Origin of the sequence: Acinetobacter brisouisimilis, from assembly GCF_000368265.1 — a bacterium.
Lineage (GTDB): Bacteria > Pseudomonadota > Gammaproteobacteria > Pseudomonadales > Moraxellaceae > Acinetobacter.
The window spans coordinates 1-57,671 of record NZ_KB851213.1 but is presented as its reverse complement, the minus strand read 5'-3'; the positions used below and the strand labels follow the sequence as shown (position 1 = coordinate 57,671).

The following is a 57,671-nucleotide window of genomic DNA, read 5'->3' as shown; positions in this document are numbered from 1 at the left end:
ATCAACTGTTTGTGCATCATCTATAAATGCTGAGACTGAGATGAGTTTCCGTGGGCTTGCCATACAGCCAGTCAGCATACTGGTCATTTCAGATTCAAGATTATACAGTAAGCGACTACCTCTCTTATCATCTTTCATATACTGCTTTGACGCTTCTGTCGTGGATGTGAAGCATTTAAGTTCTCAAAAACTGTATAAAGTCATTTCGTTTGTATAAATTAGCTATATAGCTAACTTTTGTTTTTTATTATAAAATATTAGCCATATAGCTAATATATCATGGTAAAAACAATGGCAACCAGAGCTGAGATTGGCAGGAATGTACGTCAAGCGCGTAAAACATTAGGCTATACACAACAAAAATTATCCGAATTGACGCGAATCCATAAAACAACCATCTCAGAGATCGAAAATGGTCGGTTTACCGGATCTTTTGACATCTTTGAACGTGTGCTTGATGCTGTTGGTTTGCAGTTTGAAACTGCACATAAAAAGCATAACTTACCAGATTGGGATGAAATCGAAGAGATGTTTTCTGAGGATGAACGATGAATAACCCGATTGATCTACCGAGAAAAATCAATACGATTAATGTTTACACCAGTCAAGTTGAGTTGGGTGTACTGACCTATGGTTCCATACACCACTATCAACCGATCCAGACAATGCAGCATGTCTCACTGACCATGACAAAAAAAGGCATGGATGGCTATTCATCGGGTTCTCTTCATCCGATATTTTCTCAAAATTTGCCTGAAGGTTTTAATCGCAGATTCATTGCTGAAAAATTGGCAAGATATGCAAAAGTCAATGATATGTATTTATTGGCACTGCAAGGCGATCAAGGCATCGGCATGCTCTCTTATCAAAGTGCGCTGAATTTACCTGAAGCCGAATCTCTCAGTTTAGGCGAAATTCTATCCTATAACAGCTATGAGCCACTGTTCCCTCAGTTATTGGAAAAATATTATCTACGAAATTCTTTGGCCGGCATGCAACCTAAAGTCAGTATTCCCAACGCCAATACCATCCAGACTGATCGAACGGTTCAGCAAAAGGATTTAATCGTAAAGTCTTTCGATTCAGAGTTTCCTTTACTGACGGTTAATGAATTTGTATGTATGGAAGCTGCCCGATACTGTGGGTTAAATCCCCCCAAGACCTATTTATCTGAAAATCTCGAAACCTACGTGGTCGAACGCTTCGATAAAACCGAAGACGGTTTAAAATTGGGGTATGAAGACTTTACGACGTTGATGAAAAAGTCGAATGACCCTGATGCCAAATATACAGGCAGCTATGAAGCGCTGTTGAAAGCCACCTATCTTTATACAGGGAGCCTCGCTGAAGTTGAGAAAATGTATACTTACATTGTATTCAACTGTTTAATTGGCAATGGAGATGCCCATCTGAAAAACTTTGCACTGCAATATTCACCGAACATGCAACATGTTTTTGTCTCACCGCCATTTGATCTTACCCATACCCTGATCTATGAAACGATTGATAATAAAATGGCACTTAAACTTGAGGGGAGCAAAGCATTTCCTCACCTGTCCCATCTCATCAAACTGGCACAAAGTGATCAATTTAAGATTCGAAATCCGAAAGAGATTATCGAATCTTTAAGTGAAAAGATAATGGACTACCTGCAACGCTCTAATGAAGTTCAAGGCTTTGCCGGGTTACGTCAGTCGATAGAAAGTTCGATATCCAAGGTCATGACGTCAGGTAGTTTGACTCAACCTTATCGCCATGACAAACAGAAGAAATTTGAGTAATTCAAATTCAATCGTTTCCTTGTTTCTCAGCTGCATCATTGCATCTTCAATTGCACGCATCTGGTGATACTTAAAATAATGAATAACATGCGTGGAGCTTGTTTAAAACTCGCTATTTTTTAGTTTTGATGCTGTCTTTCTGCACTTCGATCTACAGTTTATGTTGTGCAGAGATCCATAAAAAATAGAATGAAATAAACCTAAAAACCTCACTTTTTCGTGATTTTCTGGCTTTTTTCTCATCCACCTCCGTACACTAAAACTGATGCCAAACAAAACTACAGGATGGCGCAATGTATATCCCATTGCCCAGAACTTCCTCATCTCGAGCTCGCTACGTTCGGTCTCAATCGGTATAAACACTTTAAAAAAATAAGGAGCATCGCATGCGCAATAAACAAATTTTGGTTCGGCTCGATCATGCAGAGTATCAGCAGCTGGCTGAACTGTGTCAGCAACTGCAGCTGAATCAGTCCGAGCTGATTCGGCATCAGCTTTTTAACCAGAAGCAATCTGCGCATGTGGATTTGGCACAAATTCAAGAGCTGCGCATCATTGCACTGCAGCTCAAACAAATTTTGCAACGCGATTGTCTCTCCCCAGCTGAACAGGCTGATCATAGGACGGATCTTGAAGCGCTGATCGAGGCACTTAAATTAATCGTGCGTAAGTTAAGTCGTGGAGTTCACATCGCATGATCTTAAAACTGATTGCAAACAGTCGTTCAACATCGCTGAAACAGCGCGTCAATGGGCTGTTGAACTATATTCAAAATCCCGAAAATACCCGCGCCAAGAATTTGAGTAATTATATCCGCCAACCGTTTGCATCTCAGCCTGCCTGGGATGAGACAGCCCTGATTGAAAAATGTGTTTATGCGAATGCACGTAATTTTCTGGATGATGATCCTGAACAACAAAAAATTGAGATGCTGCAGACGGCCAGCTTAAATGGTCGGGTAGAAGATCCGATCGTGCACCTTGTTGCAAGCTTTAAAAAGTTCGAAGTTCCAACTGTGCAGCAAATCGAAGAACAGCTCGATATTCTACTGCGACATTTAAAGGCAGAAGAGCTACAAGTGCAGTATGCGATGCATCTGGATACCGATAATGCGCATTATCATGTCGTGATCAACAGAATTCATCCACTTGAGAAAAATCAGCATCAGCAGCACAAATGCGTCAATCTTGGCGATGGCTGGATTCTTAATGCACTACATCGCAGTGCTGCAGAAATTGAAGCAACTCAGGGCTGGAGCTCAGAGCCGAATCCAATGTTTATCTATAATCGCCGCACTCAAACTGTTGAAAGCAATCCTGCATACATGAAAATCTCGGATGTAGACAAACTCCCCACACAAATTTTGGATCGGGCCTACCGACATCAACAACCGAGCGCGTTACAGCAGGAGATTCACTTCGCAAAAAGCTATCAGCAGTATGTTGAGACTTCTGTGCAGAATATCCTACGTCGCGTCAACGGCTGGACGGACTGGCATCAGGCGCTGGCAGAAAAAGGCCTGACGTTTGAAAAAAAACGTAACGGGGCCATATTTCAGTTAAAGACCTTCTCTGAACAGATCACCTTTAAAGCCTCACTATTTTGTCAGAAGCAAGCCACCCTGCCCCAGCTACAGCACCACTGGGGAGCGTATCAGGCCGCAGCTGAGGGAATTCGTCCCCAAGCCGTCCCGGATCAGGAGGTTCAGTCCCGAGTAGCGTCTCCTTCCAGCAAGCTGCACCCGTTTCATTTATTTCAACCGCAAGATTATCTCGTCACAGAATTGCACAATGTCTATCTCACCCTGAAAACGTATAAAGATCAAATCACCGTCCAGCATCAGCAGGCCGCGGCTGAGATCAAACTGGATCATGAGACTTATCAAGCTGTTGAACGTGGACTTTACATTCAGCAGCGGCAAAAGCAGTCGCCGAATATGACCTTAAATCAGATTGAAGCCACGCTGGATGATCAGCATGTTGCCCAACAGCAAAGAGATCGATCGAATAGACGGACACACTATGCACTGAGTCACCGGCAATTGACGGACAAGTTATTGAAGGACGAGCTGGGGCAAATGTTATTTTCATCGCCGAAGATAAATTCGGCGCAGATCACCTCCTATTCGGACTTTGTTTCACGTCTCGAGCGAGAACATCCCTTAGTCATTGCACAGCAGTTCCTGCTGGATCAGCGCCAATCCGCCAATTTTATTCATGCGCCCAATCCAAAATGCCGTCAGGCCCAGCTAATCTATGATGAGCAGCTTAAATATGAGCCCATTGCGGTGATGAATCAGTATGGCATCCAGATGTTTAGTCAGTATTCCGTACCACGGATTCAGCAATGCCTGAAATTGCTAGATGCACATATACCGATTGAATTTTCTGGAGAGCTGTCATTTCAACAACAGGCGAAAATTGCACTGCAGCATTGGGATCACCGGATTGAAGATCCTAACCCACAGCATGAACTCCCGTGGCTGGACCAGATTTCACCGCCCGATCTGGAGGTGTTTTTTGACCAGCTGTATCAATACTTCAATCAAACGCATAATCTACAGACCGCGATTTTCAAAGCCAATTTGTTGCTGAGTTGCTGCCATGTGAATACTGATCAACTAGACCAGAACCTCAAGCAATACACACAGGAATTTTTTAATTTCAAGTTGCCGACGCCAGACCACAACACTCTGATGCTGCGTTTGAAAAGTGTGCTGTGTACTCAACCGATCGAGCAAAACCGGCAATATTTTAATGCGCAAGACCTTGATTTGGTTTGGCAGATCGCTTTGAAACTTGAATACAACTTATTAAAACGAAATGAAATCAGCATCATCAACAAGCCACAGCCTCAGAGCAGTTCGAAACTGGTGATTGAAGAAATTGCCTTACCTCCGCGAGATCCGGATTTTTTAAGCGACTGTATGCAAGAATTAAAATTTGAGCCTCGCAAATCCCAGCTGCAGCAACAGTTCATCGAAGTTTCTGAGATTGGTTTATCTTCAAATTCACTCGGTGCATGTCAACGTATCGATACTGAAGTGAAACCCCTACCGCACTTTCCCGCAGACCGGTACCAGATCATCTGTCAGTTTGATCATCAGTTTTATATCGATCGAGAGCTAAATCAAACCGCCTTTATTGAAAATAAACATCTAGCTTATATCCACGTCGTCAGCCATCTAGAAATTCATGTCCGTGATGCCCTGTTCTTAGCCCATGCTCAATATGGTGAAGTCTTGATCACGGGCAACGAACAATTCAAGGTACAGGTTGAAGCGATTGCACAACAGTATCAAATTCCCGTGATCCGAGAAGAACATGTCGAACAGCGACAAGCGCAACTGGAGACTCCGGCTCAGCCGTCAGCGGTTCAAGTTGCAGGGCATGAACCTCATTCAAATCGATCTCAAGCAGACCCAACGCCGCAGGTTGAACCACAGCAGCGTCATGAACCCGCAGCTCAAAAAACGACATATGGCCATGACTTTGGCTTCTAGAAGAAGCTTTCTTGAAAAAGCCTAAGTAAAAAATTATCACTTAGGCTAGAACATAGGCAGATTCAGGAAAATGACTTAAAAACTCTATTTTCACGGAATCCATATGACAGATCTCTGGCTGGACGGCCAATAAGTGATCCAGCCAGACCAGGATGGCTTCGTGATTATTATAACAATGATTGACGTCCAGATAAGCAGCGATCCCGAAGCCTATGCTTACATTGAGTTCTCTAATTAATTTATAGCCGAGGAGCTTGGCTTGTGGACTGATCCATAATTCATGTGTTGTCACCATGATAAAACCTTTTTCAATTTATGCTCTGTCTGGTTCTATCCACCCGGATTACAAGTTATAATTTCTGTGTAAAAGGGAAATAATACTTGTATAAGGTGAATATAACCTGCTGTAGGTTATAAATTATCAAAGTATTAGATGTATTGCAATAAAAAATAACTCACAGTAGGTTATTTTTATATTTTAGAAAACAATATGATTCATTGTAAGTTATCTAGCCTGATGGGCGACCGTAGAATCTTAAAGTTGAGTGAAGTGGTCAATGCCACAGGAATCAACCGGAATACATTGACCAGTATGTACTATGATCGTGCTGTCAGAATTGAATTGCCCGTTGCAGATAAACTGTGTAAGTTCTTTAATTGCAGCATGAATGAGCTGTTTGAATATACCGATGAAGAAAGCGATGCCTAATCTTTGATGAGATCGTTCCCTTCATGTACCCAAATTCGCTCTGGTGCAATTTCAACAAGCCTCAATTGAGTGATGGCACTGCTGTGAAAGATCGATACAGCCCCCTGGATTGATCTCTAACGATGTGCTTACCCCATCCCAGCTTGATCAAGCTTAGATCCCTACGCAAATTCCGTAATTACAAAAATCATCAGCACCAACCCACAATCTGTCTTTCGAGCTAGGATCGATGCCCAAAGTTTCATCAAAAAATGCAGAAATTTGCTGTTCTAGAGCTATTTTTAATTTTTTTTGATGAAAACGCGTCGAAATTGCATGAATCAAGCTGCGAATTTTTTATTTTTGCTACTCTCCGCTTTGTCTACATATCAGTCACTTTTTTAGATCTCTCTAACAAAGTGGCATGCAGATGATGGCGTGGGTGGAAGGATCAAGCGACGCTAGCGCGCCATGGCGATTGTTCTAATGCATTTAGAGCAAGAGTTGCTACTAGGGTATATCGACAAAGCAACAACGTGATGAGTAGCTGAAAACTTGGCTTAAATCGTATATTGGGGAGACCCTTGCGGAGATAGTCGGGTTCAGTTGGTTTGGGAACGTGTCGATGCGGTGTGTGAATCGTAATCTCAGCCTATAAGGGAAAGCACAATTACCCTTTGCAGATACGACCGAAGCGTGGCTCCGTCAGCCCGAAATTGGTATTCGGCGATACTTTAAGAGCAAGCAATTTTTGCCGGCTCTTAGGGTGAGTATTGCCGAAACTCTCTCAACGTTCACCATCAGCCCAAAGGGCTTGCCCGACGGCTGTGGGGGATGGGGAGAGATTGAGAGCATTTAGTAATTGATGATTCATATTAGCCGCCTTAGAAATAGCTATGCTCTTATCTAAGCTTATCTTTATGTTTATAAAATCAAACCCCTAATGATTTATAAGCTAGATCTCATCAAGACATCTTTCTCCACCATTTTTTAATTGAAATGTCTATAACTAGACTGTTAAGCAAAACCCCCATTAACACGAACCACTTGTGCATTGATCCAACTCCCTTCTTTTCCTGCAAGAGTAGCAATCACATTCGCAATATCTTCAGGCTGGCCTAGACGTTCGAGCGGTGAAAGCTGGGTGATGGATTCGATCTGAGCTTGGGTTTTGCCTTGATAAAATAATGCTGTACTCGTGGGACCTGGAGCAACGGCATTCACGGTAATATTCCGACCTCGTAATTCATTTGCCAAAACGCGTACTAGCCCTTCAACACCAGCTTTTGATGCGATATATGCACCATAGGCAGGAAAAGATTTTGCAATCACACTACTCGACAATGCAATAATACGCCCGCCATTCTCAACTGATTCCGCTGCATAGGCTAATACCAGAAAAGCGCCACGTAGATTGGTATGAATCACCTGATCAAATGCAGACAAACTGGAAGGAATAATCTTTGCCATTGGCATGATTCCAGCACTATGCACCACTAGATCTAAACGACCATGAATGGCTTTTGCCTGTTCAAATAATTGCTGAACTTCGACTTCATTGGCAACATCTGCCTGTATTGCAGTGGCTTTCCCACCTTGCGCCAGAATGAGCTCAACCGTGTCATCGGCAGCTTGCAGATCATGAGCATAGTTCACAATCACATAAAAGCCATCTTGAGCTAGACGCATTGCTACGGCCTGACCAATACCACGAGATGCACCTGTGACCAGTGCAGTTTTTATAGGATAAATCATTTTAATTTCTCATCTCTAAAACACGATGATTGGATTTTAATATATGTATTTTTGGAATAAAGATGCGTATTTGGATAAGATTATTCGACATTGATTAACAATTAAAATGGCATCGATTACTTTATTATGGATAAATTTGATACTTTAAAATTGTTTACCCGAATTGTTGAATTGGGCAATTTTACTCAGGCTGCAGATCAACTGAACATTCCACGGGCAACTGCCAGTAATGCCATTAAACAACTTGAAGCTGATTTAAACAGCCGTTTACTGGAAAGAACCACACGCCATGTCCGACCATCTGCTGATGGGCAAGCTTTCTATCAGCGTTGTATACAGATTCTATCGGATCTAGAAGATGCCGAGTCTTCTTTAAAAAATGTGATCCAACAGCCTCGTGGAATGTTGCGTATTGATTTATCCAATGCACAAGCCACCCAAATTGTTCTTCCGCATATTGATGAATTTCATCAACGTTACCCTGAGATAGAGTTGATTATAAGCAGTGGAGACCGCTTGGTAGACTTAGTTCGTGAGGGAATTGATTGTGTAATTCGTGCAGGGAATTTACAAGATTCATCATTGATTGCACGACATCTGGCAAATATGCCCCAAGTGATTTGTGCCAGCCCAGACTACTTAGCCCAATATGGTGTCCCACAGCACCCTTCAGAGTTGACAGCTCATTATGCTGTTGGTTTTTTCTCAGTGACAGGAGGGCAACATTCTGCAATTGAACTCATTCTTGGCGGGAAAAAACAAGAATATACCTTAAACAGCTGGGTATCGGTCAATGATGCAGAGAATTATATTCTATGTGCATTACGCCATATGGGACTGATCCAGGCTCCTCGCTACCATGTACAGCAACAACTGCAGGCTGGTCAGCTGGTTGAGGTTTTACCAGCTTGGAAAAGCCTAGATATGTCTGTTTCAGTACTGTATCCACAGCATCGGCAATTATCGCCACGTGTGCGTGTATTTGCAGAGTGGTTAAGCCAAGTTTATAAAACCTTCTTTCGCGAAGATTAAAAAAATGGGATAAAAATCTAAGTCCATTATTCATCTATGCGAATGACTGATCGTAAACATGATATGGAAACGCATATCTTTATATTTCATTCAGGAGTCACAATACAGGTTTTAAAGATGTTGATTAAACCCTGTAATTGCCCATAGTAACCTTCAATATTGGCTTGTATCCATTGCTATTGAAGTTTCGTAAGTAGTTTATTGGTTTCAATTTCAATGCGGCTAAAGGTACAAAAACGTGTATCCCCTTTCGCAATATCCACTTGTCTGAGCTCCTCTGCTCAAACATACAGATCAGAGAACAAGACTGCATGAATTTTTTTAAGGTAATTCAGATCATAGGGTGGTTCTTCATATTCAATCTGCATACTGGCATGTTGAGTAAGTTTTAACTCAGCCTGTTGCAGAATCGCTTCATCCTGAATCTGTAATTGATTACGTAAGATATTGGTTTCAGGATAGTAATTATAAGCTATCCCCTACTTCACCATATTTATCCATAACGCAAGTATCAAGAGTCTACAGTTTGAGTCACAGCCTGATACTTCTGCAAAATCTAGTTTTTGGTTAGATCTTCAGAAGTTGTTGTGCTTTTTAGACCTTCTAATTTAAGGCTAGCTTGATAGTTTTTAAGACGCGTAGCTTGAATGTATCTTTTTTTCTGTTCAGTGGTTACTAACATTAAGCTACCCCTTGTGAAAAGAAACGATATTGTATTAGCCCCCGTAAAAACGGACAGTTAACTCGCTAATTTTAGCGATAGAAATTCCCGATGGGATTTCATTTTTAATCCACTATGCGGATGATTGCAATTGTAATCTTCTATCCATAGCGGCAAAGCGTTAAGCACGGTTGCAGCATCAGGCACATTATTCAAATAGACGTAATCCCGTTTAAATGTCTTCACAAATGCTTCCGCCATCCCGTTGCGCTGTGGACTTCTAATCGGTGTGGTACAGATCCGAAAACCAAGTGCATGCGCAAATTGCAAATTGCCGTGTCGATTTCGCAATATAACAACTGCCATTATCTGTCAGCCATTCAATCAGCTGAGGCAAATAACTGACTGCACCAAAGCGTTTTTCCATGCTCTGTACAAGTACATCACACACCATGTCACTACTGATGCCACTAGTGGTTGCAACATAACTCATGATTTCCCGATACCCAGCAATCCAGGCTAAAGATGGACTGCTCCCAGTATCCTAGGCTTCAAAATGAGGCTGTCTCATGTCTAGGAGAGTGATGGCAGTCCACAATGATGTGCATTAAGTTTACTGGTCACATCTGCATTAATAAAGCAAAGCAATAAATGCCAACTTAATGTAAGCAGGATCCTTTACGGCACCATCATGATGACTGAAGATTCTGATCAAATGACTGACGAAGTTGGCATTAAGACCATACTTCAGTGAGACTAATTCAAAGTATTAAGATATTTGTAGGCATTCATAATGCTAAGTTTGAACTCTTTGCTGTACGTGTGCATTTTTTAGCAACAGGAGGTACTGCAGAATATATATACATGCTCATGGACTAAGTTCCCACTTGTTTTTAAGTGGGAACCTAATTAAGGCTTATAGGATAGTTGCGCAAGGGTGTATTCGCCGAATGCTTACTGATCAAGTTTGAGCTAGTTCATCAGCATTTTTTTTAGTAGGCTTTCCAGCTCTTGTAAATTTTTATCATCAAATTGGCTAATTTTTAATGAAATTTTTAAGGTATTGTGATCAAATTTAATATTACCAGCAACTTTTCCATCATATTCTATTTTATGAACAATTGAAGTTTTGATGGGCTCCTTAGTTTCTTTCGACTTCATAATTTTTTCAGCTAGTAATGCCAGCTTTGTTTGTTCGACTTCTTTTTTCAGCAATTTCGCCCATGCTTCTAACAATGCATCTATAGCATTATTATAATTATCTTCATAATCGGATAAAAACTTTTTTACTGAAGTTGCAGCAGTACGTGCCAACAATCCTGGTTGTTTTTCCAAATCATCAAGCAGTTCTTTAGGAAGTTTCTCGAAAGATAAATATTTATACATGTCCTCACGGTTCATGCCTAAGGACTTTGCCAGTTTTTGCTTGTTCTTTTTTAATTTTTCATCTAGAGAACTCAAGCCCACATAAATTTCATAATCAGCTAAGTCTTCCCGTTTTAAGTTTTCCGCTAAAGTTAATAGTGCAACGTCTTCATCAGATGCATCAATGACAATCACTTCAATTGTATTTTTATTGAGAATTTGATGCGCTTTCAAGCGTCGTTCGCCAGCGATTAATTCATATTTGTCCTGTACCCGTCGGACTGCAATTGGTTGTAGTAAGCCAATTTCTTCAATTGATGCTGCCAAATCTTCTATATCTTGTTGATTAAATACTTTTCTTGGCTGATTTGGGCTAGGTTGAATATCTGTAATTTGTACATTACGACGTAGTTCTTTAACATCGTTTACATGCTCTTGTTGAGCTTGTTGATGCTTTTGAGTATTTTGCTGAAGACGTTGTGCCAACAATTCTTTTGTACTTACCATAATATTCTCAGAAGACTTTTATTCAACACGATTGATGATTTCTTTCGCTAAATCCTGAAAAGCTTTACGAACTTTAGAGTTTTTATCTACATTAAATAAGGGCTGTTGTAAAATTGCTGCCTGATTCACTTTAGTACTCATTGGAATAGTCGTTTCTAACAATTCTCCAACTTGACTTAAAGCCTCATCTCTAATTAATTTACAAACATTTTGACGTTCATCATGTTTAATTAACAAAGCCCCTAAAAGCTTTAACTCAGGATTCACTCGTCTTATTTTACTTAAATGGTTAATCAAGTCAGTTACACCATATAAGCCATATTGCGAACCTGATTCAATCGGTACCATAACATGTGTAGATGCAGCCAATGCATTACTAGTTAGAAGTTTTAGGCTTGGAGGACAATCAATCAGGATGAAGTCATATAATCCTTTTAATAACTCCAATTTATTAGACAACTCTTCAGATGGTCTTGGTGCATCATCTTTGAGTTGATCTTCAGTTTTACCTAAAGTGAGTGATCCATAAATTAAAGAAACATTTTTGAAATTTGTTTCTTCTTCTAAAGCTTCAGATAATAAACTTAAATCACCCACCAGTAATTCAGCAGATGTAGTTTCCACTTCACTAGGATGTCTCGACCCAATATGTAAGCTTGCATTGGCTTGAGGATCTAAATCAATAACCAATACTTTTTTACCCAAGTCAGCTAGCTCTGATGCTAGATGAACGACAGTGGTTGTCTTTCCACAACCACCTTTATGATTTGCCACAGCAATGATTTTAGTTGACTTAATTGTCATAATAGACCTCACTTGAGTTATTGTAATATAAAGAACTTTGTAGCAAGTTGCTACACTTTCTTACCTTAGCTTGAAGTTATAATTTGAAGTTAAGATATAAACAAATTATTTTTTATAAGATATAGCTAGCTAATTATAATTAGTATTAATTAATACTAATTAGCTAATTATAATTAGAACATTTTTTTTTCAAAAAAATCAAATATTTATAGATTTAAAAGTGGAAGGTTTGTCACTAAAAAGTGGAAGGTTTGTCACTGAAAAGTGGAAGGTTTGTCACTAAAAGGTGGAAGGTTTGTCACTAAAAGGTGGAAGGTTTGTCACTGAAAAGTGGAAGACTTGTCACCATGGTGGAAGACTTGTCACTGGTTTTAAAAAAAACTTAAATTAAATTAAAAAAACATTTAAATTCAATTTACTATCCTGTTGATAAGTTAAATTATTTGACTTTAAAGGTGGAAGGCTTGTCATTTTGATATTTTTATCCTGTGGATAAGCTGCTTGTTGCTAATTTCATCAAGAATACTGTACTTTTACTTCTAAGCCGGCTAAAAGTGGAAGCTTTGTCACTCTTAAGGTGTATTTTTTATTTATTTTTCCACTTTATTGGGTTGCTTAGTGTATTTTTTCTCTTTTTATATGACTTGAAAATGTCTGGAAATATTAAAAGTGGAAGCTTTGTCACTTAAAAAGTGTATTTTTAATATTCTTTCCACTTTATTTTTAAAAAGTGTTTTAAATAACAAAACAGAGTGACAAGGTTTCCACCATTAGCTTTGTGTTTGATTGCTTCATAGCCAGAAATAGGTTTTGTCTGAGTTAAAATGGTGGATAATTTGCATGAGATTCCACTTTTGTGTATAACATGTAAAAAAGCACTTTTATTTTCTACTTATGAATAATCTGAATGAAAAAGAGGAAATAGAATATTTACCGTATTGTATTGGGAATATTCGGCATAATGGCGTGGTCAGCACCAGCAACCGCCTGATTCGACCGATTGAACTGTCATCCAATGAGTACAAAGCGCTACTTTATGCGATGGCAGTGGCGAATTACGGTGAGAAAAATAATCAAGATCGTGAGATTACCGAGCAAACCTATATTTATTTGCATAAAGATGATTTAGGCGAATTACTGGGTTTAGATAAAAAGAATTCCATTAATGTTGCGATTGATCGGATCTATAAAGAACTTTCCTCTCGGGTGGCCCATTTTGTCATTGAAGAGCCTTTAGATGACAGCAAAAGAAAAGTAAAAAAAGTTCATTCTGTAGTACCGATTATTCGAGAGCTGCGTTGGGAAGATGATGCAAAAAATGCCTTGCAGATTCGCTTTACCAGCGAAGTTCTGCCTTATTTTACCCGTCTGGCAAACGGAAACTTTACCACTTACCAATTAAAGGATTTATTTGCTTTAGACTCAGTGACCAGTATGAGTTTGTATTCCTACTTTATTAAAAATGAGTTCAAGTATGCCAGTCAAGATTGTTATGAAGTTGAACTATCATTGGAAAATATCAAGGCATTAACTGACATTGGCGAGAAAAAATATGATCGTTGGGTCGATTTCAGACGTTATGTGCTCGATAAAATTGTTGAAGAAATTAATCAACGAACCAGTCTGAAGCTAGAATATGACACCATCAAGAAAGGCCGTCCTGTTGTCGGTGTGCGGTTTAAAATTGTGAATGGACATACTGAAACCAGTATTCCACAAACTAATGAAAAGACCAAGATTTATCTGGATGTCAATTTTGATGATAATGCCATTGTTAAAGAACTGGGCGCAAAATTCGATCTGACAGTCCGATCTTGGTATATTTATGCCAATGATCCGAATTATAAACAGTTCCGCAAGTGGTTTAAGACGGAAGGCTGCTTAACCGATTCTCAAGCGAACGTCATTGTGAACGATATTATGTTTCAAATGGATTTTGCTGTGGCTGGTGCATCCATGAGTGATTTCAAAAAAGAGATGAAATATAAGCTCAAAAATGATCCTAATTTCGTTCAGGAAAATCGTGCTCGTTTGAATGAGGTTTTTGGTAAAGAAATTATTTAAAATGTGTAGCAACTTACTACACTACTTATGAAGTAAAGAATATTGGTACTGCTGCAAATAGCCATAGATGATAACCTAAATTATCTTTTAACGAAAAGTTCAGCATATGAAACCCTTTCATGGTCGGCATTTTCAGGGCGAAATCATTCTTTGGGTCGTGCGCTGGTATTATAAATATGGCATGAGCTATCGTGAACTTTAGGAGCTGAGCTCATGGTATATTGATGAAACTTATGTAAAAGTGAATGGACGATGGTCTTATCTGTATCGTGCAGGCGACCAACGTGGCTATACAATTGATTTTTATCTTTCTTCTAGACGCAATACCAAATCAGCCTATTGTTTTCTTGGAAAAATTTTAAAGAATGTAAAGAAGTGGCAGATTCCACAAGTGATCAATACGGACAAAGCACCTACATACGGAAGTGCTTTGTCACGGTTAAAACGGGAAGGGAAATGCCCACCAAACCTTAAGCACAGGCAGATTAAATACAAAACAACGTGATCGAATGTGATCATGGCAAGTTAAAGCGAATCATCAGGGCCACGTTAGGCTTCAATCCATGAAGACGGCTTATGCCACAATTAAAGGTATTGAAGTCATACGTGCACTAGGCAAAGGACACGCTTCATCATTTTATGATGGTCAGCCTCAGGGTGAAGTGAATCTGGCGAATAGAGTTTTCGGTACTCTAAGTACCTTCGTACAGGGAAATCATAAAACTCAAATCTCTATTTGCAACGGTGCCAAAAGCAACGATCACAGCTCTGGTTGATAATATTAATCGTGCCGATTTATTTGATTTTGAAATTGCCAATGCCTTGCAAAAAATTGTCAATTATTTGACTATCCAATTGAAAACTCAGATTTCATTACGGAAAAATTTAATGTTTCCAGAAATAAATATTATCGTTTGGTCAGTTTATTTGATTTGCCTGATTTTATTCGTGAAGCATTGCAACGTGAACCAAATTTGTTGAGTGGTTCAGGAGAGAGTTTGTTGAAAACAGAATTGAATAAATCTATTGAATATGTAGGATTACATCAGGCACTCGAGTTGTTGCAGCAATAATGGCAACATTATGTAGATGTTGAGTATTCCCAATACTCAAAAAAGAAATACAGCATTTATTAAACAATTTGAGCAAAATGCGCAGGCAGTTTTCCTACAGAATCAGCCAATTGTTTCAGAAGTATCAGCATTTATGACACCTGAAGTGTTCCCTGAACCTTCTATGTTAGAGGAGTCACAACTGCAAAATTCTGCGCAATATAGTGTTTTAAACCAGCAGGGTAAAAAAGTAGGATCTCTTAAGCTATCAGAAAGTTTGAAAGGTAAAAAAGTCATGACTATTAGAATGACGATGAACCAACTAGATGAAGCCAAGTTAGAACTAATTAAAGAATTTTTGAAAACATTAGATTAATTTTTTCTACGTTTCGCTGCGAAATAGTAAAAATTTTAAAAGCGAACCGTACTGAGTTTGTCGGAGTCACTTATGCTGAGAGAATGTTCCGATGAAAAAATCAAAATATAATTCTGAAATCAAAGAAAGAGCTGTGCGCTTACTTCTTGAATCCTAGAAAATTCCTCTACTTGGGCAGCAAAGACCGTACTTTCTCCTAAAAATGGTTGTATATCCGAAATACTTCGAGCCTGATATCTCGATATTTAGATCAATAAGATCCCATCAAAGTGCAATAGTTATCTGATTAGCAACGTATCAAATAACTGGAACGTGAGAATATTGTTATGGAAGATCTACCTTTAGGTTTTCTGTGTAATAAAGCCTCAATTAATCAGAAAAAATTTTAGGATAATTCCATTATTTTATGGTTTAATTTAATAATTAAAGATTAAGACTTAATATAATGGATTTAAACTTCATAAAACCAGAAGAAGTCGTGATACTTATAGGTGAGCGTTTGCGTAAGCAGCGACTCTTTCTTGAGATGTCTCAAGCTGAGGTTGCAGCACGTTCAGGTGTTGGTGTGAATACCGTTTCTAATCTAGAAGCGGGTCGAAATGTATCTGTTGAAAACTTAGTCCGTATTGCAATGGTTTTAGGTCGATTACACGAACTTCAGGAATTGTTCCAACCACAGCTTAACAGTGTCAATGATATTTTACGCTATGAAAGCCAAAGTAAACGCCACCGTATTAAGAGGAAAGGGTAATGCTCAATAGACTTAATGTTTATTACAACGGTTGGGGTGAATCTTGGCTGTGGGGAACTTTAATTAGCTCAACAGCTACGACAGGTAGACCGATCATTTCTTTTGAGTACAGTTCAGAAGCGATACGTAGCGGTATTGAGCTATCTTCTTACCTATTACCGTTAAACGGTCTTCCACTCAGACAAGGCTTTCCTGCGCATCACATGGGGCTACCTGGTTCAGTCTATGATGCTTTACCAGATGGTTGGGGCATGTTGCTGATGGATCGATATTTTAGAAAAATTGGAATGAATCCAGCTCGAATCGGTCCTTTGGAACGTCTGACTTATATTAGTACACATGCAATGGGGGCCTTATCCTTTGAACCTTGTGTAGCAGATATGCAAGCTTTAGAGAATATTCCCCTGTTGCAATTGGCACAGGAAGTTCAAGAAGTGCTAAAAGGGGAAGGTGGAGAATTTTTACAGCATTTGTTGGTCATGGGTGGCTCTCCACAGGGTGCAAGACCCAAAGCACTGGTTTACCGAGATCCTGTCAGTTTGGAGTTTTCAACTCAAGCTTCTGATCAACACGAAGCCTGGCTGATTAAATTTCCTGCCCAGCAAGAGCATCCAGAGGTATGTGCGATTGAAGCAGTCTATGCAGCATGTTTGCGTCTTTGTGAAATTGAGACACCAGATACCCATTTTTTTAATTTGCCCAATGGTTTAACGGCTTTCGCATCTAAACGATTCGACCGTCAAAATGGCATGCGAATTCCAATGCAAAGTTTGGCCGCATATACTGGAGCAGATTATAAAGTTCCAGGTAGCCTAGACTATCGCAATTTCCTCCGTGCGACATTGATGTGTACTCAAGATGTGCGGGAAAGAACTTATGCTTTCAAACGCGCTGTGTTTAATGTGCTATTCAATAATAGGGATGACCATACCAAGAACTTTTCCTTTCTCATGGCAAAAAATGGTCAATGGAAACTGGCTCCAGCCTATGATGTAACCTTCTGTGAAGGTTCTGGTGGTTATCATCAAATGGACATTATGGGAGAAGCACTCAATATTTCCCAAAATGATATACATAAACTCGGTACTTCTGAAGCCAATCTAACCGTACAAGAAATCGACGAAATCATCTTGGAGATGTCTGAAATTGCATGGCAGTTTAGTCAGATTGCAGAACGCCTGTACCCGAATCAAATTCGAGAATCTACCCTACACATGATTCAATCCCGAATACAACAGAACATTGATTTTCTAACTGCAATTTAAGCGAAAATACAAATTAAGTCTTAAATGTCATATTGGTATCTTTACTACGACGCAGCTCTTCTTGTAACTGAGAGCTTGTGTTTCCAATTTTCCATTTCAGAAAAATTGGGCTGGGCTCTTCTAAAGGTATATTAGAATTTCTCTGAAAATTTTATTGATCTGAATAATGTTGAACAGTTGTAATGACTTCGATGCATTTCATAAGACACTCCTTGATCCTAGTGTTATGACTAGGTCTTAATTTTGAAGTGTCTATTTTAATTCGGGGCTAATACAATATGTGTTTATTTTATTCAGTGTTTGGCTCTAAGTTAGAAAAAATGCCTGAAGCTTATTGAGCTGTTTTGGGAGCTTATAAACTGCCTAAATTTTTCCAAGAAAACAATATGCTGATTTGGTATTACGTCGAGAAGAAAGATAAAAATAAATCGTATATCTACGTTGGTCAATTGCACGATACAGATAAGCTCATCGTCCACTCACTTTTACATAAGTTTCATCAATATGCCTTGAACTCAGCTCCTAAAGTTCATGATAGCTAATGCCATATTTACAATACCAGCGCACGACCCAAAGAATAATTTCACCCTGAAAATGTCGACCATGGAAAGGATTCATATACTGAAATTTTAGCTAAAAGGGTATTTAGCTTATTATCTATGGCTATTTGCAACAGTGCCGATGATTTTACGGTCTTACGAGAATAGCCATTCCTGTGATTGGTTAGTTGAGATTTTCTTGCAGATAGTTTTCAAATTTAGCATTTAAAGCTGCTTCGGTCAGCTGCTTGATCAGTGGTGTCAGGATACTATTTTCACCAGTAAGGGGTTATCCTGACTGTAATTGTTTTAATGCTGCTTTGAAATCAAAGTTGTTTGTCATGATGTGTTATTTTCTGTTTGATTCAGTTTATTGAAGTGACACAGATTTTTGAACACTACCTATTTATGCTTATGATGTCTAAAATCTAAAGTAAATTATAAGTTAAAACTTCGCTTTCTAAGAGCACATAGCCAATCATCACTTTAAAGTTCATCTCATTTTTATTTACATGAATAAATATTCTATTTCTAATGATATCTATAATTATAACTTTCATATCTAAAAAAGATAGCATAATTTTATATTTTGAATATATTACTTTAATGGTACTCTCTTTCGCTGAAAAAATAATTAAATAAATATATGGGTCAAATTGATTAAAATTAAATAAATATCTCATCTCAAATGGATTGAGAAAATGATTCAGTATCTCTGGATTTTCATTCAATATGCTGTGGTTGTTCTTTAATTCAATATCAATGCCAACATATTTAGCCTCTCGATTTAAACAAGCAATTGCAGCTCCAGTTTGAGGGCAATGCATTGAATGGCTAATGCTCCCAAAGTGGTTTTTAGGCCAAATCGGTTCCCCATGTTGCCCTTTATGAAGAATGAAATTATGAGGGTAGTCGAGTGATTTTAAGGCATACTGTGCCGCTAATCGACCAATAAAAAACTCCGTTTGTCTTTTAAAACAAGAAGTTTTTATATTTTCAGGAAGATGGATATTGAATTTCTGGTATAACTCTAAAATTCCTTGATGTTTATTCAGTTGAATAGAGACCTTATGGAAATATAAATCATTGATTCTAATATTATCATATTGAATGAAGCCTAGATCTGAAAAATAAGTTGAGGTAATATCGATATTTCTCATGATTTATCGGATATTAATGTTTGTATTGAATATCTTAAAAATATTTGCTGAGATAATAGCTAAAGTTTTTATTAAGGTGGCTTGATCCAGAAAATAAAAATGATCACCTGCTACAGCATGTGCACCTAACCAGATTGTGGAGAAATCTTGCCATTTTTCCATCATCTCATGATGATCAATATAAGGATCATCTTTTCCATAGAGACTCAGTAAAGGTTTTTCAGTAAGACTAATCTGGTCATTTAACATGTTGTCACTGAGCATGAAGTCATTTTTGATAATTCTGATAAAAAATTCTAAAGTATCCTGATTATTTAAAATTTCACTTGGAAAGTTATTATATATTTTTAATTCATTGATCAATTCCTGAACGGTTAGAATACTTTTCTTGTTCATGATTTTTAAATAACTGGGTGCAGGTCGACCACTTACGGCAAGCAGGATTAAATTATTATAAATTTTTTCGGTTTTTAACAGATTTTCAATTCGCCATAACACCGATGCTCCAACACTGTGCCCAAATAGAATAAAAGGGTGGTTGCCAAATGCTTTAATTTCATCACATAGGATCTGTGCTAACTGATTTGGGTCATGGGTTAGGTTTTCTCGTATTTTTTTTCCATGACCAGGATACTCAAGTGGAATAACTTTAATTCCTGACGGGATATGTTTATTCCATGAATGATAAATTGAGGAACTGCTTCCAGCAGGCGGTAAGCAAAACATATTGACTAGAATATTTTCTTGACTCATATAAGCGATTTCTGATCCTGAATTTGACTTTAAATCTTAAAAAATTAGTCATATTAAAAATAACTTTAACTGAGCTATTTCTAATCTCCTTAGTTTTCATTATTTTAAAATATTATCTTTTTCAATATTTTGTCAACACTTAATTAATTGATTGTCATTTGCAATAAAATTGCATAAATAATAGACATAAGAAACAATAACTTTCCTCATTCTATAAATTCATTTCCGATCTTTTCTGTTAGTTGATAATGATTATCAGTAAACTTCTATAAATTTTTATAACCTGTCAGTTACAAGGCTCAAAATGAATAAAGTATTGAGGTTCAAATTATCCATATTGGGAACAAGTTTAGCGTGTGCCATGCTCTCTCAGGCGATACAGGCTGCAGAATTAGAGAATACTGACGAAACAACAGTTGAAAAAGCGTTACCTGTGATTAGTGTAACTGTACATAAAAATGCAAATAAGACACTCTCAGCAGGTCAAGTCAGTCGTAAAAGTCAGATTGGTATTCTGGGCAATAAATATGCATTAGATGCACCGTTTAGTGTTACCAGTTATACTGCTAAATATATTGAAGATAATCAAGCAAAAACCGTTGCAGAGGCCTTACAAAGCGATCCAACCGTACGTATGGTGATGTCATCAAATGGGCTAGGTGAATACTTTAATATTCGTGGTTTATATACACAAAGTCATGAATTGGCATGGGATGGTGCATTTGGTTTAACGCCACATAATCGTGTACCAACCGAGTTTCTAGAACGGGTTGAAGTATTTCGTGGTACCAGTGCATTGTTATTCGGGATGTCTCTGGGAGGGGCAGTCGGCGGGGTAATTAACCTCGTGCCGAAACGTGCAACAGATGAACCGATTACCCGACTGACCACGACGTATTCGTCAAATGCAAATTTTGGTGAACATGTGGATATTGGGCGTCGGTTTGGTGAAAACAAGCAATTCGGTATTCGGGTTAATGCACTGAAATCGCATGGTGATACCTCTTTAGATGGTCAGACTGAAGACCGACGTTTAGGTTCTATTGCTTTGGATTATAAAGGCACAGACTTACGTGCATCTTTAGATGTATATAGCATTAAAGAGAAATTATCTGGCGCAATGCCGCTGATGGTTTCTTTTGCTTCTTTAAATATTCCTAAAGCACCCGATGCCTCAACCAATACCATGCCAGGTTCGTATGGCGTGACGGAAACAACAGCAGCGATTGGTCATGTGGAGTATGACTTTGCAGATGATTGGACTGTGTATTTAACGGGTGGTACCAAGCATCAGAAAGCACATGGTTATATGGCCAATAATGCCCTCGGTCTAAATGCACAGGCCAATGGTGACTATACGGCTTTCTCTCGAAATACTGCCAATATTACCGATGTCACTTCTGCTGAAGCAGGACTTCGCGGTAAGTTTAAAACAGGGGCGGTCGATCATAGCTTAGTGCTGAGTACCAATGTGATTGATCAGGATATGCGAATGGGGTTGTCCTCAGGTGGAACATGGTCATCCAATATCTATACACCATCTGCATCAGGTACTTTGGCGAGTGAGCCTACGTATATTCCAAAAACTTCAGCAATTACATTGAGTAGTATTGCACTGGCTGACACTTTATCGTTTGTTGATGATAAATATCAATTAATTCTTGGCATGCGTCAGCAACAGGTCAGATCCCAGAGTTATAGCATTTATACGGGCTTGGCAAGCAGTCCGTTATATAAGAAAAGTGCACTAACACCTGCGGTTGGTTTTGTCGTTAAACCGTGGAATAACTCAATTTCACTGTATGGGAACTACATTGAAGGCCTATCACAAGGTGACTCTGTAACCGATACAACTGCTGCAAATTATGGTGCAAATATGGCTCCATATAAGTCGAAGCAGTATGAAGTGGGCATGAAATGGGAAAATGGCACGTTTAGAAATAGCCTAAGCGTTTATCAGATTACAAAACCTAGCATGATCAAAGACAGCAGCACAAACACATATAACTCAGATGGCGAACAACGAAACAGAGGAGTTGAATGGACAACTGCTGGACAGTTATTGCAAAACCTGCGTGTGTTAGGTGGTGTGGTGTATATGGATGCTGAGCAGACGAAAACTGCATTGGGAACATACGATGGTAATGATGTGTATGGCATCCCACATTGGCAGTCAAATCTAGGATTTGAATGGGACGTAAATCAGATTCAAGGGTTAACTTTAACGGCAAATACAATTTATACAGGTACTGAATACGTTGATGCAGCAAATACACAAAAATTACCAAGCTGGATTCGTGTTGATGTGGGTGGGCGCTATTTAACTACGATTGCCAATCATAAAGTTACCTTTAGAGGTGGTGTAGATAATCTCTTTGATAAAAACTATTGGGCAGGTGTATGGAATGGTGCTTATGTCTCTGTAGGTTTACCGCGCACATATAAACTTTCAATGCAGATTGATTTCTAAAATTAAATCATCAACTTAACATTGGAAGACACTCATGAAAGAAAATTCGAAACCGTGGTCTTTGCTGATTAGTGTGTACACCACACAATATATTGGTATCGCCTTTATGATCTCTGCTGCATTTGCGATCTTGAGGCAAAGCGGGATTGCACTCGATAAGTTAGCATTAATCAATTTGATTGCGCTGCCTATGTTGGGCAAGGTCTTATACGCACCATTTATTGACAGTTTTCGTCTTTTCTTTCAGGGACAGTATCGTAGCTGGCTGATTGTTGCTCAGCTTTGTATGACCATCTTGTTATTCATTTGCGGTCTACTCGACATCCAGCAGCATTTCTCTGCAATTTTAATTTTGTTTATTGTCTATACCTTATTTATGAGTATGCAGGACGTTGCGATTGATGGTCTTGCCTGCAAAATTTTTAAGGCAACAGAACGACAGTTTGCTAACAGTATTCAGTATTCCAGTAATTTGATGGGCAATATTATTGGTGGCGGCTTATTACTGATTTTATATCCTTGGCTGCATTGGAAAGGGGCATTATGGATCTTGGCAGGGATGACAGCACTGACCAATATTCAACTATTTTTTTATAAAGAACCAGACGATGCTTGGGTTAATCCCCACAAAGGAATCTCAGGGCAATTCAAAAGCCTAGCACAACAAATTAAACTGTTTATTCAGCAACATAAGGTTTGGTTTGCTCTACTGTTTGTGTATCCTATCGGTTTTACAGCTGTTTTTGGCATTTTAAATCCGTTATTGGTCGATGCCAAATGGTCACTGGCAGATATTGGTTTTGCAACCAAAGTCTTTGGTTCTATTGTTGGAATCTTTTCCGCATTTTTAGCGACTTTTCTGATTAATAAGCTACACCGCAAAGCAGCACTCATCAGCCTGACCTTGCTACAGAGCGTGGCTTTATTGTTATTTATTCCGCTGACCTTGGGTTATACGGATAAACCTTTGGTTTATCTTGCGATTTTTGGATATTTTCTTGCAAACCCAGGATTAATGGCAGCACTTTCTACTCTGATTATGGATCGGGCATCGACCATGCCCGCCAAAGCGACATTTTTTAGTTTGCAACTCAGCCTGATTGTTTTTATGGGCTTTTCTTACTCTGCAATCGGCTTGGCTTTCGCCCAACATATTGGATACACCGCTGTGGTCTTGATTACCTTCATGTGTGCACTGTGTGTGGCGGGGCTGACATGGAAATTATTACCTACCACATATCAATAATCACCAATCACACGAGATGTCTTTAGAAAAATGAAGGCAGTTTAAAATGATGAACTATACCACCATTCAAGACCAAGACCGTAAGCTCGATATTATGGATCATGTCAATCAGGAACATACCAAAGAGTTGCTCATGATTGCGCAAAGCTATGGCAAAAATATGCAGATTTATGAAGCGAGTATTAATGATATTTATGAAGAAGGCATTTTGCTGCATACGCGTGAAGGGGAAGCTCAAAAGGCAGCGACACTTTTTGTCGATTTCGAATTAAAAGGTGATTTAGAAGAGCAAATTCTGTATTTGGCATACAATTCATTTGCAAAACAAAAAATTGAATTTAGCAATAATGCCAAGCAGTTTTTTGAAGTGATTGCAAAAGAACAACTCAGTAAAAATATCACCCGACTCACCATTAAAAGCCAAGTGGCTCTACCGCAATATTATGCGGGTTATGCTTATGGTTTCATTCTGAAAGTTCTTGAAAAAGCACCGCAGACCAAAGCCAAGCAGTCCAATAAAAGCGGGCTGGTCAAAAATACCTTTGATCGTGGCTTTTTGTGGCTGATGAAACATATTTCCAGCCCGAAACGCCAGAAACTGCTGGAGTCGATGAATAAAGACGTACGCTTATATACCTTGCGCCAGTCTTTTAGCCGAGATGGAGATGACACTGCACTGAATTATGGTTATGTCGATGTCTTTACCCATGGCAACAGCCCAGGCAGTGAGTGGGTTTCAGAATTACAACTGAGATCATTGATTTCAAGCCGTACCGAAACTGATGACAAACATGAACATCTGCATCAAGGGCAAGCCGTGTTGATTGCTGATGAAACGGCATATCCAGCACTGGCCGGAATTATGGACTTTTGGAAAAATCCAACACCGCCGATCGTTGTCCTGTTGTGTACAGAGCAGCAGGATCTTGATTATTTTAAGGAATTTTCTTTTCCTGAAAATACCATCTTGAAGAAAATCAGCTGTGATGTAGCTGTCCAAGCCGAGCAAACCCTTCAAATATTGGAAGAATTTCCTTCCATAAATAATGTTTGGGGCGCCTTGGAAAATAATGCTGCAAAGCAGATCCGACATTACTTGCGTAATCAACGTGGATTACGGGGTAAGAACAATCATATAAAAGGATATTGGCGCTTGAAATAAAGTGTTGATCATCCATCAGTAGATGATGAGGCAGATTGAAGGCACACTATGAAGATATTTAAAGATATTTCGATTCCGATTTTAAAACTGGCATTGCCATTAATTTTAATTCAGTTGTGTCAAGCCTCTTTAGGATTGATTAATACACTCGTTGCTGGCAAATATAATTATCAGGATCTGGCTGGAATTGGTCTGGGAAGTAGTATCTGGACGCCTATTTTTATTTTGTTTACTGGGATTTTATATGTCCTTGTGCCCAAAGTGTCGATGCTCAAACATCAACAAGATGGCAAGCAAATTGCGATTTTATTTCAACAGGGAAAAAATATCGCACTGACCTTGGCAGTTTTTGGCTTTGTGCTGATCCAGCTCTTGGCATTTATCTGCCCATTGATGATTGCCGATGTGAAAGTTGCAGTCATCACCAAGACCTATCTGCATTTTGTTGCCTTTGCCATGCCCGGTCTGGTGTATATGACCCTCTACCGTTTTATCAGTGAAGGCAATAGTCAGCTTAAACCGATTATGCTGACCTTTATGATTTTACTGATCTGTGATGCATCGCTGTGCTTTACTTTGGTGAATGGTGTCGGATTCTTGCCGCAATTGGGTGGGGCAGGTACAGGTTTAGCCACGGCACTCAGTGCCTATATTGCCTATTTTGTGATGCGTTATTTTGTGCGTCAAGCCGTGCCTGAAATTACGCAGCAGCAGGAAAGTCAGATTACTTATGGCGAGAGTCTACAGTTATTGAAACAAGGTTTGCCAATCGGGGTGACTTTGGTGCTGCAAATCTTGGCGCTCTCAACCTTGGCTTTCTTTGCTTCGGAATTGGGAATTCGAGTGATTGCAGCGCATCAAATCGTGATTAATATTGCCATGGTGATTATCATGATTCCTGTAGCGATCAGCAGTGCAACCACCATACGTGTTGCGTCCTTTTCAGCGACCAATAATCAGCAGGGCAAGGTGTTGACCAGTGTAACGGTTGCCATGATGACTCTGATTTATGGTGGGTTGATGGCGCTGATTTTAACCGTGTTTGCCCGGCAAATTACAGGGCTATTTAGTCAGGATCTGACGGTCTTGGATATTGCCGCAGGGCTGATGCACTATGTGGCAATTTTCCTGATTTTTGATGCCATGCAAACGGTGGCTTCTGGCGTACTCAGAGGCTTACAACAATTTATGCAACCACTGGTGGTGATCTTGTTCTGTTACTGGATCATCATTATTCCGCTCAGCTATGTCATGGGGGTGAAAGGCTGGCTACAGCTTTCTGCCAATGTCGATGTGATCTGGAAAGTTTTAGCAGTAGGGATCAGTATGGCGGCAGCATTTATGATTATTCAAAGCTATCGCAGAATTACCCATAAAGAAGTGGCGTATTGATTTTAATCAATACCCTGCTTTTTGGACAACTGATCATGTGATTGAAGATCAGATCGTCCGTTTCAATTTTAGGCTGCATTAGAACATGATGCAGCCTTTAGTTTTTTGTGTTTGACGAATGAAATTGAAAATGGGGAATCGGCTGATTTAAGGAATATAGCCAAAGTGCTGTTCAAAGATGCGTTTGAAATATTGGGCGCTGCTATAACCAATTTGATTGGCAACATGCTCTGTGGAAACGCCATTTTTGAGTAAGGACTGCGCATATTTCATGCGGGTTTTCAGCAGGAAATGGCCGATGGTTTGTCCAGTATTTTTCTTAAATAAGCGTTTTAAATCACATTCATTAATCCCGACTTGTTTGGACAAATGCCGAATCGTAATTTTTTGGTCAAACTGAGTTTCTAAGATAGAAATGGCTTTTTGAATCGGTGCTGCAATGCATTCTTTTTCGGTATTTTTTTGTAAGAGCAAACTCAACAGTTCAAGTGCTGCACCTTCAAGGTGCAGTAAATCCAGCATATTTTTGGCAAGTGGCAAATTCAGGATGTACTGAGCATGGTGCAAAATGTCTTTATGTGGAATATGAGTGGTTTTGATGGTGGGAGAGTCGCCATCAAGAAAGAATTGAATCAGGTCATTATCTGTAATTGAGGGTTCAAGTCTTTTTAATAAACTTTCATCAAAGTCCAAACTGATTAAAGACATTTTTGTATGTTCTTGAAGATATAGGGTTTGTAATCCCAATATGCCTTTACGCAAAATAATCACGGGGGACTGAAATTCATATTCCTGATTGGTTTGATGGTTCTTGATGCGATGTGTACCTGACAATAAAATGGTTAAACCCAGAGAATATACCTGTGTGTTGGCACTCATTTGCTGGGGATGATTGAGCCAATACTGACCTTTACCCACACATAGGCGATCAAAATCATAGAGTTCACTATAGCCTTGGCCATCGGATGGGTTACATAGATTGAGCTGATGATTGGGGAGATTTGAGTATGTATCTAAATATAAATTCCCGACTTGTTTTAAGACTGCTTTATGAGAGTCAATAAATTTAGACATAGGACATTATCTGATATTATCAAGTAGTTAATGATAACTATTTTCATTTAAAATATAACAACTTGTCAATGCTTTCATTTTAACTTTTATTAATTTGGTCAAATTATATTACTGATATTAAATATAAAATTGAAGAATAAATTTCAATAAATTGCATGTAAATCCAATTTAAAAAAATTATTTAAATCAATAATTTTCCCTAATCTATTAAAAATACTCCTCTTCATTTCTATTAATTGATAATGATTATTACTATACTTTAGTCCTAAAAAAAGGGGTCACCAGCATGACCACATGGGATATCCAATGTAATTCAAATCAGGGTATGTAAATTTAATCAACCGAATACGACGCGTTAAAAAATCACAGATTTTTTTATAAATTAATATAAATCAATTGTTTGTTTCTATTTATTGGCTTTTATAAGAGCCATATCTGGCAAATTTATATTGAGTAAGGAAGTTTTATGCAAAGTATCAATAAACAACAAGATGAATTCTTTGACAATAAAATATCTTGTTTTTTTACAAAAGATTATCACTTATTCGCACATGATTTAGCAGAAACCATTTCACTCCCTGCGATAGATCAAACGACACTCAATCAAAAAATTCAAGAATGTTTTGCCCATCTTGTTGATCAGGAAGAGGCGAATCCGATTTTGGTGGGTGCGATTCCATTTGATACCACCAAGCCGTCATCGTTAAATTTTTATCGTCAACATCGCAAACAAAACAGTACGTCTGCTGCCAGTGCCGATGCTTTATCGCCTCTTCAATTAAAAAATAAAAAACAAGTCATTGAAAGTCAGCATTTTGGCAAGGCTGTCGAATCAGCGATTGAAGCATTTTCAAGCCGTAGCTTGGAAAAAATTGTCCTGTCTCAAGCGGTAGATTTTGAATTACTGGATTCTCAAAAACCTGCTGATCTGGCAAGCACCTTATCGGCACAAAATCCGTATGCCTATACCTTTGTTGTGCCTGTTGACCAAGACAGCTATTTGTTGGGTGCAAGCCCAGAACTGTTGATTTCTAAACGTAATCAAGCCATTCGAAGCAATCCGCTGGCAGGGTCTCGACCTCGCAGTAAAGATGCGGCTATTAATGATCTGCGTACCAGTGAGTTGCAGGCATCGACCAAGGATTTATACGAGCACCAGATTGTGGTCGATAACATTTTGCAGAATTTAGATCCATTATGCCAAGAGTTGGAAGTTTCTAAACAGCCTGAAATTTTAGAAACCACAACCATGTTGCATTTGTCTTCGGTGTTTCAGGGGACATTAAAAGACCAAGACCTGAATGCGCTGAATGTTGCATTGTCTTTGCATCCAACCCCAGCCGTGTGTGGTTCACCGACCAATCTCGCCAAACAGTTTATCTTGCAGCATGAAGGTTATGACCGTGAATATTATGCGGGCTTGGTCGGCTGGATGGATGCACATGGCAATGGGGAATGGGTGGTGACCATTCGCTGTGGTTTGTTAAGCGGTCAAAGCATTCGTTTGTATGCGGGCGCTGGCATTGTCATGGGTTCGGATGCAGAAATGGAATGGAATGAAACCGAAGCCAAAATGCAGACCATGTTGAAAACGCTGAATGCCAGCATTGATGCACGATAAATCCAGTCTCTTAAAAATAATAGGTTAAGCCATGAGTATTCGAAAAATTGAAAGTTATCATTTGCCACTAAAACAGGATTATCCAGAGGCAAAAGTCGACTGGAAAATTGATAAACAGCGTGCAGCGTTATTAATCCATGATATGCAGGATTATTTTATTAATTTTTATGGTGAAGAATCACCGTTGATCCAGATCGTGATGCATAACATCAGCAAATTAAAAGCCTGGTGTGTGCAAAATGATATTCCTGTGTATTACACCGCACAGCCTGCCAAACAAGATTATCAAGATCGTGCCTTATTAAATGATATGTGGGGTGCAGGCTTAACTGCATATCCTGAACAGGCTGATATTGTGAAGCAGCTTGCGCCAACCAAGCACGATTTGGTGTTAACCAAATGGCGCTACAGTGCTTTTTATCGCTCTGACCTAGAACAACTCCTTAAAAAAGAACAACGAGATCAACTGATTATTTGTGGCGTATATGCGCATATTGGCGTGTTACAAACCGCAGCAGAAGCCTTTATGAACGGGATTAAGCCTTTTGTGATCGCCGACTCTGTGGCTGATTTTAGCCTGAAAGACCATCTTTTTGCCTTGCAATATGTCCAGCGCAATTTGGGTGTTGTGCATCATGTGAACCAACTGGTTCGTTCTTGATTTTCAACATTGTAAATGGGTAATGAATAGTTATGGCTTTCGCGAACAAGCAAAAAATTGCATGGGTTACAGGGGTTAATCAGGGGATTGGTGCCGAGATCATGCGCCAACTGATTGCACAGGACATTCAGGTCATTGGTTTTGATGTCTCTACAGACCAAGTCCCTTCAGTATTTAAAGCACAGGTCTATGAATGTGATGTGCGTAATGAGCAGCAGGTTTCTGCGCTGTGTACACGCCTGTTAAAAACAGCAGCTCCAGATTATTTTGTCAATGTTGCTGCGGTACTGCATTTAGATTCACATGAGAATCTGTCGCTAGATGCATGGCGACAAACCTTTGAAGTCAACGTTTTTGGCGCGTTTTATTTCTTGCGCCAATTAAGCCCGCATTTCAAACACAAACGTTCGGGCAGCATTGTCGTGGTTTCCTCCAATGCGGCACATGCGCCGCGCATAAACATGGCAGCTTATGGTGCATCCAAAGCGGCGTTGACCAGTTTCTCAAAAACAGTAGGCTTGGAACTGGCTGAATATGGCGTGCGCGTCAATATCATTTCACCTGGTTCAACAGCGACTCCAATGCAATACCAGTTATGGAACGATGCAACAGGTGAGCAAAATACGATCCAGGGCAACCCTGCGCAATATAAGGTCGGGATTCCATTACAAAAAATAGCCCGAACCCAAGACATTGCCAATGCGGTGATGTTCTTGCTGAGTGATCAGGCAACGCATATCACCATGCACGATTTGGTGATTGATGGTGGCGCGACCTTGGGACAATAAGCCTGACAGGTGAGTATAGAAATGAAGTTACAGCAAGAAATTATCCAACATATTCATACCGTTTTACAGTTGGACAGCGTCAATATATCGCCTCAGGATAATTTGATCGAACATGGGTTACATTCTTTGGCGATCATGCAATTGGTGGATGTTTTTGAGAAACAATATCAAAAACCATTGTCCTATACCGACTTTGCCATGTCGCCTACGGTTGAAGACTGGGTTAGTCTGATCAACAGCATCACCGTATCCCCAGAGGCTCAGGAGCCTGCTGTAGCGCTGTCATATGCACTGCCTTCTGCATCTGTGGCTTTATCCGACATGCAATACGCCTACTGGGCGGGCAGACAGTCGGAACATACTGCTGCGCATTTGTATATGGAGTTTGCTGGGCAAAATCTCGATATTCAAAAATTACAAACCGCATATCAGAAACTGGTGCAGCGTCACCCAATGTTAAATGCCTCGATTGCCAATGGGCGACAAAGCATTCAGGCGCTAGATCATCAGCAGATTCAGATCCATGATTTAAGTCATCTAGATCAGGTGAGCGTGGCTGAGGCATTACAAAACAGACGTCAGCAGATGAGCCATCAACAGCTTGCTATTCAAAATGGACAAGTCATTGATATACAACTGAGTTTATTGCCAGATCATCAGCATATCCTGCATATTGATAGCGATATGATCGCCATTGATCCGCAGAGTTATTTGATCGTGGTGGAAGACCTGACTGCGTTATATCTGGGTAAAATACTCAGCCCGCTGAACAGCTCATCCATTGATTATTTTGACTATCTGCAACAGCGCAATGAAGATCCAAACTACCATGCAAAGTCCTTACAGGATCAGCAGTGGTGGCAGAACCGTTTAGACCAGATTTCCCCTGCACCTGATTTACCTTTGGTTCCAGAAGGGTTGCGGGAAAATCCACAGCAATTTGAGCGTCTGGCATTTCGTTTTAGCGAATCAGACAAGCAGAAATTACAACAGATTGCTGAAAAAAATCATATTTCTGTGCAGACACTCTGCCTGACTGCCTTTGCTGAAACTGTGGCAACTTGGTCATCCTCACCACAGTTCCGATTAAATCTTCCTTTCTTTGTCAGAGAGTCATATCAGCAGACTATCGATGAAATTGTGGGGGATTTTGCCAATTTAAGCCTGTTGAATGTTCAGCTCAATGCGCAAGAATCTTTTTATTCGGCAGCACAACGGATTGAGCAGCAGGTGCAGCAAGCCCATGAGCATTATGCGTATGCGGGTATTCATGTGTTGCGGGATCTTTCCAAACTTCACCAGCAGTTAGAAACCTCACCGATTGTCTTTACTTCTGCACTTGACGTGGGCGAAATTTTTTCTGAAGAGTTGCAGTTGCATCTGGGGCAGCCTGTCTGGTGTATTTCTCAAGGCCCTAAAGTCGATCTTGATGTGCAAATTGCCTATTTTAATCAGGGTCTGGTTGTTAACTGGGACATTCGTCGTCATGCCTTTAAACCTGATGTGATTCAGCACATGTTTGAGCATTATATTGCCCAGATCACGACAATGATTCAGGACGAAACACAGGTTCATGCGCCGATGGCATATCGGTTGCCTGAGGCACAGCACGCTCAAAGACAGCTACAGCCTGCCGCGCTTGCAGCCCATGTGCTGGCACAACTGCAAGTAGACTGTGATCAGTATCGTGTGGTGAATCAAATAGGCATCGATTGCCCCGACTGGGTGATTGGAACCTTATGGGGACGTGTTCAGGCACAGGATGTCAAACAGCATTCGAGGTTGAATTTGAAGCTGGTGCAGGGGCAGTATTGGTATCCGACCCGTTATGCCGCTTATTACAATGATGCGGCTGAGATCATCCTGTTTGAAGATCAGCATCAACTGGTCAAAATCAACGGCTACTGGTTGGATTTAAATGAGGTTTGCCAAAAAATTCTTGAGATTCCAGAAGTCGAACATGCCAAAGTATATTCAGTTCATCAAGATGGTAAAAATCGCTTAATTGCCTGCTTGGTATTGTCACCACAGGCGGAACTGGAGCAGCACCAGTTAAATGCTGCTTATACGGCACGCTTGCCACAATATTTAATTCCTGAACAGTCCTATCTGATGAGTGCCGAGCAGTTTGCACAGGTTCAAGCAGACCATATTCAAGATTTTATTCAGAAAAATCAATCACTCGCCCAATGGTCATCAGCGCAAACACAAACCCCTTTAGAACAGGTGGTGTATTTCATGATGTCTAAAATCATTGGCTTACAACCCGATCACTCAAATGCCAATATTGATTTCTTTGATTATGGCGGTGACTCTTTATTAGCCACCCATTTTGTGGCAGCACTGCACCGTTATTTTAAAGATTGCGGAATTACAGTGGTTGATATTTTTTCACAGCGTACCGTTCAAAATATTGCCAAGGTGATTGAACAAAATATTCCTCAATCTGCACACAAGATCGCAGAAATCTTCCTAAAAGTATTAGAGGGAAAAAAATGAGCACGCTTCATACACCATTGAATGCTATGCAAAAAGCGTATTTGCTAGGGAAGTCGAAACTTTTTCCTTTAAGCCAGTCTTCCATGCACGATTTTAGAGAATTTCATGGGAAGATGACCAAGGTGCAATTTCACAATGTCTTGACTGCATTGGTTGCCAAGTATCCAGCATTACGCACCAAAATTAATGAAACTGAACTGACACAAGTGGTTCTGGATCAGGTTGATCTGGCGCATCAGGTTGAATATGTCGACTTACAGCAGCTGTCGCATCAGGATGCACAGCAGCAGTTACAGCACTGGCGTGAGACCTTTACGCATTATCTGCATGCGCTGGATACTCCACCATGGCGGATGGCGTTCATCCAGTTACCGCAAGATGCGGTGCATCGTACCGTGGTCTTCACCAGTTTTGATGGTCTGATTTTAGATGGTTACTCAATTTCTGTTTTCCTCACCGAATTATTGGGTCAGGGCAGTGACAGTGAGCATGCAGCATCTCAATCCGCTTCTCATTCAGTGATTAAACTGAATGTGATGCAAGCCAGTGCCAAAGACCGTCAGTTTTGGCTGGAGAAACTCGATCAGATTGAGCAGATTACCCAGTTGCCATGGTGTACTGCATTAGAAAAAATTACTGATCCACATTATCAGCGTCGTGGTATCTCGATTCCGAGTGAGGCATGGAAGCAGCTTTCCAGTCTGGCGGCGAAGCAGCGTCTGCTACCCAATGCCTTATTGACCACGATTATTTTAGAAATGTTATCAAAATGGACAGAAGACCAGAGTCTGGTGCTGTCTGTACCGATTTCCAGCTCGGCAATGACGGGCGGGGTTGCCAATCATTCATCTTTTATTGTGCTGCAACATCGCCATACTGCACAGCAAAGCTTTGTGGATACGGCTAAAAACGTTCAGAAAGATATTTTAGAGTCCATGGCACATAGCTCTTTTTCAGGCGTGGAAATTTCTAAATATCTGATTCAAAAAACCAAAGAATCGATTGTTTTGCCCATCGCCCTGACCAATGGTCTGGCGTGGAAAAAACCAGTCAGCAATTCGCAGATCCAGTATGTGGCGGGTCAAACCCAGACTCCGCAGTTAGCGCTGGATATTCGCCTGACGCTGTCGGATCGTGCAGATCTCATCATTGATTTTGACTATGTTGAAGAAGCCCTGTCTGAACAGGTCATTCAGGATATTTTGCAGGCACTCAAACAGCGTCTGGATCAGCTTGCAGCCCTACAAGATTTACAGGATGCACCTGTACAACAATCTAAGGTCGCAGCCCTCGGAGATGACTGGCAGGAAGATGTTGAAGATGCACTTGAATTAAATCATTATTTAGAACGGATTGAAGCGCAACTCTTTCAACAAACGCCAGACAAAGCTGCTTTGATTTACGCTGACCAGAAGATTTCATATCAGCGTTTGGGCGAGAATGTTGCTAAAGTTCGTGTTGCCCTAGCGCAAGCAGGCGTGACAAAAAAGCAGGTGGTTGCCATCTGCCTGAAAAAAAGCCCTGAACATATCTATGCCATGTTGGCATGTGCCTTGTCCAATATTATTTGGTTGCCTGTCGATATGGACTCGCCTCAGGCACGCCGCGACTATATTTTGAAAAATAGTCTGGTTGATCTGGTGATCAGTAATGCGCCTGTCGAAGGCGTGGCTTATGTGGATATCCATGCTGCCTTGCAAGCACCTGTCTGCCCAGCACAGACATGGCAGTATCAACATGACAGTTCACCTGCCTATTATCTGTATACCTCAGGCAGTACAGGCACGCCGAAATGTGTGGTACTGAACAATCGGGCAACCTCTAATATCTTGCAGCAGTCCATTCTGAACTGGAATATTCAGCACAACGATATTCATCTGGCTGCTACCCCGTTCCATCATGACATGTCGCTGTTCGATACTCTGGTCCCGCTCTGTGTTGGTGGCACACTGGTGATTCCGACGGTAGAGCAAGCCAAAAGTGCTGTGGTGTGGGCGCAGTTGATTGATCGGTACAAGGTCAGCATCTGGTGCACAGTTCCTGCGATGGCGGATATGTTGCTGACCGCGGCTGAACCTCATCAACTGCAAAGTCTTCGCCTGATCAACCAAGGTGGGGATTATGTGAAGCCCTCTGTGGTTCAAAAATTCCGTCAAATCTTGCCGCATACCCGACTGATTTCAATCGGTGGTCCAACAGAAACCACAATTTTGAGTATCTGGCATGAGATTACGCCGCAAGATCGCGATGTCATTCCTTATGGCAAGGCATTGAAACACAATGAATATCATCTGTTAAATCCACATGGTGAGTTTTGCCCTGTGGGTGTGATCGGGCAAATGTACATGACGGGTGTTAACCTCTCGAATGGTTATCTGCTTGATGGGCAAGTCCTGCAAAAAGATTTTGTACAGTTGACGCTACCCAATGGTGAGCAGAAACGCGCATTTCGCATGAGTGACAAAGGTTATTTCAGAGCCGATGGCAGTATTATTTTTGCGGGACGGGATGAAGGTTATCTGAAGGTACGTGGGGTGCGGATTGCTGCCTCAGAGGTCGAAAATGCCTTGCTCAAACATGCTGAGATTACAGATTGTGTGGTGATGACCTGCATCAATCCTGTATTTGAAGGCAATGAGCTGGTTGCCATTTATACCACTGCCCATCCGCAAACTGGCGGTCTGAACCCAGCAGCACTGCGTCAGTTCCTGCAAAGCTTAGTGCCAAATTCGCATATTCCTTCACGATGGCTGTATCTGAGCGAATTCCTGATTACACGAAACGGCAAGATTGACCGAAAGGCGTTACAGAAATCGGCTCAGGAAACGCTGTATCAGACTTACGTCCCTGCATCACCAGCAGAACCTATGCAGTCCCCACCGCCACAACTGGAGCAGGATATTTTACAGCTTCTGCGTCAGTCTTTACCTGCGCAGCAGAGCAGTGCCGATCTGTTTATGGAAACGGAAATTCTGGCGGTGGGCATGACGCCAAGCTACCTGAATCGCTTGGCGAAGCACTGTGCACAGCAATTTAATACACCGATTGACTTTTATATGTTAGCAAAATGCAAAACCGTCCAAGAGATGGTCGACAACATAAAAAACCAAGTAAATCAGAAAAATAGTTAATTTAAAGGTAGGTTGTATGAGTCATCATCAAGCGATTATGAGTGACGATTTATTTGGTCTCTTTGAAAGTGAATTACAGGATATAGGTTTATCTGAGACATCCTCCAGCGCTGAAGCACACAAAAATGCGGCGCTGAGCGATAGCAATCTGGCATTGTCCTTGTCGGAAGAACGTGCATGGATGTTGCATCAACAAGATCCTCTGGCGGCTTCAGGCCCATTTTTGGTCGGGCTGAAACTGACAGGTGACATCAAGCTGGATCGTTTAATTCAGTCGATTAAAACCCTGTATGCAGGCGATTCAAATCTGAACTTTCGCTATCAACTGGATCAGGCAGGAGAGTTGGTAAAGCGTCATCAGCCCTCGCAACAGCTTGAGGTCAGCACACATCTGGTGGATTCTGATCAGCAGGCGATCCAGCATCTGCTGGCGCTCATGCAGACCCCAATGGATTTAAGCGCTGAGCCTGCCATTCAGTTTGTTGTGATGCCAAAAAATAATCAGGAAGTGATTCTGGGAGTTTTGGGGCATCATATCCTGCTGGATGACAGTGCCTGGAAACCAATTTTTAAGCATCTAAGTCATTTTTATAATACAGCTGAAGTACTGGCTGTTCCATTGACGCAGGCATCTAGCAGTTTTTCTCATGCAGAAGCAGCCGCACTGGCGTACTGGAAGCAACAATATCCAACAGGAATGAACAAGGTACTGTGGCCCTCATTGTTCCAGCGTTCCCCACATGCCGCCCCGATTCAGCAATATGGTAAAACCTCAACACTGGTTACTGAACCGAAAGTGAAACGCGTCTTTACCACGATTGATGCGGGACATTTATATCAGTTAAGTCAAACAGCACAATCATCGATCTTGCATACGATGGTGTCACTGTTTGGTCTTTATGTACAAAGCATTTTGGATTTAGAAGCGGTCGATGTGTTTGTGCCTGTGGTTGAGCATTACGATATTGCCTCGTTGAATCAGATCCAATCCAGTTCAAATATTTTACCGATTCGCATCAATCGACTGGCACAGGGCATCTCTGAACAGATTGCCCAGACCCGTAATCAGATTTTACAGGGAATGAGCCACAACGTGTCGATTGAACAGATCCTGTCAGCGACCAAAACCCAGCGCCATCTGATTCCCAATATTCTGGTCACCCAATTTATGGAATCGACGCAGTATTTAGCCTTAGAGCAGGTCGATGTACAGCCTTTGGTGATTCCACCGCTACATGTGGACTATGATTTAACGCTGGCGTTCCAGCTCAAGGATCAGCAACAGCTTCAGCTTGAACTGACTACAGGTGAGCGTCTGTCTGCTTCGATTGCCGCGTTGTTATTGGAGCAGTTTGTGGTTTTTCTACACCAAGACCACACGCACAATATCACGTTCCCGATTTTTAGCCAGCCTTTGGTGCAGAATGATCAGTCAGCGCTGAATTTAGCTCCAGTGGTTAATCCAAACCATGCTACAAAAGCAGAAAATCTGGCATTGGCAGAGCTGATTCTTGATGAATTTAAAGCGGTGTTATTAAATCCTGATCTCAGTATTTACGATAACTTCTTCGATCAGGGTGGACATTCTATTTTGGCAACCCGCGTGCTTGGCAAATTGCAAAGCCAGCATCAGGTGCAGATCAAGATTGCAGATTTCTTTAATGCGCCAACAGCGATTGAGTTAACCCAGTACGCTGAATATCAGGATCAAAGTCAGTCCAGCCGCAAAATCTTTAGCCCTGATCAGGAAATTGTTGCACCAATTACCTTGTTACAAAAAGCATTTATGGGCTTTTCGGATCAGGGTCGCGATCCGATCTTCAATATTCCATTTGCCTTCCGTTTTACTGAAACAGTCGATGAAACAACATTTTATGCAGCTTTCGTGGATATTTTGGAACGCCATCATGCTTTGCGCAGTATTTTTGTCTTCCATGCCATTGACGATATTTCTCAAACGGTGATTCCGCTGAATCAGGTTGCACAGCATCCTTGGTTCTGGTCTTCGGACACGCAAGGCACAGCATCGGCACAGCAGATTTTAAAACAAGAAGCCAATCATCAGTTCGAGTTAACGCATGAATTTCCAATTAGGGTTCGTTTTCTCAAAGATGAACAAGGGCGTCATATCCTCTCGTTATTGCTGTATCACATTGCCATGGATGAGTGGTCATCGGGCATCTTGATCAAGGAGTTGCTCGAGGCATATATCGCTCGTGTCGGGGGCAATGCACCTGTATGGGAAAAAATTCCGCGTCAATTCCATGAGTATGCTTTGGCACAGGATGACTCAAGTTTACAAGAGCATCTGGATTACTGGATTAATGCGATTGGCAAAGTCAAAAAGCAACCAGCACTGCTCAGTTCACAGGCGCAGACCCCTGCGGAAAACCAGCACGATGTGGCAGGAGCATCGGTTGAATTCAGTCTGAATGCGGCAGAAACCGAGCACTTATATCAACTGGCGAAAAACTATAAATCTTCGATTTTCTATGTGGTGTATGCCGCAATCGTATTGTCTGTGTATTTCCTTGGTGGCGGGAAAAAGATCCTGACAGGAACATCGGTGGCATGTCGAGATAACCCTGATTATCAGGATACGCTCGGTTATTTCACCAACGTGGTGATGCACTATACCCAGTTTCAGGAAGAGCTGCACATCGGTGATCTGGTTCAGCAAGTCCAGAATAATATTTTCAATACCTTACCGTATGCCGATATTCCTTTTGCGATTGTTGAAGAACAGGTTCGGGAAGAAGATGAACAATCTACAGAAAGCCCGTATGAAGTCTATATTCAGTTGCACGCTAAAAATGCACTGACAGGCACTTTCTCGTTGCAAGACGGGCATGAAATTGGATTTGAGCTGCTTGAACTCGAACGCGATAGCGCAAAATTCGGATTGCATTTTGAAGTCTATGAAGAGCCTCTCTCTGAAGAAAACCGACTTCGTGTAGTGATTAATTATCGTGTTAATCGTTATGATGATGCACAAATTCAACTGATTCAACACGTTACTCAGCATGTTTTACATGGCTTTATGGCAGGTGATGATCAACAGCAAGCTGATGTTATGCAGCTTAGAAAGCATTTAGCACAAATCAATCTTCACTAAAAATAGTGTCAAGGAACATATATGTTTATCGAACAAGATATTCAAAATGGCTTTGTTCCATTTCCTGAATCTAGAGCACAATTTTATCGGGACAATGGTTGCTGGCAAGCACGTACCCATTTTCAGTTGTTGCAAGATGCTCACCTTAACTATGGGAAAAATCTTGCGGTTTTACAAGACAATAAGCAGCTAAGCTATTCTGGGTTGTATGCCTATGCGATTCAGTTTGGTACTTATCTCAAGCAAAAAGGCATTCAGGAAACGGATTTTGTTCTGGTACAGTCGGCGAATGTCATTGAAGTTTTTGTGGTGATTTTCGGGCTGTATTATATTGGCGCCAGACCTGTATTTTGTTTAAATGGGCATGGTTCTTACGAGATCGAAAACATTGCCAGACAAAGTCGGGCAAAGGGCTATATTCGCCTGATTGATTCTGCGACACAAAAAGATGCCGCAGAGATTACCGACCAGTTTGCTGAACCTAATTTCAACCTGTGGTTCAGACAGACCATGACGAGCCAAGCCTCACTGGCACAGTCATTTGCCATGTTGGATAGTGTCGTTGCCGATCCAGCCATCCAAACGCATTCAAGCTCAGAAGATATTGCCTTTTTACAACTCTCTGGGGGCACTACAGGGTTACCTAAACTGATTCCCCGTACTCATGCCGATTATATTTACTCTGTTCAACTGAGTGTCGATGTGGCAGAACTCAATCAGCAGGTGAAGCAGTTGGTGGTCTTGCCAGTCATGCATAACTTCACCATGAGTTCTCCTGGATTTTTAGGGACATTCTATGTGGGGGGAACCGTGGTGATCAGCCAGCATTCCAGCCCAAGAATCTGCTTTGAACTGATTCAAAAACATAAGATTCAGCAGGTTTCACTGGTACCTGCGATTGCAACTCTATGGCTCAACTCTGAAAGCCTGAATGACTATGACTTGAGTAGTCTGGAAATCATTCAGGTGGGTGGGGCCAAACTGCTACCAACACTTGCCAAGCAAATTGTTGAAAAGTTGCAGGTCAAATTGCAACAGGTGTATGGCATGGCAGAAGGTCTGGTGAACTTCACCCATCTGAACGACTCGATTGACACCATGGTCAACACCCAAGGGAAAAAACTCTCTATTTTTGATGAGATCCGCATTACCAGTGATGCTGGAGAAGCCTTGGCAGTGACTCAAATCGGGCATATTCATACCCGAGGGCCGTATACAATTAATGGTTATTATAATTTGCCAGAAATTAATCGTCGTTCTTTTACCGAAGATGGTTTTTATAAAACTGGTGATATTGGCTATATCGATGAAGATGGCAATATCGTGGTGACAGGGCGTGAAAAAGAGCAAATCAACCGTTCTGGCGAAAAAATTACACCGAGTGAAATTGAGGAATTTATCCTCAACCACCCTTTGGTCAAAGATGTCTGTGTTTTGGGCGTGAGCGACCCTTATTTAGGTGAACGGATCAAGGCGATTATTATTCCGAAACAACAAGATAGTGACATTAATCTGAAGGGAATACGCAAATTCCTGATCGATAAAAATATTGCGCAATATAAGATTCCCGATGAAATTGAAGTTGTTGCAGATTTTAAATATACCCATGTTGGAAAAGTAAATAGACAGAAGCTGTAAGTTGAGGAGTAAAAAAATGAAGAACGAAAATATTTATGATGTCGTGGGTATTGGTGTTGGTCCATTTAATTTAAGTTTGGCATGTTTGACTGAAGAGATGAGTGAATTAAAAACCATCTTCTTTGATAATAAAAAAGAGTTTGACTGGCATAGTGGCATTATGCCTGAATGGAGCACCTTGCAGATTCCATTCATTGCCGATCTGGTGAGTTTTGCTGACCCAAAAAACAAATTTTCATTCTTAAATTATTTAAAAGAAAATAATAACTTATATCAATTTTTTATTCGTGAAAGCTTTTTTATTTTACGTGCGGAATATAACCATTATTGCAAATGGGCTGCTCAGCAGCTATCCAATGTGCATTTTAGCAGCCATGTGGAAAATGTGCATTATGATCAAGACAAACAGCATTATGTTGTGACAGTCAGAAAGAATAATGTCGAAGAATTTTCAGTTTTGGCTAAAAATATTGTGCTGGGTACAGGTACGACTCCAATTACGCCAGAATTCTGTAAAAATATCAGTAACGAAGTGCATTCAAGCGCCAATTACATCAAACATAAATCAGAATATCAGCATAAAAAATCCATTACCATCGTTGGTGGCGGGCAAAGTGGTGCAGAAATTTATTATGATTTATTGTCTGAAATTGATGTACACCAGTATCAACTTAACTGGGTCACCAAAGCACCGCATTTCTTCTCGATGGATTTGGGCAAATTAACCCTAGAATACACATCGCCTGATTATACCCAGCACTTCTTCTCACTCAATCAAGACAAACGTGATCAGGTGATTCAGTCACAAAGCGCCTTGTATAAAGGGATTGAAATTGGTTTGGTCAACCGAATTTATGATCTTCTTTATCAAAAATCCAAGACCTCTAAAATCCAGACCCGATTATTACCGAACTGTGTGATTGAATCCGTTACTAACCAAGATAATCAATTAGATCTTGTATTTAAAAATCTCGATGTTAATCAAAAATTCAAGATGAAGTCGGATGTTCTGATTTTGGCATTGGGTTATGAATATAAAATTCCGTCATTTTTACAGCCCTTAAATAATATTGTGAATTGGGACAATAAAGGGCGTATCAAGGTCAATCAGAACTATAGTGCAAATGATCATGAAAATATCTTTGTACAGAATGTCGGAATTTATTCGCATGGATTTACGGTTCCTGATTTAGGAATGGGCTGTTATCGCAATGCAATTATTATTAATAAAATCATGGGTAAAGAGATTTATCCAGTCGAGCAAAGAATTGCGTTCCAGGAATTTAAACCGCTACCTGAAGAAATTGTTGCCTAGTGCTTCTCTACATTTCTTTAAGTGAATTACACAGATCAATTTTTTCAGGAATAGATTATGAATCTGCCATCGTATTTTAAACCAGAGATTAAGGGTTTTTTAAAGACCTTAATTAAGGAACAGCCGACACCATTTTTAGTTTTAGATTTAAGTGTGATTGAAAAGCATTATCTGGAACTAAAACAAGGTTTTCCAACCGCTGATATTTTTTATGCTGTTAAAGCCAATCCCGCAGATGAAATTATTGACAGCCTGACCCAGCTAGGTGCCAGTTTTGATTTGGCGTCGGTCAATGAATTAAATAAAGTTATTAAATATAATGTTGAAACTTCACGACTTGCTTTTGGCAATACCATTAAGAAAAGAGCCGACATTCAATATTTCTATGACCAAGGGGTACGTCTGTTTGTAACCGATTCAGAGGCTGACTTGTTGAATATTGCCCAGTATGCACCGAATTCTAAAGTGTATTTCCGTTTGTCGATCGATGGTGCGGAGACCGCAGACTGGCCGTTGTCGAAAAAATTTGGTTGTGATGCACAGTCGGTGATTGAGCTTGCCATCAAGGCACAGGAATTGGGCTTAACGCCTTATGGAATCTCTTTCCATGTCGGCTCTCAGCAGCGCAATATCGGGTCTTGGGATAACGCATTGCAAGAAACCAAGGCGATTTTTGATAAACTGGCTAACCAGCATCAGATTTTCCTGAAAATGCTGAATCTCGGTGGAGGCTTGCCTGCCCAATATGTGCAGAAAACCGCAGAATTTACCATATACTCTGAGCAAATTAATGCTGCACTCGCGCTGTTTAAAGATTATGTTCTAGAACAGATTATTTTAGAACCAGGGCGTTCACTGGTTGGGAATGCGGGTATTTTGGTGTCTGAAATTGTATTAATCTCAGAGCGACCACATTCAGGCAATAAAAGATGGCTCTATACCGATGTCGGTGTGTTTAATGGTTTGATTGAAACATTAGGCGAGTCGATTGAATATCCTATTTTATGTGAAAAAACGGGGCATTCTGATCCAGTGGTTTTAGCAGGGCCAACCTGTGACAGTATGGATATTATGTACCAGAATAAAAAATATGATTTACCATTATCTCTAGAAATTGGTGATCATTTATATTGGTTATCTACAGGTGCTTATACAACCAGTTATAGCTCAATCGAGTTTAATGGTTTCTCACCACTTAAATACTATACCTTGGATTAATCCTATTTAGATTGAGGAATAAGATATTTTATCCCGCATAACTGAAGCAGATTATGCTCAAAATATCTTATTTTAAAATTCTGAAATATCCATATTCCAAAGGATGATCGTGATGATAACAATATCCAAAAAATTGCCTAATTTTTTTGAATATTCTGAAAAAAATATTCAATATGCTTTGCGAGAAGTGGTTTTACCCCAAGATTTTCCATTGTTATTTAAATGGATGCATGAGCCGCATGTGGTTTCACAATGGCAGATGGATAAACCTGAATTAGAACTTGAAGTGTATTTTGAGCGCATGTCAGTCGATGATCACCAGCGGCTTTATATCATTCAGATTCAGGGGCGAGATGTCGGTTATCTGGAAATCTACGAAGCTGCCCGTGATCGTCTGGCATTGTATTATGCGGCAGATCCGCATGATTTGGGCTGGCATGTACTGCTAGGTGAAAAGGATGTAGTTGGAAAAGGGCATTTCCGCGCGGTCATGCGCATGATGAGCTATTTTATTTTTGAGAACTCTCTTGCAGATAAAATTGTGGGTGAGCCAGATGAAAATGTGAAGTCATATGGCTATGTGGCTGATGAAATTGCCTTTGAAGCACAAAAGAAAATCAAAATGCCAGAAAAAACCGCAGTATTATATCACTGCTTCCGACATGAGTTTTATAAAAAGTGTGGCGCGTTGTATGCAGTCACAAACTAAACAACAAGAATAATTTCAGTTTCACCTATGCTTGTTGTTGAGCAGTTTGGGGGCAAGCGAGTCATAAAATTGGGCTATTGATTTTATGACTCACTATAACTTAGTGAGGACACGCCCTAGAATTTCTCTGAAAATTTTATTGATTTGAATAACATTAAGCAGTTGTAATGACTTCGATACATTTCATAAAACACTCCTTGATCCTAGTGTTATGACTAGGTTTTACTTTTAAAGTATCCATTTAAATTCGGGGCTAATGTTAGCAGGCTCCCTAACGGCATTTAAAAACAGACCCTCTTGGTTATATAGCGGTCATTTTGGACTGCTCAACATGTTACTTCGGAGCAAACGGTAACAATCCAATATTTCATCAACAAAGTTTATCCATTAAAGCAATTAGTCGAGAACTTGTGGTATCCAGAAATACCGTGCGTAATATTTACGGCAAAAGAACATGCCACAGTATCGGCGTACATAACCTAGGACAAGTATCCTTGCCCCATATCTCATTTTCTTGAATGCGTATGCAGAGAGGCCACAAGAGCAAAATGCTGCGCAATATAATGTATTAAACCAACAGGATAAAAAGTAGGTTCTTTTAAATGGTCAGAAAGTTTAAAAGGCAAGAAAGTTATGACCATTCACATGACGATGGACCAATTAGATGAGGAAAAGTTAGAACTGATTAAAGAACTTCTAAAGACTTTAGATTAGTTTTTTATACGTTTCGCAGAGAAATGCTTAACTATTGATCTATTAAAGAGCCTGTATGTATCTGCCAGACTGGATTTATTTATAATAATATCTTTATAAACATATATATATCTAAATTATTATATTGGATTTCATATGAATATTAAATAAAACTTAAAAACATATGTTTACTAAAAATATATATACATATTACAATATAGTTTTTACAAAAAATATTTGTAGTTGTACATGTACATAAAAGAAAAAATCTTATTTTTTGCAATTTTATCCATACAATCAAATGCATTATTTGCTTTACCCAATTGGCAGGAATTTACCTTTCAAAAGGATGAAAATAAGCCATTAGTTGTCAGTGTAAATCAACTGAGTCAATTTCAAATTGATCGTATTTTAAATCAAAAAATCAATATGCCCTTAAGTAATTTTTCTTCTCAACAAGAAAGAAAAAATGAATTTTTAAAAACAATTGAATTAGCTTTGATGAAGCATCCTGATATTCAACAGCAGATTCAGAATATTCAGGGGCAAAATGCAAATATTGAGATTGTAAAAGCAGGTTATTACCCACATTTATCCAGTGCAATGACTACGGGTGATTTTTCAAGTCGTGAAAGAGGAAGGCAACTGATTAGTTTAAGTGCCACGCAGCTACTTTACGACTTTGGAAAAACGCAATCGAGTATAAATGCTGAACAGGCTCAACTTGCTGTAAAAAAAGTGAACCTGCTGATTAAAATCGATGAAATCGCATTAAAAGCAAGTTCTTTAATCATTAATATCAAGCGCTCACAAGAAATAGTTAGAATTGCTCAACAAGAAGTGAAAGGAATTCGACATATTGTTGAGATTACACAACTTCGGGCTAAAGCGGGTTTAAGTAGCCAAGCTGATCCTGTACAAGCACAATCTTATTTACAGATTGCCCAGACAAATTTGATTGCTCAGCAATCACTCTTAAAGCAATACCAACTACAACTACAAACTTTGGTTGGACTAGAACAAAGCTTAGGAAATTGGGAAATTCCAACGGCTTTAACCCTCAATTCTGCTTTATATGATGAGCCAAAATTTAATCGTATTCCGCAAATGATGGCATCACAAGCAGAAATCTATGTTGCTCAAGCAAAAAGATCCCAAGCAAAAGCTGAATATTATCCTACAGTTAGTTTAAAAGGCACTTTAAGTCAGGCATTTAATGGGCGAAACCCCAATACCAATGAGCAAAATGGGCATGATAGCAGCATTATGTTAGAAGCTACTGCGAACTTGTTCCAAGGAGGGGCAACTGCTGCACAAGTCCGCGCAGCAAGTTATGCAGAGGATGCTGCCAAATCTAAATTAAGTTCTGACTATCGGAATATTTTGGATCAAGTACAACTCATACGAGAGCAGATTGAAAATAAACAACGGCAACTACAAATTTTATTGGCTAGACAACAAGTGACAATTAAAACAAAAGAATTATACCAAGAACAATATAAGTTGGGTACGCGTTCTGCTTTGGACTTATTAAATGCTGAACAAGCAATTCATAGTGCAAGTTCTGATATTGAAAATGCTCGTTATGATATTTACAACAGCTTAGCTCAATATATTCAGGTGACAGGTAGAACACGAGATGTCTATGAATTAAATCATGTATCCATACAAGGTGTAGAGATTCAACCATGACAACAAAAATAAATGATACAGCTTGGTTGCAGGCAGTTTTATTGATTGCAAAACATTATCGCATTGAATATTCAGAAGAACGGATTAAATTGCAACTGCAATGGAGTTCAGAACAAACGCATGAAGCGATACTGCAATTTATCTCTCGCCAAGTTGGTTTATCTACAAAAAAAGCACAACTCAATGATGAAATATTATTGAATGCATGGCATTTACCCGTATTGATTGAGTTAAAAAATGGGCAAGTTGGTGTTGTTAATCAAATTAATACTCATGGAATTTTAAGTGTGCAATTAAGTGGTGAGCAAGGTTTATCACAGCAATTCGCATTTACAGATTTAAAAGAGAATATTCAGAACATTTATATCTTACGACCAGAGAAATCTGTTGCTGATGTGCGTATTGATGAATATATCAAGCCTTATCAGCCCAATTGGTTTTGGAATATTATTTTTAAAGATTGGAAACGTTATATTGATATTTTATTGGCATCCTTAATTGCCAATATCTTGGCATTAGCAACCATGATCTTTTCCATGCAAGTTTATGATCGTGTTGTTCCATCACAGTCTATTCCGACTTTATGGGTATTGGCAGGTGGTGTATTAATCGCTGCAATTTTTGAGTTTACTCTCCGAGTTGCTCGAATTTACTTATCGGACATGATTGGTAAAAGGGCTGACTTAAAAATTTCTGATCAAGTTTTTGGTCATGCCTTACGGATTAAAAATAGCCAACGACCGAAGTCTACAGGAACTTTCATTTCTCAAATTCGTGACCTAGAAGGCGTACGTGAATTAGTGACATCAACCACGCTCACAGCAATTGCAGATTTACCATTCTTTATTTTATTTTTGATTATTTTTGGTTTGATTGGCGGAAATTTATTTTGGATCATGCTTGTTGTTGTGCCACTCATGATTATTCCTGGTGTTTTGGCACAGAAACCGTTAGCCAAACTTGCACAGCAGGGAACCCGTGAAGCCGCTATTCGTAATGCTGTTTTGGTTGAAGTGGTTCAAGGGATTGAAGACATTAAATTACTCAGAGGAGAATCAAGATTCCAGAATCAATGGAATCACATGAATGATGTCTCTGCCACAATTAGTATGAAACAACGAAAAATTGTGGGTGTAATGACTGCATGGACGCAAAAAATACAAGGCTTGACCTATGCAATCGTAGTTCTTGTAGGCTGCTTTGCAGTCATGAATGGTGAAATGACTACAGGTGCACTGGTTGCTTGTTCAATCCTATCATCAAGAATGCTTGCTCCAATTGCACAACTTGCAGGTGTCTTAGGACGCTTACAACAAGTTAAAGTCGCGAAACACGGCTTGAATGAATTAATGAAAAAAGAAGTTGATCAGCCAGATCAAACACATTTGATTCACCGCCCAGCTTTATATGGGCAATATCACCTAGAAAATCTGCAATTTAAGTACCAGCCAGATGATCTACAACCCAACTTAAACCTTACTACGCTTAATATTCAGCAAGGTGAAAAAATTGCCATTCTCGGGCGCAATGGGGCAGGAAAAACCACATTATTACAATTGCTTGCGGGTATGCAGATTGCTCAGCAAGGTAAAGTCTTCCTTGATGATCTGGATTTAACTTTGATTGACCCTGCCGATGTTCGACGTGACGTTGGGCTATTGAATCAAAATGCGATGTTGTTTTATGGCACGATTCGTGAAAATTTGACACTTGGCGCTCCTCTAGCAACCGATGAAGATATTTTTCAAGCCTTAAAAATGGTCGGAGCTTTAGGTTTTGTACAAGCAAAGAAACAAGGGTTGGATCATTTGATTTTAGAGGGTGGCTCAGGTTTTTCTGGTGGTCAGCGTCAAGCTTTATTGCTTGCACGCTTGTTGATTCGTCAGCCTAATATTCTATTACTTGATGAACCAACAGCAGCAATTGATGATGTTGCAGAAAAAGAGTTGATTGCACAGCTTAAACAATGGTTAGGAAATCGCACCTTAGTGATTGCAACCCATCGGCGGGCAGTTTTGGAGTTGGTTGATCGTATTATTGTCATGAATGATGGAAAGATCGTGATGGATGCACCGCGTAGTCAACTGATGAAAACTGAACCGAGCTTACAACATACTGCAATTGCTGGAGGTGCTTAATGGCGACTCAATTAAATACAACAACCGTCGTCAAATCAGCTTTAGCAGAGCCTAAATTGCCAAAAGCCAGTTTGATGATTTGGATTATTAGTTTAGGTCTGAGTATCTTTGTCGTTTGGGCAAGTGTTTTTAAGTTAGAAGAAGTATCCACAGGTACAGGAAAGGTCATTCCTTCATCGAAAGAACAAGTCATTCAGTCTTTGGATGGAGGTGTATTAACGCATTTATATGTTAAAGAAGGACAAATCGTTGAAAAGGGGCAAATCTTAGCACAGCTTGATCCAACACGATATGCATCTTCAGTTGATCAATCGGAATCTGTTTTAATTGCTGCACAAGCTCAAGTAGCACGGCTTCGAGCAGAGGTGAATCAAACCCCATTAAGTTTTCCTGTTGCCATAAAAAAGTATCCCAAACTTATTCAAGAAGAAACAGCACTATATCGTGCTCGACAACAAAACTTACAAGAATCGGTTACAGGCTTAAACCAAGCTTTGGCTTTAGTTCAAAAGGAACTGGCTATGACAGCACCATTGGTTGAGAAAGGTGCAGCGAGTGAAGTTGAGGTTTTACGTTTAAAAAGACAGGCAACAGAGTTGCAGAATCAAATTCAAAATACACGCGATCAATACATGGTCAGTGCCCGTGAAGAACTTGCCAAAGCCAATACTGAAATAGAGAGCCAACAAGCCATCATGAAAGGCCGGGCAGATAGTGTCCAAAAAACCATGATCAAAGCCCCAATGCGAGGCATTGTAAAGCATATTGATACCATCACTTTAGGAGGGGTGATTGCTCAAAATGGTAAGTTGATGAGTATTGTCCCTGTCAATGAAAAGTTGCTAATCGAAGCACGGGTTTCACCACGAGATATTGCTTTTATTCATACAGGGCTGCCTGCACTGGTCAAGCTTACAGCGTATGATTATGCAATTTATGGTGGATTGGCTGGCAAAGTCACAGTGATTTCACCTGATACTTTACGAGATGAAGTTAAACAAGACCAAGTTTACTATCAAGTTTATATCCAAACCGATAATGATCACTTAATGAATAAAGCAGGTCAGAAATTTAGCATTACTCCTGGGATGATTGCCACAGTAGATATTCGGACAGGGGAAAAGACGATTTTAGACTATTTATTAAAACCATTAAATAAAGCCAAAGAAGCTTTACGTGAACGGTGATTTTCAAATTAGGCTCGAAGTAAAAACCAGCTCTATAATTTAAAAATAACGCTGAATAGCAAACATACTAGCCTCCATCTAGGCTAGTATTGGCCTAATCATACAAATGCTATATAAATAGATTTCTTTAAAAAAAACTGAAAAATCATATAGCTTAGATATAACTTTTGTTACATTAAGATTAAATAATTTTAACAATACTGTAATATGTTTAATTCATTTAATTTAAAATATAAAAACTTAAAACTTTGATAAATAATTAAAAATGCACATTCATTTTACCCTAGAGCATACACCTGAATTTGAAGCGTCTGGGTCAGTAGAAGTCGGTTGGTTTTTGGTCGATGATCAAGCCTCTATTTTGTATACGGCTCCGTATCGGATGCGTTCGCAATCCAGTACCAAACATGCCAAATCAGCCAGCCGTTGTCCTGCAGTCTTGCAACTGGAAAGTCGCTACTTTGTGATTAACTGCCCTTTTGATTTTCATTTGCGCTTTGAGCGCGATGCTCAGGGGTATCCCAAGTTAGTCAATGTACTGGGTGATGCATCCCCTGTTCGCAACAACAAATTGCGTGAGTTATTGACACTGGTCAATGAAAACGAATGGCGTACGCCGCAAGTACCGATTCTTCAGCTTAAATTGCCCTATTGTTTTATTGCCGATGAAGCGGTGTATATCACGCAGTTAGATGCTTTTGGGCATTATCGCAAGCATCCGCTGCCCGGCACAATTTTTGGTGGACGTTTCCCGATTCATATTTGGCCGCGCCCGCTGATGTGGGCATTTGAATGGCATGACACTTCGAAAGATTTAATTTTAAAACGGGGTGAACCTTTATTTTATTGTCAGTTTGATGCATTTGACCCTTCGCGAACAATAAGACTGATTCAGGCAGAAAAAACACCTGAGTTGACCCAATATATGCAGCAGATTTCTGGGGTAGTGAATTATGTTAATCAAACATTTAGTTTGTTTAATGAAGTGGAGAAGGTGAGACCGAAAAAAATATTATCAAGAAAATAAATTAGAGAAATTTTGAATGAAAAAAATAGTGATTACATTCTTATTTTGCATACTTGGAATAACAGGCTGTGAAAAAAAGAAAGAGCCTGAATTTAAAGCACCAATGGGACCGTATGGATTGCCATACCAAGTCGGAAATTTAGGTGGAAAGCCTGTACTTTTAGGGGAAGAGTCAGCTTGGCTAGAATATGAAGATTCGCCAGTGTTAAGACCAGAGAATCGCCATTGGTGGTATAAAGCACCACCGCGTACGTTCGATTCAGTGATAACATCTTTTGGTGTAGAGATGAAATATACCACAGGATTGATCTTTATTGCTTATCACGCTGGACCTAAAGAATCTCGCGAACAATATTATGCGGAAAGAGACTTACTTAATAATGATTGGGTTACTATAGGTGTTAATTCAGGAATTCGCTATCATCCAGATCTAACAGCATTATTTATAAATTCCACTTTAGGAAAAAATGTTAGAAGTAAAGAAAATATAATAAATACTGATTATGTATATATATATATACCAACATATACAAAAGAGTTTGGGTTGGAGAAATATATCCCTCATCCTGAGTGGGAAAAGAATTATGGATATGAAGATACAAACGATATGTATATACAAAAAGATAGTAAAGGAAAGGTTATTACCTATATTCAATGTAAAAATTTACCCATAGATAATCCTGCTAGAAGCTGCTTTATGATTTGGAATTTAGAACCATTTATGAAAGTTAGACTGCAAGTTTATTTTGCAAGGAAACATTTAGAAGACTGGAAAATTATTCGGGAGCGTTCAGAAAAATTAATTAAAAGTTTCGTCGTGAATCCTAGAACTTTGAAAAGATCAATACCTTAAAAGGAGAATAAAATGAGTGTAACTCAAGCTTTAACAACTGAAAAAATTTCAGCACTTAAAAAATTAGTAGATACCGATGGGATAAATAGTGTTCCAGGAATTTATACTGAACTGAATAATATGGGGTTTGGTTATGCTGGTTGGGCTTATGGCGTCTCTACAGGGGATTCAGTCACGGGAATGGGTGCACTGGGCCTTTAAGCAGCAGATTTCGGGTGTGGTGAATTATGTCAATCAGACATTTAGTTTGTTCAATGAAGTTGAGAAGGTGAGACCTTCTAAGCTGTTATCTAAAGTCAAAAATTAATTGTCAGTATGAAAAATGAAATTTAAAAAACCGATTTTTATTATCATAATCTTCTTTATTTCGATAGCGATGATCTTTGGGTACTTTAAATACCAAAAATATCAAAAAAGACAGAAATGGCTAGCATTTGTAAAAAAGTGGAATGAAGAAGAACGCTATTGTGGTTATCAGCCTTGGATCGATGTAGTGGGTCATCAAGATTATTATCTTGATCAAGCCCGATTGGAATTATTTTATACAGCATTAGATAATGTTACTCCAATGAAAAAAGAAAATGGCAAGTTTACCCATAGTTTTTCTCCTTCTTGGCGAGCCCTATATTTATCCAATTTAAAAACCAATGATTATAAACAATTCATTCAAATGATCGAAAATATGGATATTTATAAAACTATAGAACAAAACTTTAAGATTGATGCGGGTGTAATCAATCATGGCGGAAAGATTCGTTACTTTATTTATGATCAAGATGTCAGTCGGGAAGATTTTATCAATTTTTTTATAGAGAATCGGTATAAATATACACTTATACATGATAATGGTGAAACTTATTTAAATTTCATTCCTCTACAAAAAGAGATGCTAACTTTTGAAGAAAAACAAAATCGTGATGCTGATCCATATAAACCTTATAAATATATTGCCCATTACTATAAATTTTCATTTCATCGTTATTGCTGCAATATTCAGTCTACAACACGTTTCGCTGATTATGAAAAAACACCAAGATTATATACATCTAAGGATATTGTTCATATCGAAGACTATCCTAAAATTGATATTAATATGTTGATTAAAACACGAGATATTGAATTAATTGGTCGCATTGGAAAGTTTAATACAAAAAGAGATATTGAAGGTGGAAAAAGTACACCAGTTAAATCTTTAGGAATAATTGGTCATTTTTATAGTTTACCAATTAGTTTATGTACTCAATATTAATAAGAGAATGAAAAAATGACACAACTGACAATTGAAGAAATTACATCATGGTACTTATATGGGCAAGCAGAGAAGCCTATAGATTTAGCTGATAATAATTTAATTCGTGATAAAAATTTGGTCTTTAAGAGTCTACCAGAAATTGATATGGGCGAGTTTATGACCAGTGGAGCAGGGCGCTATGTTACACCTGGTGCTTTTCCATTGGTGCAAAAATTTCTAAGTGGAGAATATAATACTAAGCTAATAGTAGGAGAAGAATATAATTATTCAAAGCTCTTGGGAGATATTATTGAGGTTGATCGAGCTAGTGATAGTTACACTAATTTTATCAAAGGTTTAAAAGGTGAGGATTTTGATTTTAATTCTCTAAATGAAGATCAAAAGAAACAATATGATGGTTTATACCAACAAGCACAAGGAACTCTGGCAGTTAGTAGTTATAATTTAGATATTCTTTCAGATGATTACGCAGAGCGTAGCTATGTATTTGGCTCTATGCAGTTTCGTTTGAGTAATGATACAAAATTTACTATTGATGTAGATGGTAATCCAAAAATTACTAATTTAAGGGTTGTTCCCGTTGATGATAATTTTGATTTCGAAAGTCGAGATGGCATAGCAGGTACCGTCAATACCTTAATCGAGCCAGTTATTGATCCCTTCAAGATTGGTCGTAAAGTCGAATTAAATTTCAATCAAGAAACTAAAGATAAGATACAAGTATATAATTTAACGAAAGAAGATTTACCAAATTTACAGCAACAAGCAAAAATATTTAATCAGCAAAAATCCGAACTTTTTGGTCAAAAAATTCCTAATCCTAAAGCTTTTTATGAAGCTTTTGTTGAAGAAGTTTTAAAAAGTGGTGTGATTGATTATATTCAATATAATAAATTTACTATTTATGGTACAAATAAAGAAGATCCATGGGTAAGATTATTTTATGAAGAGAATAATTATATAGATAATTTGAGAAAAATATCATTAACTCATGGGTTTGGTTCACTTAATGATGTAGATAAATGGATTAAAAATCAAATTTATAATTTAAATAACTTAGGAAAGATCTATGTTCTTGCAGATGGTATAGATATTGTTGAAGGAACAAAATTTTCAGATGAGTTATATGGTGGCAAAGGGAATGATGAGTTATATGGTGGAAAAGGGAATGATCAGTTATATGGTGGAAATGATTTAGATAAATTATATGGTGGTGAGGGTAATGACACGCTAATTGTAAGCGGCTCAAGTTCTAAAGAGATAGCACTCGATACATTGAATAACGAAGCATATGGCGGGGATGGCAATGATTATCTGTTTGGTGGAAATGGAAATGACCAATTAGAAGGAGGAAAAGATGTTGATGTTCTTTATGGTGTTGGAGGAAATGACACACTAAAAGGGGATGAAGGAAATGATCGACTTTATGGTGGAAATGGAGATGATCAGCTTTATGGGGGTGATGGCAATGATTATATCGAAGACATAGAAGGGAATGATACCTATTATTTTGAAGGAAATTTCGGACATGATCAAATTTGGGATCGTGATGGTCAGGGAACTATAAAAATTGATAATATCGATATCTCTATTGGAAAAAATTTATCAGAAAATACTTGGGAAGACTCAACCCAACAATATTTTATTCAAAAAATAGATGTGGAAGGTAATATACAACTTGTTATTCATAAAAAGGGGGACGATAAGAACTCTATTACAATATTAGGATTTAAGGAAGGGGATTTTGGTTTTTCTTTAAATATACCTGAATCACAGATTCCAGATAATACAGATAATACTGGTCTTGGTAAAGATACCAGTGATTATATTGTAGGAAGCCAATGGTATTATAATGCAACTGCTAATAAACTGGAAAAATCACTCTATGGTGAAAACCTATCAGATAAATTATTTTATATTTTTTCTGGTGGGGGAAGTGATGCGATTAAACTGGATAATTTAAATTACAAAATATATTTAGATCGTATCGCAAATTTAAATAATGATACAAATGAAATCATCCAAAAATCAATAAATACAATTACCAGTCAAAATAGCAATAATACGATTAGCACAGGCAATGGTTCAAACCAGATTTATGGTGGTTTAGGATCAGATCAAGTGACTACAGGTAGTGGAAATGATTTTATCTTCCTCGATTCAGAGGTTAAAGCGACTTTTTCTAAGCATGATTTAGATGCGATACCCTCTTCAGGATTAAACGGAGCGGAGGCTTTACCTTATAATTTTGAATATGATGATACTAACCACAAACTCACTGCTAAATGGTGGAACTCTGCATCTACAGGTGCAGGCAAAGATGTCATTGTTGGTGGCTATGCAACTGATACAGTACAGGCTGGAAATGACGAAGATGTATTAATTGGTGGTGGTGGACAAGATTATCTTTTTGGGGGAGGTGCACAAGATATTATTCATGGCGATAGTGTGGTCATTACGCATTATGCGCCAAAGTCAGAACGTTTTTTAACGTCAGATAATTCGCTTGACCTTGAACGAGCGAAAAGCCCATATGCAATTGAGCTCGATACATTCGGGACATCCTATGCCATCGCCACCAATTTTGCCTATCATGCGGATGATCACTTATATGGTGGGCAAGGTAACGATATTATTTTTGCAGAAGGCGGTAATGATATTGTCTATGGTGGAGATAATGATGATGTTATTTCAGGCGATGCAATTCGAGTTATTGGGATTTATCCGACCACAGTACAAGGAAGTGATCCTGTAACCGTGGTGGATCAAGCCAGTATCGATGAGGTTCAGGCAGCAATAAAAAAATCTCAATATGAATATGCTGGTGATGACATACTTTATGGCGAAAGTGGCAATGATAAAATCTTTGGTGGCTATAAAAATGACTATTTATACGGTGGAGATGGTCAGGATATCATCTTTGGTGACAGTGATATAGATAACCAATATGCTATTGAAAAATATAATGGATTCCCAACCAGCCAGTCATCGATCTATACCTATAACTGGAATTTTGATCCTTTAAATAGTTCATATAGAACAGACTTTTATGCAACTTATGTTAATCAGGAAAATAAAGCATTATGGACAGCAGATGACTATATTGAAGGTGGAAAAGGAGATGACATTATTTATGGAGAAGAAGGAAAAGATATTATTGATGGCGGAGAAGGAGATGATTATATCGAGGGAGATGCCAGCAACCTAAGTGGTCAGTATCATGATGACGATACGATTTATGGTGGCTCTGGAAATGATACGATTTGGGGGCAAGGTGGCAAAGACACGATTTATGGCGGAACAGGTGATGATCGTATTAATGGTGATGATAGTGGCTTAGATGCTCAGTATCATAATGATGATACCCTTTATGGTGATGACGGGAACGATACACTGAAAGGCAATGGTGGCAAAGATACGATTTATGGTGGCGAAGGTGATGACAATATTGAAGGTGACGCAAACAACTTAGATGGTCAATATCATGATGATGATGTTCTTTATGGTGATGAAGGGAATGACATCATTAAAGGTAATGGTGGCAAAGATACGATCTATGGTGGTGCAGGTGATGACAATATTGAAGGTGATGAAAGTAGCCTAGAGGGTGAATATCACAATGATGATACCCTTTATGGTGATGAAGGAAATGATGCTATTTGGGGGAATGGTGGATCAGATATCCTTTATGGTGGTACAGGAAATGACTATTTAGCTGGAGATCAGAAAGATAAGAGAGAATTGGATGGCAATGATAAGCTATATGGTGGAGAGGGGGATGATACATTATTAGGCTTTGATGGTGATGACCTCTTAGATGGTGGGGAGGGGGATGATATCCTCTTTGGTGGTGCAGGAAATGACCAAATTTATAGTGATGCAGGAAATGATCAATTAAGTGGTGGTGGTGGTGATGATACTTATTATATTAGTAGCCGAGATGCCGAAGTTAAAGTATTAGACAGTGCAGGAGAAAATCACTTTTATATACAAGGTGATTTTGATTTTTCACAAGTTAAAATCTATCAATATACAAACGCTGTTAGTTTAATCACACCAATAGCATCTAGTGATACAAATGCATCTCCTGAATTTAAGTTAACCTTTTTCGATGATAGCCCAACTCAACCAGCAAATAATGGTGGAATTATAAAAGATGAATACGATAACCCTGTGACAGGTGGTTATGATCAGTATTTACACTTTATGACATCAGCAGATGATGGTTCATCTACAGACTATACGATTCACTTAGAAACATATTTAAAAGAACGTTTAGGTCTAAGTTATCAGCTATGGAATGGTTCGTGGAATGGTATAAAAGCCCCCTATCTGATTTTTTCAAATGGCTATATTCAAAATAATCAATTGATTTATCAAAACTCTGAACTCGGTGATCAGATTGATATTGCTCAGATTCGAGAAAATGTCAGTCTTTATGGTCAATATCAGGCTGATGAATATCATTTACTTGGTGGTAATGATCAGGCAACAGGCTCAAATAGTACTGACTTGATTTATGGTGGAATGGGTAATGATGTCATTTCTGGTAATGATGGAGATGACCAGCTCTTTGGAGATGAAGGAAACGACACGCTAAATGGTGGCTTTGGTACAGATGCATTATACGGTGGATCTGAAGATGACCAACTCTTTGGAGAGGATGGAAACGACCAGCTTTACGGTGGAACAGGTCATGATGAATTAAATGGTGGTACTGGAGATGACCAACTCT

41 protein-coding genes and 5 pseudogenes are annotated in these 57,671 nt (G+C 39.3%); 35 read left to right on the top strand and 11 right to left on the bottom strand.

The genetic code is table 11. The features are described from left to right. Positions 1-291: 291 nt before the first annotated feature. From F975_RS00605 to F975_RS00590, 4 genes are all read left to right on the top strand, one after another. A complete protein-coding gene (locus tag F975_RS00605) occupies positions 292-552 on the top strand; it encodes a helix-turn-helix domain-containing protein (protein ID WP_034425408.1) in 261 nt (86 codons plus the stop codon). Continuing rightward, positions 549-1,781, top strand: a complete 1,233-nt coding sequence (locus tag F975_RS00600) for a type II toxin-antitoxin system HipA family toxin (RefSeq protein ID WP_004749355.1) — start codon at positions 549-551, stop codon at positions 1,779-1,781. The genes F975_RS00605 and F975_RS00600 overlap by 4 nt, the downstream gene beginning before the upstream one ends. Before the next feature lie 386 nt (positions 1,782-2,167). After that, positions 2,168-2,479, top strand: a complete 312-nt coding sequence (locus F975_RS00595; protein WP_004749354.1) for a plasmid mobilization protein — start codon at positions 2,168-2,170, stop codon at positions 2,477-2,479. Next, a complete protein-coding gene (locus F975_RS00590; RefSeq protein WP_004749353.1) occupies positions 2,476-5,283 on the top strand; it encodes a relaxase/mobilization nuclease domain-containing protein in 2,808 nt (935 codons plus the stop codon). Before F975_RS00595 ends, F975_RS00590 begins: the two co-directional genes overlap by 4 nt. A 40-nt stretch (positions 5,284-5,323) precedes the next feature. Here the strand turns inward: F975_RS00590 and F975_RS00585 are convergent, their stop codons facing one another. Then, the gene (locus tag F975_RS00585) at positions 5,324-5,578 is read right to left on the bottom strand and encodes a hypothetical protein (protein ID WP_004749352.1); all 255 of its coding nucleotides are present in this window, start codon (positions 5,576-5,578) and stop codon (positions 5,324-5,326) included. Between the two features lie 195 nt (positions 5,579-5,773). On the opposite strand from F975_RS00585, the gene F975_RS00580 reads away from it, so the two are divergent. Beyond that, on the top strand, positions 5,774-5,992 hold the full coding sequence (locus F975_RS00580) for a helix-turn-helix domain-containing protein (RefSeq protein WP_004749349.1): 219 nt from the start codon (positions 5,774-5,776) through the stop codon (positions 5,990-5,992). A gap of 996 nt (positions 5,993-6,988) precedes the next feature. On the opposite strand, the gene F975_RS00575 is transcribed toward F975_RS00580, so the two are convergent. After that, entirely contained in the window at positions 6,989-7,726 is a 738-nt protein-coding gene (locus F975_RS00575; RefSeq protein WP_004749347.1) for an SDR family oxidoreductase, read from the bottom strand. 126 nt (positions 7,727-7,852) lie between these two features. Between F975_RS00575 and F975_RS00570 the strand changes: the two genes are divergently transcribed. Continuing rightward, positions 7,853-8,758, top strand: a complete 906-nt coding sequence (locus F975_RS00570; RefSeq protein ID WP_004749346.1) for a LysR family transcriptional regulator — start codon at positions 7,853-7,855, stop codon at positions 8,756-8,758. A gap of 86 nt (positions 8,759-8,844) precedes the next feature. Here the strand turns inward: F975_RS00570 and F975_RS15650 are convergent. From F975_RS15650 to F975_RS00550, 5 genes and pseudogenes are all read right to left on the bottom strand, one after another. Further along, a pseudogene (locus tag F975_RS15650) lies at positions 8,845-9,259 on the bottom strand (hypothetical protein). Between the two features lie 55 nt (positions 9,260-9,314). Further along, a complete protein-coding gene (locus F975_RS15370) occupies positions 9,315-9,440 on the bottom strand; it encodes a YhfG family protein (RefSeq protein WP_004749345.1) in 126 nt (41 codons plus the stop codon). 57 nt (positions 9,441-9,497) lie between these two features. Then, a pseudogene (locus F975_RS15950) lies at positions 9,498-9,943 on the bottom strand (integrase core domain-containing protein); the annotation flags it as partial. A 448-nt stretch (positions 9,944-10,391) separates the two neighbouring features. Continuing rightward, positions 10,392-11,291, bottom strand: coding sequence for a ParB/RepB/Spo0J family partition protein (locus F975_RS00555; RefSeq protein ID WP_004749344.1), 900 nt, complete (start codon positions 11,289-11,291; stop codon positions 10,392-10,394). Between the two features lie 18 nt (positions 11,292-11,309). After that, complete coding sequence (locus F975_RS00550) at positions 11,310-12,095, bottom strand: ParA family protein (RefSeq protein ID WP_004749343.1); 786 nt, start codon at positions 12,093-12,095, stop codon at positions 11,310-11,312. Positions 12,096-12,989: 894 nt separating this feature from the next. Between F975_RS00550 and F975_RS00545 the strand changes: the two genes are divergently transcribed. The 6 genes and pseudogenes from F975_RS00545 (at position 12,990) to F975_RS00525 (ending at position 17,603) form a co-directional block, all read left to right on the top strand. Beyond that, the gene (locus tag F975_RS00545; RefSeq protein WP_004749342.1) at positions 12,990-14,159 is read left to right on the top strand and encodes a replication initiation protein; all 1,170 of its coding nucleotides are present in this window, start codon (positions 12,990-12,992) and stop codon (positions 14,157-14,159) included. Between the two features lie 106 nt (positions 14,160-14,265). Further along, positions 14,266-14,848 (top strand): annotated as a pseudogene (locus F975_RS00540) (IS6 family transposase); the annotation flags it as partial. 225 nt (positions 14,849-15,073) lie between these two features. Continuing rightward, complete coding sequence (locus F975_RS15645; protein WP_155757275.1) at positions 15,074-15,232, top strand: hypothetical protein; 159 nt, start codon at positions 15,074-15,076, stop codon at positions 15,230-15,232. Positions 15,233-15,248: 16 nt separating this feature from the next. After that, positions 15,249-15,587, top strand: a complete 339-nt coding sequence (locus tag F975_RS00535) for a hypothetical protein (protein WP_004749340.1) — start codon at positions 15,249-15,251, stop codon at positions 15,585-15,587. Positions 15,588-16,032: 445 nt separating this feature from the next. Next, positions 16,033-16,338, top strand: coding sequence for a helix-turn-helix domain-containing protein (locus F975_RS00530; protein ID WP_004749339.1), 306 nt, complete (start codon positions 16,033-16,035; stop codon positions 16,336-16,338). Then, on the top strand, positions 16,338-17,603 hold the full coding sequence (locus F975_RS00525) for a type II toxin-antitoxin system HipA family toxin (protein WP_004749338.1): 1,266 nt from the start codon (positions 16,338-16,340) through the stop codon (positions 17,601-17,603). The genes F975_RS00530 and F975_RS00525 overlap by 1 nt, the downstream gene beginning before the upstream one ends. A gap of 366 nt (positions 17,604-17,969) precedes the next feature. Here the strand turns inward: F975_RS00525 and F975_RS15360 are convergent. The 3 genes and pseudogenes from F975_RS15360 to F975_RS00515 form a co-directional block, all read right to left on the bottom strand. Then, positions 17,970-18,221: pseudogene (locus F975_RS15360) on the bottom strand (DDE-type integrase/transposase/recombinase); the annotation flags it as partial. A gap of 349 nt (positions 18,222-18,570) precedes the next feature. Next, positions 18,571-19,302, bottom strand: coding sequence for a 4'-phosphopantetheinyl transferase family protein (locus F975_RS00520; RefSeq protein ID WP_004749337.1), 732 nt, complete (start codon positions 19,300-19,302; stop codon positions 18,571-18,573). Positions 19,303-19,305: 3 nt separating this feature from the next. Next, the gene (locus F975_RS00515; RefSeq protein WP_004749336.1) at positions 19,306-20,055 is read right to left on the bottom strand and encodes a thioesterase II family protein; all 750 of its coding nucleotides are present in this window, start codon (positions 20,053-20,055) and stop codon (positions 19,306-19,308) included. 304 nt (positions 20,056-20,359) lie between these two features. Between F975_RS00515 and F975_RS00510 the strand changes: the two genes are divergently transcribed. Genes F975_RS00510 through F975_RS00495 form a run of 4 tightly spaced genes read left to right on the top strand, consistent with a single transcriptional unit; the run spans position 20,360 to position 26,325 of the window. Further along, entirely contained in the window at positions 20,360-22,525 is a 2,166-nt protein-coding gene (locus F975_RS00510; protein WP_004749333.1) for a TonB-dependent receptor, read from the top strand. Between the two features lie 34 nt (positions 22,526-22,559). Continuing rightward, the gene (locus F975_RS00505) at positions 22,560-23,771 is read left to right on the top strand and encodes an MFS transporter (protein WP_004749331.1); all 1,212 of its coding nucleotides are present in this window, start codon (positions 22,560-22,562) and stop codon (positions 23,769-23,771) included. Positions 23,772-23,817: 46 nt separating this feature from the next. Then, on the top strand, positions 23,818-24,933 hold the full coding sequence (locus tag F975_RS00500) for a siderophore-interacting protein (RefSeq protein ID WP_004749330.1): 1,116 nt from the start codon (positions 23,818-23,820) through the stop codon (positions 24,931-24,933). A gap of 48 nt (positions 24,934-24,981) precedes the next feature. Continuing rightward, positions 24,982-26,325, top strand: a complete 1,344-nt coding sequence (locus F975_RS00495; protein ID WP_004749329.1) for an MATE family efflux transporter — start codon at positions 24,982-24,984, stop codon at positions 26,323-26,325. Between the two features lie 147 nt (positions 26,326-26,472). Here the strand turns inward: F975_RS00495 and F975_RS00490 are convergent, their stop codons facing one another. Further along, a complete protein-coding gene (locus F975_RS00490; protein ID WP_004749328.1) occupies positions 26,473-27,399 on the bottom strand; it encodes a helix-turn-helix transcriptional regulator in 927 nt (308 codons plus the stop codon). Between the two features lie 466 nt (positions 27,400-27,865). Here F975_RS00490 and F975_RS00485 point away from each other — a divergent pair, with 466 nt between their 5' ends. The 19 genes and pseudogenes from F975_RS00485 to F975_RS16100 form a co-directional block, all read left to right on the top strand. Next, the gene (locus tag F975_RS00485) at positions 27,866-29,020 is read left to right on the top strand and encodes an isochorismate synthase (RefSeq protein WP_004749326.1); all 1,155 of its coding nucleotides are present in this window, start codon (positions 27,866-27,868) and stop codon (positions 29,018-29,020) included. A gap of 31 nt (positions 29,021-29,051) precedes the next feature. Continuing rightward, complete coding sequence (locus F975_RS00480) at positions 29,052-29,681, top strand: isochorismatase family protein (protein WP_004749325.1); 630 nt, start codon at positions 29,052-29,054, stop codon at positions 29,679-29,681. A gap of 32 nt (positions 29,682-29,713) precedes the next feature. Further along, on the top strand, positions 29,714-30,469 hold the full coding sequence (gene dhbA / locus F975_RS00475; protein ID WP_004749323.1) for a 2,3-dihydro-2,3-dihydroxybenzoate dehydrogenase: 756 nt from the start codon (positions 29,714-29,716) through the stop codon (positions 30,467-30,469). Positions 30,470-30,490: 21 nt separating this feature from the next. Further along, the gene (locus F975_RS00470; RefSeq protein ID WP_004749322.1) at positions 30,491-32,968 is read left to right on the top strand and encodes a condensation domain-containing protein; all 2,478 of its coding nucleotides are present in this window, start codon (positions 30,491-30,493) and stop codon (positions 32,966-32,968) included. Further along, positions 32,965-36,099 (top strand): AMP-binding protein, encoded by a 3,135-nt coding sequence (locus F975_RS16105; protein WP_004749320.1) that lies wholly within the window; start codon positions 32,965-32,967, stop codon positions 36,097-36,099. The genes F975_RS00470 and F975_RS16105 overlap by 4 nt, the downstream gene beginning before the upstream one ends. A 16-nt stretch (positions 36,100-36,115) precedes the next feature. Then, positions 36,116-39,214, top strand: coding sequence for a condensation domain-containing protein (locus F975_RS00460; protein ID WP_004749319.1), 3,099 nt, complete (start codon positions 36,116-36,118; stop codon positions 39,212-39,214). Positions 39,215-39,235: 21 nt separating this feature from the next. Then, on the top strand, positions 39,236-40,852 hold the full coding sequence (locus F975_RS00455; RefSeq protein ID WP_004749317.1) for a (2,3-dihydroxybenzoyl)adenylate synthase: 1,617 nt from the start codon (positions 39,236-39,238) through the stop codon (positions 40,850-40,852). 16 nt (positions 40,853-40,868) lie between these two features. Then, positions 40,869-42,167, top strand: coding sequence for a putrescine N-hydroxylase (gene fbsI, locus F975_RS00450; protein WP_004749315.1), 1,299 nt, complete (start codon positions 40,869-40,871; stop codon positions 42,165-42,167). 57 nt (positions 42,168-42,224) lie between these two features. After that, a complete protein-coding gene (locus F975_RS00445) occupies positions 42,225-43,385 on the top strand; it encodes a type III PLP-dependent enzyme (protein WP_004749313.1) in 1,161 nt (386 codons plus the stop codon). A gap of 112 nt (positions 43,386-43,497) precedes the next feature. Then, positions 43,498-44,094 carry a GNAT family N-acetyltransferase gene (locus F975_RS00440; protein ID WP_004749309.1) on the top strand — a complete coding sequence of 199 codons (597 nt, stop codon included), beginning with the start codon at positions 43,498-43,500 and terminating at the stop codon, positions 44,092-44,094. A gap of 357 nt (positions 44,095-44,451) precedes the next feature. Beyond that, positions 44,452-44,569: pseudogene (locus tag F975_RS15935) on the top strand (IS21 family transposase); the annotation flags it as partial. Positions 44,570-45,036: 467 nt separating this feature from the next. Beyond that, the gene (locus tag F975_RS00435; protein ID WP_004749308.1) at positions 45,037-46,479 is read left to right on the top strand and encodes a TolC family protein; all 1,443 of its coding nucleotides are present in this window, start codon (positions 45,037-45,039) and stop codon (positions 46,477-46,479) included. Then, positions 46,476-48,617, top strand: coding sequence for a type I secretion system permease/ATPase (locus F975_RS00430; protein WP_004749306.1), 2,142 nt, complete (start codon positions 46,476-46,478; stop codon positions 48,615-48,617). Before F975_RS00435 ends, F975_RS00430 begins: the two co-directional genes overlap by 4 nt. Next, positions 48,617-49,804: an HlyD family type I secretion periplasmic adaptor subunit gene (locus F975_RS00425; protein WP_004749303.1), complete on the top strand. Its 1,188-nt coding sequence runs from the start codon at positions 48,617-48,619 to the stop codon at positions 49,802-49,804. Before F975_RS00430 ends, F975_RS00425 begins: the two co-directional genes overlap by 1 nt. A gap of 265 nt (positions 49,805-50,069) precedes the next feature. After that, a complete protein-coding gene (locus tag F975_RS00420; RefSeq protein WP_004749302.1) occupies positions 50,070-50,831 on the top strand; it encodes a hypothetical protein in 762 nt (253 codons plus the stop codon). 16 nt (positions 50,832-50,847) lie between these two features. Next, positions 50,848-51,684, top strand: coding sequence for a hypothetical protein (locus tag F975_RS00415; RefSeq protein WP_004749301.1), 837 nt, complete (start codon positions 50,848-50,850; stop codon positions 51,682-51,684). Between the two features lie 12 nt (positions 51,685-51,696). Further along, positions 51,697-51,885, top strand: coding sequence for a hypothetical protein (locus F975_RS15635; protein ID WP_004749300.1), 189 nt, complete (start codon positions 51,697-51,699; stop codon positions 51,883-51,885). A gap of 121 nt (positions 51,886-52,006) precedes the next feature. Beyond that, complete coding sequence (locus F975_RS00405; protein WP_004749298.1) at positions 52,007-52,933, top strand: hypothetical protein; 927 nt, start codon at positions 52,007-52,009, stop codon at positions 52,931-52,933. 15 nt (positions 52,934-52,948) lie between these two features. Further along, positions 52,949-57,671 (top strand): calcium-binding protein (locus F975_RS16100; protein ID WP_004749297.1); only part of this gene is annotated, 4,723 nt, incomplete at its 3' end.

Excerpts from the sequence above, each read along its gene's own strand:
- fbsI (WP_004749315.1), top strand. The coding sequence starts at position 40,869 with ATGAAGAACGAAAATATTTATGATGTCGTGGGTATTGGTGTTGGTCCA.
- F975_RS00480 (WP_004749325.1), top strand. The coding sequence starts at position 29,052 with ATGAGTATTCGAAAAATTGAAAGTTATCATTTGCCACTAAAACAGGAT.
- dhbA (WP_004749323.1), top strand. The coding sequence starts at position 29,714 with ATGGCTTTCGCGAACAAGCAAAAAATTGCATGGGTTACAGGGGTTAAT.
- F975_RS00490 (WP_004749328.1), bottom strand. The coding sequence starts at position 27,399 with ATGTCTAAATTTATTGACTCTCATAAAGCAGTCTTAAAACAAGTCGGG.
- F975_RS00535 (WP_004749340.1), top strand. The coding sequence starts at position 15,249 with ATGTTGAGTATTCCCAATACTCAAAAAAGAAATACAGCATTTATTAAA.
- F975_RS00525 (WP_004749338.1), top strand. The coding sequence starts at position 16,338 with ATGCTCAATAGACTTAATGTTTATTACAACGGTTGGGGTGAATCTTGG.
- F975_RS00515 (WP_004749336.1), bottom strand. The coding sequence starts at position 20,055 with ATGAGTCAAGAAAATATTCTAGTCAATATGTTTTGCTTACCGCCTGCT.
- F975_RS16105 (WP_004749320.1), top strand. The coding sequence starts at position 32,965 with ATGAGCACGCTTCATACACCATTGAATGCTATGCAAAAAGCGTATTTG.
- F975_RS00575 (WP_004749347.1), bottom strand. The coding sequence starts at position 7,726 with ATGATTTATCCTATAAAAACTGCACTGGTCACAGGTGCATCTCGTGGT.
- F975_RS00455 (WP_004749317.1), top strand. The coding sequence starts at position 39,236 with ATGTTTATCGAACAAGATATTCAAAATGGCTTTGTTCCATTTCCTGAA.
- F975_RS00545 (WP_004749342.1), top strand. The coding sequence starts at position 12,990 with ATGAATAATCTGAATGAAAAAGAGGAAATAGAATATTTACCGTATTGT.
- F975_RS00435 (WP_004749308.1), top strand. The coding sequence starts at position 45,037 with ATGTACATAAAAGAAAAAATCTTATTTTTTGCAATTTTATCCATACAA.
- F975_RS00440 (WP_004749309.1), top strand. The coding sequence starts at position 43,498 with ATGATAACAATATCCAAAAAATTGCCTAATTTTTTTGAATATTCTGAA.
- F975_RS00570 (WP_004749346.1), top strand. The coding sequence starts at position 7,853 with ATGGATAAATTTGATACTTTAAAATTGTTTACCCGAATTGTTGAATTG.
- F975_RS00510 (WP_004749333.1), top strand. The coding sequence starts at position 20,360 with ATGAATAAAGTATTGAGGTTCAAATTATCCATATTGGGAACAAGTTTA.
- F975_RS00590 (WP_004749353.1), top strand. The coding sequence starts at position 2,476 with ATGATCTTAAAACTGATTGCAAACAGTCGTTCAACATCGCTGAAACAG.
- F975_RS00505 (WP_004749331.1), top strand. The coding sequence starts at position 22,560 with ATGAAAGAAAATTCGAAACCGTGGTCTTTGCTGATTAGTGTGTACACC.
- F975_RS00550 (WP_004749343.1), bottom strand. The coding sequence starts at position 12,095 with ATGACAATTAAGTCAACTAAAATCATTGCTGTGGCAAATCATAAAGGT.
- F975_RS00445 (WP_004749313.1), top strand. The coding sequence starts at position 42,225 with ATGAATCTGCCATCGTATTTTAAACCAGAGATTAAGGGTTTTTTAAAG.
- F975_RS00405 (WP_004749298.1), top strand. The coding sequence starts at position 52,007 with ATGAAATTTAAAAAACCGATTTTTATTATCATAATCTTCTTTATTTCG.
- F975_RS15635 (WP_004749300.1), top strand. The coding sequence starts at position 51,697 with ATGAGTGTAACTCAAGCTTTAACAACTGAAAAAATTTCAGCACTTAAA.
- F975_RS00420 (WP_004749302.1), top strand. The coding sequence starts at position 50,070 with ATGCACATTCATTTTACCCTAGAGCATACACCTGAATTTGAAGCGTCT.
- F975_RS00605 (WP_034425408.1), top strand. The coding sequence starts at position 292 with ATGGCAACCAGAGCTGAGATTGGCAGGAATGTACGTCAAGCGCGTAAA.
- F975_RS15370 (WP_004749345.1), bottom strand. The coding sequence starts at position 9,440 with ATGTTAGTAACCACTGAACAGAAAAAAAGATACATTCAAGCTACGCGT.
- F975_RS00500 (WP_004749330.1), top strand. The coding sequence starts at position 23,818 with ATGATGAACTATACCACCATTCAAGACCAAGACCGTAAGCTCGATATT.
- F975_RS00470 (WP_004749322.1), top strand. The coding sequence starts at position 30,491 with ATGAAGTTACAGCAAGAAATTATCCAACATATTCATACCGTTTTACAG.
- F975_RS00600 (WP_004749355.1), top strand. The coding sequence starts at position 549 with ATGAATAACCCGATTGATCTACCGAGAAAAATCAATACGATTAATGTT.
- F975_RS00495 (WP_004749329.1), top strand. The coding sequence starts at position 24,982 with ATGAAGATATTTAAAGATATTTCGATTCCGATTTTAAAACTGGCATTG.
- F975_RS00415 (WP_004749301.1), top strand. The coding sequence starts at position 50,848 with ATGAAAAAAATAGTGATTACATTCTTATTTTGCATACTTGGAATAACA.
- F975_RS00595 (WP_004749354.1), top strand. The coding sequence starts at position 2,168 with ATGCGCAATAAACAAATTTTGGTTCGGCTCGATCATGCAGAGTATCAG.
- F975_RS00555 (WP_004749344.1), bottom strand. The coding sequence starts at position 11,291 with ATGGTAAGTACAAAAGAATTGTTGGCACAACGTCTTCAGCAAAATACT.
- F975_RS00430 (WP_004749306.1), top strand. The coding sequence starts at position 46,476 with ATGACAACAAAAATAAATGATACAGCTTGGTTGCAGGCAGTTTTATTG.
- F975_RS00520 (WP_004749337.1), bottom strand. The coding sequence starts at position 19,302 with ATGAGAAATATCGATATTACCTCAACTTATTTTTCAGATCTAGGCTTC.
- F975_RS00585 (WP_004749352.1), bottom strand. The coding sequence starts at position 5,578 with ATGGTGACAACACATGAATTATGGATCAGTCCACAAGCCAAGCTCCTC.
- F975_RS00425 (WP_004749303.1), top strand. The coding sequence starts at position 48,617 with ATGGCGACTCAATTAAATACAACAACCGTCGTCAAATCAGCTTTAGCA.
- F975_RS00485 (WP_004749326.1), top strand. The coding sequence starts at position 27,866 with ATGCAAAGTATCAATAAACAACAAGATGAATTCTTTGACAATAAAATA.
- F975_RS00460 (WP_004749319.1), top strand. The coding sequence starts at position 36,116 with ATGAGTCATCATCAAGCGATTATGAGTGACGATTTATTTGGTCTCTTT.
- F975_RS00530 (WP_004749339.1), top strand. The coding sequence starts at position 16,033 with ATGGATTTAAACTTCATAAAACCAGAAGAAGTCGTGATACTTATAGGT.
- F975_RS00580 (WP_004749349.1), top strand. The coding sequence starts at position 5,774 with ATGATTCATTGTAAGTTATCTAGCCTGATGGGCGACCGTAGAATCTTA.